The organism is Roseobacter sp., assembly GCF_039970775.1.
Taxonomy (GTDB): Bacteria; Pseudomonadota; Alphaproteobacteria; order Rhodobacterales; family Rhodobacteraceae; genus Roseobacter.
In genome coordinates, this window is sequence record NZ_JBDVLG010000065.1 from 55639 (window position 1) to 113309 (window position 57671).

Annotated in this window: 52 protein-coding genes (2 of these 52 only partly in view); 30 read left to right on the forward strand and 22 right to left on the reverse strand. The window is 58.9% G+C overall.

Features of this window, described 5'->3' with window-relative positions; translation table 11 throughout:
• From dusB to ABJH13_RS17950, 5 genes are all read left to right on the forward strand, one after another.
• Positions 1-828, forward strand: partial view of a tRNA dihydrouridine synthase DusB gene (gene dusB / locus ABJH13_RS17930; RefSeq protein WP_348407592.1) — the 3' portion only. It extends 153 nt beyond the left edge of the window; the window shows 828 of its 981 coding nt (coding positions 154-981); its start codon lies off the left edge, out of view; it ends in the stop codon at positions 826-828.
• A complete protein-coding gene (locus tag ABJH13_RS17935; RefSeq protein WP_348407593.1) occupies positions 825-1898 on the forward strand; it encodes an ATP-binding protein in 1074 nt (357 codons plus the stop codon). The genes dusB and ABJH13_RS17935 overlap by 4 nt, the downstream gene beginning before the upstream one ends.
• Before the next feature lie 15 nt (positions 1899-1913).
• Entirely contained in the window at positions 1914-3278 is a 1365-nt protein-coding gene (locus tag ABJH13_RS17940) for a response regulator (RefSeq protein ID WP_348407594.1), read from the forward strand.
• Positions 3279-3380: 102 nt separating this feature from the next.
• On the forward strand, positions 3381-5627 hold the full coding sequence (locus ABJH13_RS17945) for a PAS domain-containing sensor histidine kinase (protein WP_348407595.1): 2247 nt from the start codon (positions 3381-3383) through the stop codon (positions 5625-5627).
• 3 nt (positions 5628-5630) lie between these two features.
• Entirely contained in the window at positions 5631-7052 is a 1422-nt protein-coding gene (locus tag ABJH13_RS17950; protein WP_348407596.1) for a sigma-54 dependent transcriptional regulator, read from the forward strand.
• A 35-nt stretch (positions 7053-7087) separates the two neighbouring features.
• On the opposite strand, the gene ABJH13_RS17955 is transcribed toward ABJH13_RS17950, so the two are convergent.
• Positions 7088-7636, reverse strand: a complete 549-nt coding sequence (locus ABJH13_RS17955) for a hypothetical protein (protein WP_348407597.1) — start codon at positions 7634-7636, stop codon at positions 7088-7090.
• Positions 7637-7675: 39 nt separating this feature from the next.
• On the opposite strand from ABJH13_RS17955, the gene trkA reads away from it, so the two are divergent.
• The 4 genes from trkA to hflX all read left to right on the forward strand — a co-directional run bounded on the left by trkA (position 7676) and on the right by hflX (position 12276).
• Positions 7676-9052 carry a Trk system potassium transporter TrkA gene (gene trkA / locus ABJH13_RS17960; protein ID WP_348407598.1) on the forward strand — a complete coding sequence of 459 codons (1377 nt, stop codon included), beginning with the start codon at positions 7676-7678 and terminating at the stop codon, positions 9050-9052.
• A gap of 12 nt (positions 9053-9064) precedes the next feature.
• Positions 9065-10609: a potassium transporter TrkG gene (locus ABJH13_RS17965; protein ID WP_348407599.1), complete on the forward strand. Its 1545-nt coding sequence runs from the start codon at positions 9065-9067 to the stop codon at positions 10607-10609.
• A gap of 132 nt (positions 10610-10741) precedes the next feature.
• The gene (gene hfq / locus ABJH13_RS17970; protein ID WP_007119530.1) at positions 10742-10981 is read left to right on the forward strand and encodes an RNA chaperone Hfq; all 240 of its coding nucleotides are present in this window, start codon (positions 10742-10744) and stop codon (positions 10979-10981) included.
• Positions 10978-12276, forward strand: coding sequence for a GTPase HflX (gene hflX / locus ABJH13_RS17975; RefSeq protein ID WP_348407600.1), 1299 nt, complete (start codon positions 10978-10980; stop codon positions 12274-12276). The genes hfq and hflX overlap by 4 nt, the downstream gene beginning before the upstream one ends.
• 6 nt (positions 12277-12282) lie before the next feature.
• Here hflX and ABJH13_RS17980 read toward each other — a convergent pair whose 3' ends face one another.
• Both ABJH13_RS17980 and ABJH13_RS17985 read right to left on the reverse strand, forming a co-directional pair.
• Positions 12283-12846, reverse strand: coding sequence for a pseudouridine synthase (locus tag ABJH13_RS17980; protein WP_348407601.1), 564 nt, complete (start codon positions 12844-12846; stop codon positions 12283-12285).
• Positions 12847-12850: 4 nt separating this feature from the next.
• Positions 12851-15316 carry a penicillin acylase family protein gene (locus ABJH13_RS17985; protein WP_348407602.1) on the reverse strand — a complete coding sequence of 822 codons (2466 nt, stop codon included), beginning with the start codon at positions 15314-15316 and terminating at the stop codon, positions 12851-12853.
• A gap of 103 nt (positions 15317-15419) precedes the next feature.
• On the opposite strand from ABJH13_RS17985, the gene ABJH13_RS17990 reads away from it, so the two are divergent.
• Entirely contained in the window at positions 15420-16289 is an 870-nt protein-coding gene (locus tag ABJH13_RS17990; protein WP_348407603.1) for an NAD(P)-dependent oxidoreductase, read from the forward strand.
• Between the two features lie 42 nt (positions 16290-16331).
• Here the strand turns inward: ABJH13_RS17990 and ABJH13_RS17995 are convergent, their stop codons facing one another.
• Both ABJH13_RS17995 and hemB read right to left on the reverse strand, forming a co-directional pair.
• A complete protein-coding gene (locus tag ABJH13_RS17995; protein ID WP_348407604.1) occupies positions 16332-16898 on the reverse strand; it encodes a YSC84-related protein in 567 nt (188 codons plus the stop codon).
• 106 nt (positions 16899-17004) lie between these two features.
• A complete protein-coding gene (gene hemB, locus ABJH13_RS18000) occupies positions 17005-18009 on the reverse strand; it encodes a porphobilinogen synthase (protein WP_348407605.1) in 1005 nt (334 codons plus the stop codon).
• Between the two features lie 120 nt (positions 18010-18129).
• On the opposite strand from hemB, the gene ABJH13_RS18005 reads away from it, so the two are divergent.
• Positions 18130-18657: a component of SufBCD complex gene (locus ABJH13_RS18005; protein ID WP_348407606.1), complete on the forward strand. Its 528-nt coding sequence runs from the start codon at positions 18130-18132 to the stop codon at positions 18655-18657.
• 33 nt (positions 18658-18690) lie between these two features.
• A complete protein-coding gene (mfd, locus tag ABJH13_RS18010; RefSeq protein WP_348407647.1) occupies positions 18691-22155 on the forward strand; it encodes a transcription-repair coupling factor in 3465 nt (1154 codons plus the stop codon).
• On the opposite strand, the gene ABJH13_RS18015 is transcribed toward mfd, so the two are convergent.
• Both ABJH13_RS18015 and ABJH13_RS18020 read right to left on the reverse strand, forming a co-directional pair.
• Positions 22156-23376, reverse strand: coding sequence for a multidrug effflux MFS transporter (locus tag ABJH13_RS18015; RefSeq protein WP_348407607.1), 1221 nt, complete (start codon positions 23374-23376; stop codon positions 22156-22158). It lies immediately after the preceding gene.
• 243 nt (positions 23377-23619) lie between these two features.
• Entirely contained in the window at positions 23620-24261 is a 642-nt protein-coding gene (locus ABJH13_RS18020; protein ID WP_348407608.1) for a DsbA family oxidoreductase, read from the reverse strand.
• A 250-nt stretch (positions 24262-24511) separates the two neighbouring features.
• On the opposite strand from ABJH13_RS18020, the gene ABJH13_RS18025 reads away from it, so the two are divergent.
• Positions 24512-25141: an XRE family transcriptional regulator gene (locus tag ABJH13_RS18025; protein ID WP_348407609.1), complete on the forward strand. Its 630-nt coding sequence runs from the start codon at positions 24512-24514 to the stop codon at positions 25139-25141.
• 14 nt (positions 25142-25155) lie between these two features.
• Here the strand turns inward: ABJH13_RS18025 and ABJH13_RS18030 are convergent, their stop codons facing one another.
• A complete protein-coding gene (locus ABJH13_RS18030; protein ID WP_348407648.1) occupies positions 25156-26871 on the reverse strand; it encodes an extracellular solute-binding protein in 1716 nt (571 codons plus the stop codon).
• A 435-nt stretch (positions 26872-27306) separates the two neighbouring features.
• Here ABJH13_RS18030 and ABJH13_RS18035 point away from each other — a divergent pair, with 435 nt between their 5' ends.
• Entirely contained in the window at positions 27307-28092 is a 786-nt protein-coding gene (locus ABJH13_RS18035; RefSeq protein ID WP_348407610.1) for a 3-hydroxybutyrate dehydrogenase, read from the forward strand.
• Positions 28093-28112: 20 nt separating this feature from the next.
• The gene (locus ABJH13_RS18040) at positions 28113-29150 is read left to right on the forward strand and encodes a patatin-like phospholipase family protein (protein ID WP_348407611.1); all 1038 of its coding nucleotides are present in this window, start codon (positions 28113-28115) and stop codon (positions 29148-29150) included.
• Between the two features lie 2 nt (positions 29151-29152).
• Here ABJH13_RS18040 and ABJH13_RS18045 read toward each other — a convergent pair whose 3' ends face one another.
• The 4 genes from ABJH13_RS18045 to ABJH13_RS18060 all read right to left on the reverse strand — a co-directional run bounded on the left by ABJH13_RS18045 (position 29153) and on the right by ABJH13_RS18060 (position 32622).
• Complete coding sequence (locus ABJH13_RS18045) at positions 29153-29866, reverse strand: DUF502 domain-containing protein (protein ID WP_348407612.1); 714 nt, start codon at positions 29864-29866, stop codon at positions 29153-29155.
• 78 nt (positions 29867-29944) lie between these two features.
• Entirely contained in the window at positions 29945-30877 is a 933-nt protein-coding gene (locus tag ABJH13_RS18050; RefSeq protein WP_348407613.1) for a pseudouridine-5'-phosphate glycosidase, read from the reverse strand.
• Positions 30874-31767, reverse strand: coding sequence for a PfkB family carbohydrate kinase (locus tag ABJH13_RS18055; RefSeq protein WP_348407614.1), 894 nt, complete (start codon positions 31765-31767; stop codon positions 30874-30876). The genes ABJH13_RS18050 and ABJH13_RS18055 overlap by 4 nt, the downstream gene beginning before the upstream one ends.
• A 36-nt stretch (positions 31768-31803) precedes the next feature.
• On the reverse strand, positions 31804-32622 hold the full coding sequence (locus ABJH13_RS18060) for a DUF4198 domain-containing protein (RefSeq protein WP_348407615.1): 819 nt from the start codon (positions 32620-32622) through the stop codon (positions 31804-31806).
• Here ABJH13_RS18060 and ABJH13_RS18065 point away from each other — a divergent pair.
• Positions 32621-33760 carry a HupE/UreJ family protein gene (locus ABJH13_RS18065; RefSeq protein WP_348407616.1) on the forward strand — a complete coding sequence of 380 codons (1140 nt, stop codon included), beginning with the start codon at positions 32621-32623 and terminating at the stop codon, positions 33758-33760. The two genes, ABJH13_RS18060 and ABJH13_RS18065, sit on opposite strands and share 2 nt — an antisense overlap.
• Before the next feature lie 4 nt (positions 33761-33764).
• Here the strand turns inward: ABJH13_RS18065 and ABJH13_RS18070 are convergent, their stop codons facing one another.
• Entirely contained in the window at positions 33765-34385 is a 621-nt protein-coding gene (locus tag ABJH13_RS18070; protein ID WP_348407617.1) for a thiamine phosphate synthase, read from the reverse strand.
• A gap of 118 nt (positions 34386-34503) precedes the next feature.
• Between ABJH13_RS18070 and ABJH13_RS18075 the strand changes: the two genes are divergently transcribed.
• From ABJH13_RS18075 to ABJH13_RS18085, 3 genes are all read left to right on the forward strand, one after another.
• Complete coding sequence (locus tag ABJH13_RS18075; protein ID WP_348407618.1) at positions 34504-35268, forward strand: RNA methyltransferase; 765 nt, start codon at positions 34504-34506, stop codon at positions 35266-35268.
• 66 nt (positions 35269-35334) lie between these two features.
• Entirely contained in the window at positions 35335-36489 is a 1155-nt protein-coding gene (gene ctaA / locus ABJH13_RS18080) for a heme A synthase (RefSeq protein WP_348407619.1), read from the forward strand.
• A complete protein-coding gene (locus ABJH13_RS18085; protein ID WP_348407620.1) occupies positions 36486-37961 on the forward strand; it encodes a carboxypeptidase M32 in 1476 nt (491 codons plus the stop codon). Before ctaA ends, ABJH13_RS18085 begins: the two co-directional genes overlap by 4 nt.
• Positions 37962-38030: 69 nt before the next feature.
• Here the strand turns inward: ABJH13_RS18085 and ABJH13_RS18090 are convergent, their stop codons facing one another.
• From ABJH13_RS18090 to gyrA, 4 genes are all read right to left on the reverse strand, one after another.
• Complete coding sequence (locus ABJH13_RS18090; protein WP_348407621.1) at positions 38031-38564, reverse strand: hypothetical protein; 534 nt, start codon at positions 38562-38564, stop codon at positions 38031-38033.
• A gap of 123 nt (positions 38565-38687) precedes the next feature.
• Entirely contained in the window at positions 38688-39038 is a 351-nt protein-coding gene (locus ABJH13_RS18095; protein ID WP_348407622.1) for a DUF6614 family protein, read from the reverse strand.
• Positions 39039-39093: 55 nt separating this feature from the next.
• Entirely contained in the window at positions 39094-39627 is a 534-nt protein-coding gene (locus ABJH13_RS18100; RefSeq protein ID WP_348407623.1) for a hypothetical protein, read from the reverse strand.
• A gap of 87 nt (positions 39628-39714) precedes the next feature.
• The gene (gyrA, locus tag ABJH13_RS18105; RefSeq protein ID WP_348407649.1) at positions 39715-42426 is read right to left on the reverse strand and encodes a DNA gyrase subunit A; all 2712 of its coding nucleotides are present in this window, start codon (positions 42424-42426) and stop codon (positions 39715-39717) included.
• Between the two features lie 229 nt (positions 42427-42655).
• On the opposite strand from gyrA, the gene ABJH13_RS18110 reads away from it, so the two are divergent.
• Complete coding sequence (locus ABJH13_RS18110) at positions 42656-42925, forward strand: usg protein (protein WP_348407624.1); 270 nt, start codon at positions 42656-42658, stop codon at positions 42923-42925.
• A gap of 226 nt (positions 42926-43151) precedes the next feature.
• Positions 43152-44027, forward strand: coding sequence for a hypothetical protein (locus ABJH13_RS18115; protein WP_348407625.1), 876 nt, complete (start codon positions 43152-43154; stop codon positions 44025-44027).
• An 18-nt stretch (positions 44028-44045) separates the two neighbouring features.
• On the opposite strand, the gene ABJH13_RS18120 is transcribed toward ABJH13_RS18115, so the two are convergent.
• Together ABJH13_RS18120 and ABJH13_RS18125 are read right to left on the reverse strand one after the other, a co-directional pair.
• Positions 44046-45140, reverse strand: a complete 1095-nt coding sequence (locus ABJH13_RS18120) for a Gfo/Idh/MocA family oxidoreductase (RefSeq protein ID WP_348407626.1) — start codon at positions 45138-45140, stop codon at positions 44046-44048.
• A gap of 9 nt (positions 45141-45149) precedes the next feature.
• A complete protein-coding gene (locus tag ABJH13_RS18125; RefSeq protein ID WP_348407627.1) occupies positions 45150-45851 on the reverse strand; it encodes a GntR family transcriptional regulator in 702 nt (233 codons plus the stop codon).
• A gap of 89 nt (positions 45852-45940) precedes the next feature.
• On the opposite strand from ABJH13_RS18125, the gene ABJH13_RS18130 reads away from it, so the two are divergent.
• The 6 genes from ABJH13_RS18130 to dctP all read left to right on the forward strand — a co-directional run bounded on the left by ABJH13_RS18130 (position 45941) and on the right by dctP (position 51556).
• Complete coding sequence (locus tag ABJH13_RS18130) at positions 45941-47095, forward strand: LLM class flavin-dependent oxidoreductase (RefSeq protein WP_348407628.1); 1155 nt, start codon at positions 45941-45943, stop codon at positions 47093-47095.
• Entirely contained in the window at positions 47095-47985 is an 891-nt protein-coding gene (locus tag ABJH13_RS18135; protein WP_348407629.1) for an aldo/keto reductase, read from the forward strand. The genes ABJH13_RS18130 and ABJH13_RS18135 overlap by 1 nt, the downstream gene beginning before the upstream one ends.
• Positions 47985-48509 carry a flavin reductase family protein gene (locus ABJH13_RS18140; RefSeq protein WP_348407630.1) on the forward strand — a complete coding sequence of 175 codons (525 nt, stop codon included), beginning with the start codon at positions 47985-47987 and terminating at the stop codon, positions 48507-48509. The genes ABJH13_RS18135 and ABJH13_RS18140 overlap by 1 nt, the downstream gene beginning before the upstream one ends.
• Before the next feature lie 80 nt (positions 48510-48589).
• Positions 48590-49180, forward strand: a complete 591-nt coding sequence (locus ABJH13_RS18145) for a TRAP transporter small permease (RefSeq protein WP_348407631.1) — start codon at positions 48590-48592, stop codon at positions 49178-49180.
• Positions 49180-50469 carry a TRAP transporter large permease gene (locus tag ABJH13_RS18150; protein ID WP_348407632.1) on the forward strand — a complete coding sequence of 430 codons (1290 nt, stop codon included), beginning with the start codon at positions 49180-49182 and terminating at the stop codon, positions 50467-50469. The genes ABJH13_RS18145 and ABJH13_RS18150 overlap by 1 nt, the downstream gene beginning before the upstream one ends.
• Positions 50470-50497: 28 nt before the next feature.
• The gene (dctP, locus tag ABJH13_RS18155) at positions 50498-51556 is read left to right on the forward strand and encodes a TRAP transporter substrate-binding protein DctP (protein ID WP_348407633.1); all 1059 of its coding nucleotides are present in this window, start codon (positions 50498-50500) and stop codon (positions 51554-51556) included.
• A 49-nt stretch (positions 51557-51605) separates the two neighbouring features.
• Here dctP and ABJH13_RS18160 read toward each other — a convergent pair whose 3' ends face one another.
• On the reverse strand, positions 51606-51983 hold the full coding sequence (locus ABJH13_RS18160; protein WP_348407634.1) for a hypothetical protein: 378 nt from the start codon (positions 51981-51983) through the stop codon (positions 51606-51608).
• Between the two features lie 111 nt (positions 51984-52094).
• Complete coding sequence (locus ABJH13_RS18165) at positions 52095-52565, reverse strand: tetratricopeptide repeat protein (protein WP_348407635.1); 471 nt, start codon at positions 52563-52565, stop codon at positions 52095-52097.
• Positions 52566-52592: 27 nt separating this feature from the next.
• Here ABJH13_RS18165 and ABJH13_RS18170 point away from each other — a divergent pair, with 27 nt between their 5' ends.
• Positions 52593-53852 (forward strand): cytochrome c peroxidase, encoded by a 1260-nt coding sequence (locus tag ABJH13_RS18170; protein WP_348407636.1) that lies wholly within the window; start codon positions 52593-52595, stop codon positions 53850-53852.
• Positions 53853-53855: 3 nt separating this feature from the next.
• On the opposite strand, the gene ABJH13_RS18175 is transcribed toward ABJH13_RS18170, so the two are convergent.
• Positions 53856-55169, reverse strand: coding sequence for a GH1 family beta-glucosidase (locus ABJH13_RS18175; protein WP_348407637.1), 1314 nt, complete (start codon positions 55167-55169; stop codon positions 53856-53858).
• 277 nt (positions 55170-55446) lie between these two features.
• On the opposite strand from ABJH13_RS18175, the gene ABJH13_RS18180 reads away from it, so the two are divergent.
• Both ABJH13_RS18180 and ABJH13_RS18185 read left to right on the forward strand, forming a co-directional pair.
• Complete coding sequence (locus ABJH13_RS18180; RefSeq protein WP_348407638.1) at positions 55447-56802, forward strand: ABC transporter substrate-binding protein; 1356 nt, start codon at positions 55447-55449, stop codon at positions 56800-56802.
• 68 nt (positions 56803-56870) lie between these two features.
• Positions 56871-57671: the 5' portion of a sugar ABC transporter permease gene (locus ABJH13_RS18185; RefSeq protein WP_348407639.1), read on the forward strand. Its footprint extends 183 nt past the window's final position; the window shows 801 of its 984 coding nt (coding positions 1-801); it begins with the start codon at positions 56871-56873; its stop codon lies beyond the right edge, outside the window.

Sequence of the window (57671 nt, forward strand, 5' to 3'; positions counted from 1 at the left end):
CGCCCGGGCAGTCGTGAAAAAGCCGAATTGGGCTTGGGGCATGTTGGTACAGCGGTGCAATTGGCCGGGCGCGAAGCCGCCCCCATGGCCGAAGCCGCGCGTATGGTCGAAGGGCAGGGCGCGCAGGTCATTGATATCAACATGGGGTGCCCGGCCAAAAAGGTAACGCAGGGGTATTCTGGCTCGGCGCTGATGCGCACGCCCGATCATGCGTTGACGCTGATCGAGGCGGTGGTGAACGCGGTGAAGATCCCCGTGACGTTGAAAACCCGCCTTGGGTGGGATGATGCCAGCCTCAACGCCGCGCATATCGCCCAACGGGCCGAAGCTGCAGGCATCAGGCTCATCACGATCCACGGCCGCACGCGGTGCCAGTTTTACAAGGGCCGCGCCGATTGGGCCGCCATTCGTGCGGTAAAGGATGCGGTCGATATTCCGGTGATCGCAAACGGTGACATTATAGATAGTGCTGCCGCGCGCACCGCTTTGGCGCAATCGCACGCCGATGGGATCATGGTAGGGCGCGGGGCGCAGGGCAAACCCTGGCTGTTGGCGCGCATTGCGCATGATCTGTTTGGCACGCCTGCGCCGCAGGTTCCGCAAAGGGCAGGGTTTGCGCAGATGGTCGCGCAGCACTACGAGGCAATGATCGCGTTTTACGGTGAAACGTTGGGCCTGCGGGTCGCACGCAAACATTTAGGATGGTACATGGACACCTGCGAAACACCGCAAGATCTGCGCCGTGCGGTGCTGACAGCCGCGTCAGTGGCCGACACGCTGCGCCTTATTCTCGAGGCCTGCCACGCGCCAGAACGGGTGGCAGCGTGACGTCGGACCGCGCGATTTGGGCCAGCTTGCCCGTGCCGACATTGGTCATCGGGCCTGATGACGGTATCGTTGATATCAATTCCGCCGCCGAAGGGTTTTTGAACGTGTCGTCCAAGTCGGTGCGGGGCATGCCGGTGTGGGATCAGATCGCGGTGAATGACCCATTGGAGACCGCGTTTGAGCGCGCCCGTGACAGTGGCACGCCGCTGTTTGTCAATGACGTGGATGTGGGCAGCGGCGCGCGCGCGCCCATGCAATCTGACCTACAGGTTGCGCCGTTGATCGGCGAACCCGGCCATATGATCTTGATGATCTCGCCGCGTGAATTGGCGGGCCGTATGACCCAGAACCATACGGTGAAATCGGCTGCCAAATCTGCGATCGGCATGGCCGAAATGCTGGCCCATGAAATCAAAAACCCATTGGCGGGCATCACCGGGGCCGCGCAGTTGCTCAGCATGAACCTTGGCGCGGAAGACCTTGAATTGACTGATCTTATCGTCGAAGAAAGCCGCCGTATCGTGAAACTTCTCGGGCAGGTGGAACAGTTCGGCAACCTGTCGATGCCAGATCTGCAACCGGTGAATGTGCACGACGTTCTGGACCGGGCGCGGCGGTCTGCGTTGTTGGGGTTTGGCGCGCATATGCGGATTGTCGAAGACTACGACCCGTCGTTGCCCTTGGCCTTTGGGGACCCTGACCAGCTGTTGCAGGTGGTGCTGAACCTGCTGAAAAACGCCGCCGAAGCTGCGGGAAAAGCCGGGGGCACCATTCGGTTGCACAGCTATTATGAACATTCCTTCCGTCTGCGCCGCGCGGATGGGTCGGGCCAATCGCTGCCCCTGCAGGTCGAGATCATCGACGACGGTCCGGGCCTGCCTGACGCGATCAAGGATGACGTCTTTGACCCGTTTGTATCGGGCCGCGACAACGGCACCGGGTTGGGTCTGGCGTTGGTGAGCAAGATCGTTTCTGACCACAATGGCTGGATTTCGGTCACATCGGTGCCGGGTAAAACTGTATTTCGTATTTCACTGCCGCGTGCGCCCAAGCCCACGCCGCAGGTTTAACAGGAGAGTTGAGAGATGGATGGTACTGTACTGGTTGCCGACGACGATAGGACAATTCGCACCGTTCTGACGCAGGCGCTCACACGGGCGGGCTGTAAGGTGCACGCCACGTCCAGCCTGACGACGCTCATGCGTTGGGTGGGCGAAGGCAAGGGCGATGTTGTGATCTCGGATGTGATGATGCCCGATGGCAATGGGTTGGAAATGCTGCCCAAAATATCGGCGGATCGGCCGGGGCTGCCGGTCATCGTGATTTCGGCGCAAAACACCATCATGACGGCGATCAAAGCGGCCGAGGCCGAAGCCTATGATTACTTGCCCAAACCCTTTGACCTGCCGGATCTGATGAAACGCACGGCTCGCGCCCTAGAGGCCCGTCCGCAAGGCAGCCGCGCGCTGGAAGACGCCGAAGCGCGCCCTGATGAACTGCCATTGGTGGGCCGGACCGCTGTGATGCAGGCGCTTTACCGGGTTGTTGCGCGGGTGATGAACACCGACCTGCCAGTATTGATCTGGGGAGAATCGGGCACCGGAAAATCCCTGATTGCACGCGCGATCCATGACTTTTCAGACCGGCGCAACCTGCCGTTTATCACGGCCTCATCGGAAGATCTGCAAGATCTCGAAGGGCCTGCGCGGCTGCTGGCGCGTGTCAAAGGGGGCACATTGCTGGTCGAAGAGGTCGCGGATCTTCCTGCCGACCTTCAGGCCCGTCTGGTTCATATGATGGACACGCCCGGTGATTACGCGCCCCGGTTTTTGGCCACCAGCCAAAGCGATTTGAACGCCGATATGGAAGGCGGGAAAATGCGCAAGGATCTCTACTATCGCCTCAGTGGAGCGACGTTGAAGGTGCCCGCGCTGCGCGAACGTGTCGATGATATCCCCGTCCTTGCTGAGCATTTCCTGACCAAAGCAGAGGCAGGCGGGGCCGCACCCCGTGAATTATCGCCCGAAGCCAACGACATTTTCCGGAACTATTCGTGGCCGGGCAACGTGCGCCAATTGGAAAACGCGATCCGACGTCTTGGGTTGACCAGCCGTGCGGCTGAAATCGCTGGCAACGAGGTTGAGCAAGTCTTGGGCGCACAGCCGGATCTTGAGCCGATGCGCGCTGCGGGCAATACTGAAAAGTTGGGCGCGTCTGTCGAACGCCACCTGCGACGATATTTTGATTTGCACGGCAATATGTTGCCACCCGCGGGGCTTTATGGGCGGATTTTGCGCGAAGTCGAAGCGCCAATGATCGAAATTGCCCTCGAAGCGACAGGTGGAAATCAAGCGAAATGCGCTGATTTACTGGGGATTAACCGGAATACGTTGCGAAAAAAGATCACCGACCTCGATATAGAGGTGACACGGCGTCGCAAATTGATGTAAAACTGCCACATAATGCGTGGCCGTTCAGGAACACTCCTGCTCAGGACCACCAGATAGAGCGGTTCGGCGTGCAAAGCGCCACATCATAAGTGAGGGCATCGGGTGATACCCCGTGTAGAAAGGTCACTGTGGCTTCGGTTTGGGCATTTGCGTCGTATTCGGCGCGTGCGCAACTTTGCCACGCTGGGTCTGGTGGTGCTGGGGCCAATCTTGGCCCTGTCCACTTATCTTGTGCTTGGGCCGCTGGGGCAGACGGGCAACACGCTTGGGCTGCGGCTGATCCTACTGGCCGATCTTGTCTATATTCTGGTGGTTGCGGCGCTGGTTCTTGCGCAGGTCGGGCGGTTGATTGCGGCGCGGCGGGCCAAATCGGCGGGGTCGCGATTGCACCTACGGCTGACCGGTGTGTTTGCGTTGATGGCGCTGATCCCCACGGTGACAGTCGCGATCTTTGCGGGTTTGACCGTAAATGTCGGGCTGGAAGGGTGGTTTTCTGACCGAGTGCGCGAGGTTGTTGGCAGTTCTCTTGCGGCGGCCGAGGCCTACGAAGAAGAACAGCGGATCGATCTGGCGGCGGATGCATTGGCGCTGGCGCGCAGTTTGGATGACGCGCGGCGTGCCAATATAAATGTGTCCGACAGCGAGCTTTTGGGCGAACGTCAGCGGCTGATCCAGCGCGGTTTGCGCGAGGCGTATCTTATTGACGGAACAGGGCAAATTCGCGCGCGCGGTGACCGATCTTACCTGTTTGACTTTGAACGCCCCAGCCAGGCCAAAATACAAGAGGCTGACACCAGCGATGTGGTCGTCATCGAGGATTGGGACAACAACGAGTTCCGGGCGATGGTGCGGTTGTCGTCTTTCGTGGACCGGTTCTTATACGTCAGCCGCGAGGTCGACGGCGAGATCCTGTCGTTGTTGGATGAAACGCAAGAAACTGTCCGACTTTACCAGCAATTGGAAAGCGAACGCGGGCGGCTGTTGTTCGATTTTGTCCTGCTATATCTGGCCTTTGCAGTCATCTTGATATTGGCCGCTATCTGGTTGGGGCTGTGGTTTGCCGAACGGTTGTCAGTGCCTGTCGGCCGGTTAACAGGGGCGGCGCAACAGGTCGGTGCCGGTGATCTTCAGGTTCAGGTGCGCGAAGAAGACGGCGATGATGAAATCGCCATGTTAGGTCGATATTTCAACCAGATGACGCGGCAACTTAAAGCGCAACGTCAGACGTTGGTGGAAAACACTGAACAGATTGAACGCAGACGGCGGCTGTTTGATTCAGTGCTAAGCTCGGTGACCTCGGGCGTCGTTGGGTTGGATCCGCGTGGGCGGGTGACATTTGTGAACCGCGCCGCCGGAGGGTTGTTGGACTGGCGTAGCGGTCAGGAATTCATGGCCTTGACGGTCGTGATGCCTGAATTTGGCCCCATGTTCGAGGCGATGGTAAAATCGCGCAACGAAGTCGCGCAGGCCGAGATCAAAGTGACCCGCAAAGGCCGGTTGGAAAACCTGTTGGTGCGCATGGCCACGCGGCGGGCCCAAGACGGCGCGCTGGAGGGATACGTTGTGTCCTTTGACGATGTCACGGATTTGGTCAGCGCCCAGAGAATGGCCGCGTGGGGAGACGTCGCGCGCCGTATCGCCCATGAAATCAAGAACCCGCTGACGCCTATTCAACTGTCGGCGGAACGTATCAAACGTAAATTTGCGCCCAAGGTCGGCGATGACAGCGACTCTTTGGAACAGATGACAGACGTGATCGTGCGGCAGACAAATGATCTGCGGCGCATCGTTGATGAGTTCTCGAAGTTTGCGCGTATGCCAGAACCCAACCGAAAGCCGATAAAGCTGAACGATCTCGTTGATGATGCTGTGTTTTTACAACAAAGCGGACAGCCCGATGTTAAAATTTACGCGCAGATGCCAAACATGGAGGTGACGGCCGATCTGGATGCGACGATGATTAGTCAAGCGTTAACAAACTTGATCAAAAACGCCGGGGAAGCCATTGAAACATTGCAGAAAAAGGGCGCGCCAGACGGGCATGTGCCACGCATTGAGGTGGTCTTGAAAACGAATGACCACAAGGCGCGGATCACCATCGCCGACAATGGGATTGGCCTGCCGGAAGACCGTGCGCGGCTCTTTGAACCCTACGTAACAACGCGCAGTGAGGGCACCGGCCTAGGCCTGCCCATCGTAAAGAAAATCATGGAAGAACATGGCGGTAGCCTGACCCTTGAAGACGCGCCGTGCTTTGACGGCCAAACCCAAATTGGTGCCATGGCGGTGATTACACTGCCCTGTACACCCAACGCCACGACCCCACCTGACGCACAAGAAGGACTTTGACCCATGAGCGACATTCTCATCGTAGATGACGAACGCGACATCCGAGAGCTTATCTCGGATATCTTGCAAGACGAGGGCTATGCGACCCGGCGTGCGGGCAATTCTGACGATGCGATGGCCGCGATCAACGCGGATGCGCCGGCGCTGATTGTGTTGGATATATGGCTCAAGGACAGCCAGATGGACGGGATCGATATTCTTAAGACGGTCAAGCGTGACAATCCCGATGTGCCGGTGGTGATTATTTCGGGCCATGGCAACATCGAAATTGCGGTCGCTGCGATCAAGCAGGGCGCGTATGATTTCATCGAAAAACCCTTTAACATTGACCAGCTTTTGGTGGTGATCCGCCGGGCCATGGAAACGTCGCGGTTGCGCCGCGAAAACCAAAGCCTGCGCCGCCGTGATGTGACCAAATCCGAGATGATCGGCGGGTCTGCGGCCTTCCGCACGTTGGTGGGGCAGCTGGACAAGGTGACAAAATCCAACGGGCGGGTGATGCTGACGGGCCCTGCCGGGTCGGGCAAAGAGGTTGCCGCGCGCTATATTCACGCCAATTCGAACCGGGCCTCTGCGCCTTTCGTGACGGTGAATTGCGCAGGCGTCGCACCGGAACGCATGGAAGAGGTCTTGTTTGGCCGTGAGACACCGGAGCGCGGTGTGGAGCTGGGCCTTCTCGAAGAAGCGCACGGTGGTGTGATCTATTTCGACGAGGTTGCGGACATGCCTATGGGCACGCAATCCAAGATCCTGCGGGTGTTGGTTGACCAACAATTCCAACGGGTTGGCGGGACAGACAAGGTGCGCGTAGATCTGCGGGTGATCTCATCAACCAACCATGATCTGGAACAGGCCACCGTGGTGGGCACGTTCCGCGAAGAACTCTTTCACCGTCTGAATGTCGTGCCGATCGCGGTGCCATCGCTGGAAGAACGCCGCGAAGATATACCCGCGTTGGTGGATCATTTCGTCACCGAAATGAACGCGACGCAAGGGCTGGCTGTGCGCAAACTTAGCGACGACGCCGAGGCGTTGATGCAGACGATGATCTGGCCGGGCAATGTGCGGCAACTCAAAAACCTCGTAGAGCGGGTGTTGATTTTGGGCGAGGGCAACGGCCCCATCGAGGCCCGCGAGCTGCCTGGCGTCGAAGACAACAGCACCGACGAAGGCCGTGTGGTGTTGTCGGGCGCGCTGGCGACGCTTGCGCTGCGCGAGGCCCGCGAGGCGTTTGAACGCGAATACCTGCTGACACAGATCAATCGTTTCGGTGGGAATATCTCGCGGACAGCGACCTTTGTGGGCATGGAACGGTCTGCGCTGCACCGCAAGCTAAAGTCACTGGGTGTTGTGACGTCGGCCAAGTCGGGCGCGCGGATCGCACATGTGGACGAAGAGGTCGAAACCATTGATGCGGCGGAATAAACCGCATTTGGGGCACGACGGGTCTAGGGCTGGGTTCACCCCGCCTGATCCACGATTTGCCAGCCGCCGTCGCGGTATTTGATGGCGCAGCTGCGGTCTGACAGCCGCGGCAATACGGCGGTGTTGGCTTTGGGGGCTGCGCGGGCCACCCCACCGGGGCAGTTGGGCAGGGTCACCGGGGCATAACCCTGCGCCGTCATGCAGCTCTGTGTGACTTGGTCGCGCAGGTCGGCGTTTACGTCGACGCTGTAACGGATGCCGGGTTCGAAAAACCCACCTCGAGTGTGGCAGACACCATCTGCGTTGCAGTGACGCCGCGCGGGGACATAGATGGGCGGGTCCTGCCTTATTTGTGTGTTCACAGGCACTTGCGCCAATGCATCCACCTGACACGTGAGCAAATCCGCGTTCATACGCGCGACCTCGGCGCCTTCACGGTGGTAGATCGATAGGGGCGCGCAGGCCATCAAACCGGCCAAGGCCGCGCCGCATATTCCGTAAGATCGCAACAGTTTCATGCGCGCACAGTGCCAGCCCACGCCGAAAAGGACAATTGAATTGACCCACCAGATGCCATCTGCCATGCAGAGGCTCGCGAAACCGGATCGAAGGACCTCAGGCGCATGAAAGTGATTATCTGTGGCGCGGGGCAGGTCGGTTGGCAAATTGCGCGCCACCTGTCGGGGGAACGCAACGACGTCACCGTTGTAGACAGCAACCCTGATTTGGTCCGCCGGGCCACGGACACATTAGATGTTCAGGGCATTGCGGGCTTTGCAAGCTACCCGGATGTCTTGGAGCGGGCCGGCGCGCGCGACGCCGAAATGGTGATCGCGGCGACCTATTCCGACGAGGTCAATATGGTGACCTGTCAGGTCGCCCATTCGGTCTTTGGGATCAACCGCAAGATCGCCCGCCTGCGCAGTAAATCCTACCTTGATGCGATCTATTCTGATCTCTACCGGCGCGACCACATGCCCATTGATGTGGTGATCAGCCCCGAAAAAGAAGTGGCGGCGGCGGCCCTGCAACGGCTATCTGCCCCAGCGGCCTTTGACACAGAGGTCTTTATGACCGGGCAGGCGCATTTGATGGGGATCACCATCGACGACGCGTGCCCGGTGGTGAACACCCCCTTGCGCCAACTTACGGATCTGTTCTCGACGTTGCGGGCGACGGTGGTGGGGGTGCGGCGTGACAAGACCCTGTTTGCGCCCAACGCGGGGGATCAGCTGTTTGCGGGGGATGAATGCTATGTGTTCACCCATGTCGATGACATCCCACGCACATTAGAGATTTTTGGCAAAACGGTCGCCAAACAGGAACGTTTGGTGATTGTGGGTGGCGGCAACGTCGGCCTTGCGGTGGCGCAGGCGTTGGAAGGCAGCACCAAACGGGTGCGCGCCAAGGTGATCGAGAAAAACCGTATGTGTGCGGAAAAAGCAGCCGAAGCCTTGGAACGCACGATCGTGCTGAACGGCGATGGGTTAGATGCCGCGCTGCTGGCCGAAGCGGGAATTTCGCGGGCCGATGCCATGCTGGCGATCACCGATGACGACAAAACCAACATGCTGGCCTGTGTGCGTGCCAAGGCCGAAGGGTGCCCCTATACAATCGCGCTGATCAATGACCCGACCTTGGTGCCGCTGATGGCGCCTTTGGGGATCGACGCCTATATCAACCCGCGCTCCACGACTGTCAGTTCGATCTTGCGCCATATCCGCCACGGGCGGGTGCGGGCGGTTTATTCTATCGGCGACGCCGAGGCCGAAGTGATCGAGGCAGAGGTCATGTCGACCTCGCCGCTTGCGGGCAAACGCATCAACGAGATCGATTTTCCCGAAGGCGTGCTGGTGGGGGCCGTGCGCAAGGGCAATGACGTGATCCGCCCGTTGGGCAAGACCCGCATCGACGAGGGCGATGTCATTGCGATCTTTGCACTGGCCGAAGATGTCCCAGAGGTGGAGCGGCTGATGCAGGTCTCCATCGACTTTTTCTGACCGATGGGCCGGATGCCATATACCAAAAAGCGCCGCAGCGCGCTGGATCAACTGATCGATCTGCCGTTGTTTTTGCTGATCTTTGGGGTGGCGTCGGTGTCGATGTTGATCCCGGCGGTGCATGGCGGCGCGGCGCGTAATATCGACAGCGCGCGGATGTTTTTCTACTGCGCACTTCTGGGCCTGACGCTGTTTTCGCTGATCGCCATCGCGATGGCAGGGCGGCAACCGCGTTATGGCGGATTGGGGTCACTGATGTCGCTGTTTTCGACCTTTGTGTTCCTGCCGGTGTTTCTTGCGGTCCCGCTTTATGAGGGGCTCGGCACGACGACATTTATCAACGCCTACATGGAAATGGTCAGTTCGGTGACCACCACTGGGGCCACGGTATTTCAAGACCCGGCACGGCTCGATACCACGCTGCACCTGTGGCGCGCGATGGTCGGTTGGATGGGCGGCGCGGTGATGTGGATCGCCGCATCGGCGATCCTGGCGCCGCTGAACCTGGGCGGGTTTGAGGTGACGGCGCAGGCCGAACCGGGTCAGGTTGACGCGCGTACCAGCCTGATCGGGCGGGCCGATCCGCGGCATCGGTTGTTGCGTGTTACGGGTGCGCTGCTGCCGATCTATGTCGGGCTGACGTTGCTGTTGTGGGTGCTTTTGATCATCAGCGGCGATGTGTCGCTGGTGGCGCTGTGCCATGCCATGTCGATTATGGCCACATCGGGCATATCTCCGGTGGGGGGCGTCGAATTTAGCGGGTCAGGGATCACTGGCGAGGCGTTAGGCCTGTTGTTCATGTTCTTTGCGCTGTCGCGGTTGACGTTTTCGTCCGACACGATCACCGCGACCCAAGGCGGGTTGCGCACCGACCCTGAGTTCCGATTGGGCATCGCACTCGTCATCGCTGTGCCAGCGATTTTGTTCGTGCGCCACTGGTTGGGCGCATTGGATGTGGCGGCAGAAAACAACATGTTAGAGGCCGCACACGCGTTGTGGGGTTCTGTTTTCACGGTCATGTCGTTTCTGACGACCACAGGGTTCGTCAGCGAGCATTGGGGGCAAACGCAGGCGTGGTCGGGGCTGCAGACGCCCGGGCTGATCCTGATGGGGCTTGCATTGATGGGCGGCGGTGTCGCCACGACGGCGGGCGGCGTTAAGTTACTGCGTGTGTTTGCGCTATATCTCAATGGGTTGCGAGAACTTGAACGTCTGGTGCATCCGTCGTCGGTCAGCCGCGCGGGGCGGGATGCACGGCGGTTGCAAAGCAACGGGGCGTTCATTGCGTGGATCTTCTTTATGCTCTTTGCGCTGACCTTGGCCTTGCTGACCATGATGTTGGCGCTGCTGGGGGTTTCGTTTGAGGACGCCTTGGTGTTGAGCGTCGCGGGCCTGTCCACGACGGGGCCGCTGACGTCAATTGCGACGGACGCACCGATTATGCTGGGGGAACTCAGCGCCCCTGCGAAGGCGGTATTTTGCGCAGCAATGGTGTTAGGGCGGCTTGAAACCTTGGCCATTATCGCATTATTTACCCCCGACTTGTGGCGTTCCTAGCCGGAATTGCACCTTTAGGTCCGTAACGGACTGTTTTTTGGGGTGGAATCTCCTGAACGGGCGCTTCATAGTTAAGACATGAGGGGCCAGCCCGATCTGCGGGCTGTGACAAGAACAAAGGCGAGTGCTAAAATGGCGTCGGACAGACAGAACCTTCAGGATGCGTTCCTGAACCATGTTCGCAAGACAAAAGTTCCTGTGACGATCTTCCTGATCAACGGTGTGAAGCTGCAAGGCGTCATCACCTGGTTTGACAATTTTTGTGTGCTGCTGCGTCGGGATGGTCAATCCCAACTGGTCTATAAGCACGCGATTTCTACGATCATGCCGAGCCAACCGATCAGCTTATATGAGGGCGAAGACGCTTCTTGAGCAAACCGCCATTTCAAGTCGAGAATGATGCCGCGTCACGGGTTACCCGCGCGTGGGTTTTGCATCCCGACATAAAATCAGATCCGAACCGCCGTCTTGCCGACCATGGGTTGGCCGAGGCCATATCACTTGCGCGGGCATTGCCCGAGCTTGAGGTCGTGGGCGGTGATATCGTGCCGCTCAAAACCGTGCGTGCAGGTATGCTGTTCGGCACCGGCAAGATCGACGAACTCCACGATGCGCTGGAAGAGCGCGATATCGAATTGGTGCTGGTCGACGGCCCTGTCAGCCCCGTACAGCAACGCAACCTGGAAAAAGCCTGGGGGGTCAAAGTGCTGGATCGCACCGGGCTTATCCTAGAGATCTTTAGCGATCGTGCCGCCACCCGCGAAGGTGTTTTGCAGGTTGAAATGGCAGCCCTTAGCTACCAACGCACACGTTTGGTGCGCGCCTGGACCCACCTTGAACGTCAACGCGGTGGTTTGGGGTTTGTGGGCGGTCCGGGGGAAACCCAGATTGAAGCGGACCGTCGTGCCATTGACGAACAGCTCGTGCGGTTGCGGCGCCAGTTGGACAAGGTGGTGAAAACACGTGCGCTTCACCGTGCGGCGCGTGCCAAGGTACCTTATCCGATTGTCGCGCTTGTGGGCTATACCAACGCGGGTAAATCGACGTTGTTTAACCGGCTGACGGGTGCGGATGTGATGGCCAAAGATATGCTCTTTGCCACGCTCGATCCAACGATGCGGCGCGTGCAATTGCCTGACGGCCCCGAGGTGATCCTATCTGACACGGTGGGGTTTATCTCTGATCTGCCGACCGAACTGGTCGCGTCCTTTCGCGCTACGCTCGAAGAGGTTTTGGCCGCTGATGTGATCTGCCATGTGCGCGATATTTCGCACCCCGAAACCGAAGAGCAATCCGAAGATGTGCGCGAAATCATGGCGTCGCTTGGGGTGCCCGAGGACCGGCCCAGCTATGAGATTTGGAACAAGCTGGATCTGATGTCAGAGGAGGCCGCCGACGCCATGCGCGCGCGCGCCGACAGAGACGACAACGTCTTTGCGATCTCGGCGCTTACCGGCGAAGGGATCGATGCCCTGCTGGGCGCGGTCACCGGCGAAATCCAAGGAACCAAGCGCGAAACCCGCCTGCATCTGACGTTTTCGGAAGGCAAGAAACGGGCGTGGCTGTTTGATCAGGATCTGGTCACCACAGAGACGCAAACCGAAGATGGGTTCGACATTGTCGTGCGTTGGACGGCGCAACAAGAAGGCCGCTACGTACGTCTGTAGCCAGTTCTAAAGCCCCGTGTAGCTGGCATACCGCCACGCGCCGGGTGCCAGCGCATTTAGCTGCCATTCGCCGATTTGCACCCGGATCAACCGCAGACACGGCAGCCCCACATGCGCGGTCATCCGGCGCACCTGCCGGTTGCGGCCTTCGCGAATGGTGATCTTGAGCCACGCATCCGGCACCGACTTGCGAAACCGCACAGGCGGGTCGCGCGGCCACAATGGGTCTGGCGCATCAATGGCGCTGATCTGTGCGGGTTTGGTGGGCCCGTCTTTTAGGTCAACCCCGGCGCGCAGCCGGGCCAGTGCGGTCTCATCCGGGGTGCCTTCGACCTGCACCAGATAGGTTTTGGCCATTTTATGTTTGGGGTTCGCGATGCGCGCTTGCAGGCCACCGTCATCGGTCAGCACCATCAACCCTTCGCTGTCTTTGTCCAGACGTCCGGCAGGGTACACACCCGGCACATCAATGTACTGCGACAACGTTGGGCGCGGGGACCCTTCGGTGCCTTTGTCGGTGAACTGTGACAGCACACCAAACGGCTTGTGGAATAACACGACATTGCCCATCCCCTTACCTTTCTGGGCGCAACAACGTCACACCTGCCGACGCCGCGCGCGCCAAGCCTTCGTCCAGCGACATGGGGATGTATTCGCCCCGCCGCCACAGCTGTGCCAGATCGTCATAGTGCCGCGATAGAAAATGGCCCGATTGGCCCGTCGATGTAATAAAGACCGAACTGTCGGGGTCGGCAAAATCATAGACCCCGCGGTAGGCCGCCCCGTGTGAGTTCTCAAACGGGTTGGGTCCGGTGCCTTTGGTGACGCCGCGCTGCAACGTATTGTCACCGCCGTTGGTGGATTGGCGGATGTTCACGAAAAACCGCAACAACGGCACCTCACCCAGAACAGGGTGGTCGTGGGTGGCCTGATGCGCATCGCCCCAGCGCAGGGTTTCCAGCGCAGGGCCCCAGGTTTCTTCGATCCACAGCAGGGCGTCATCCAGCGCGAGACGCGCCATATCGGCGCAGGTTTCGACCGGGGCAGATTGGATCACGTCGCACCACACTGCAGCCCCGTCGACATTGCGAAACGCACGTTCGATAAACAAGGGCTCCACGTGGGTCAGTTCGCTTGCCAGTGGGCCCAGTTCATCGCGCACCATCCGCGCCTGCAAACGGCGCAACCACGTGGCGTAGATCAGAGGCTCTGGCATGTGTTCGTTCATTTCGCCCGACCAATCGGCCAGCAGCGCCAGTGCGCGTTGGCGTTGCCGTAGGGGCGTGCCTTCGGCGGCGGCCTCACCGGTAAACCACAGCTCTGCGCCGATCAGTGGTAGCAGCGACCGGGCGGTAAAACTAACCGTGTCGAGCTGCGCCTCGATAAAGCTGTCACGGGTGTGGACTTCGCGCGCCTGCATCAGCCGTTGCCAGCGTTGGATGCGTTGCGTGTCGCCCCAATCAAAGGACACGTGATTGGGAAAGGGGCGGTCTACGGTTTTGTTGTTGGTGTTGCCAAGGATCCCACCATTGGGCGCGATGAATTCGGGGTTTGACCGATATGGCAGCCGCCCCTGCCACCGGTTGGCGGCGATCCACCCCGGACTGGGTAGCCGCCCTTGGCTTTGGTGGTTGGCGTCGCGCCGCGGCATCGCACCGATCAGTTTCATCGCGATACCTTTGCGATCGACCAACGTGAGGTTCATCGCGGGCGCAAGGAACCCAGCAGCGCTTGCGATGCCTTCACGGATGGATTTGGCCTCCATCAGCTTGAGGGCTGCCATCATTGAGGTGTCATTTGGGCTGAGGACCGTCCAGGCCACAGAGGCCACATGGCCCGGCGGCGTGATGCTGGCCAAATTGTAATGGCTGCCCGGCAAAACGGGGCCATTGTCTGTCCAGCGCAGGGTAATGGTGATGGGGGCCGCGTCCTTGATCTGGATGATCGACGACCGGGTCTGGAACGGTTTGAACCCCTGCGGCGTGCGGTATTCTTCGGGGTTGGCGGGGTTGAGTTCTTCTATGTAGGCGTCTTGGTCGTCCAAATAGGCGTAGGTCAAACCCCACCCCAAATCGTCACTGCGGCCACTTAAAACCAACGGCATACCGGGGATGGTGGCGCCGATCACGCCGCCCGATTGCAGGTTCAGCCGCGCCAGATACCATACGGCGGGGGCGGTGAATTTCAGATGTGGGTCATTGGCCAGCAATGTCCCCCCAGACGCAGATCGCGTGGGGGCTGCGGCCCATGCATTGGATGCGCCCGCCAGATTGCGCCGGTTAAAGGGCGACAGCGGGTGGTCGGACATGGGCGTTGTTTCGGCAAAACGCGACACGCCCGGCACCAAGCTGGCGTATTCGGGCAGGGCCGCGACACCGGCGCCCGGCGCGTCAGGCAAGATATCACGTAGGCGCGCGGGGTCGGGCAGGGCCAGTGACATGCGCGCACGCAGCACTTCGGTATCGAGCTGTCCGGCCAGTTGCAGCCCCATCAATTTGATAATCGCCAACGAATCGGCAGGCCGCCAGGCAGACACCGGCGCATTGAACAAAAACATCTCGGGGGCACCACGGCCCAACGCACGGTCGTTGATCTCGTCCAGCCGGGCGTTTACGCCGGTGGCATAGGCGCGCAGCACTTGCATGGTGTGGGGGTCCTGCGCCTCAACGGACGCAACGGCGCGGGTGTATAAATCAAGCCGCCGCATCAGGGTATCGATGGTCACGGTGGCTTGGCCAAACACCTCTGACAGGCGCCCCTGTGCCGTCCGGCGCAGCATGGTCATTTGCCACAGCCTGTCCTGCGCGTGCGCATAGCCCAGTGCATAAAACGCGTCTTGGTCGTTTTGCGCAAAGATATGCGGCACGTTGGCGTTGTCGCGTATGATCTCGACCTCGTCGGTCAGATACGGCAGCGTTAACGTTTTGTCGTAGGTCGGCAGGGATCGCGAGGCCAGATAATAGACCATGCCAATCCCCAGCACGACCAAAACCACCGCTGTGGCCGTCAGCCGCATTAACCATTTAAAGATCAACGCCATGCATGCCTCTTGTCTAATCGGGGTCGATTTGTTGACCCTAGCGCCCTGACTGTTAGGTAGGTCAGGAGTGTAAAGCAACACGTAATAAGGGAAGGATAATCACATGGCCAAACTGGCTTTTCTAGGACTGGGCGTAATGGGGGCCCCAATGGCGGGGCATTTGCAAAAAGCTGGCCATCATGTGACTGTCTACAACCGCACCGTGTCAAAGGCCGAAGACTGGGCCAGTGCGCATGGTGGTGCCATGGCCAAGACCCCGCGCGAGGCCGCGCAGGATGCCGATTTTGTGATGTCTTGCGTTGGCAACGATGATGACCTGCGGTCTGTGTGTTTGGGCGACGACGGTGCCTTTGCGGGGATGCGGTCGGGCGCGGTGTTTGTTGACCACACAACCGTGTCGGCCGCTGTGACGCGTGAATTATACGCGGCGGCGAATGACAGCCAGGTCAGCTTTGTCGATGCGCCGATCTCGGGCGGGCAGGCGGGTGCGGAAAACGCCGCCCTGTCGATCATGTGTGGTGGCGACGAAGGTGCCTACAACCGCGCGCTGCCCATCATGGAGATCTATTCCAAGATTTGCCGCCGGCTAGGCGACAGTGGCGCAGGTCAAATGACCAAGATGTGCAATCAGATCGCCATTGCCGGGTTGGTTCAGGGCCTCAGCGAAGCGTTGCATTTTGCCGATAAGGCGGGCCTGGACGGGCGCGCGGTCGTTGAAGTCATCAGCCAAGGCGCTGCGGGCAGTTGGCAGATGAACAACCGGTTTGAAACCATGCTGGATGACAAATTCGATCATGGCTTTGCCACGGATTGGATGCGCAAGGATCTGGGGATCTGCCTGTCGACCGCAGATGAAACCGGGGCCAGCCTGCCGGTCACGGCGCTGGTTGATCAGTTCTATAAAGATGTGCAGAAAATGGGGGGTGGCCGCTGGGACACCTCTAGCCTGTTCAAACGGTTGCAGGCTCTCTGAGACGCAATCGGAAAGCCCCGCAGCGTTGCGGGGCTTTTGCGATCAGGGAATGATGCGGCTGTATTTGGTGCCTTGCAGCGTGGCCCCGATCAACAGACCTGCACGCCCGAACACCGCCGCCTGAACCGGCGACAATGCCGTTGTGCTGTCGGCTTTGAGGCCATCGCCCTGATCGGAAATGACGTATTCCACATCGCCACCCAAGGCCCAACCGGGCGACCGGCGGAAATCTGTCAGCGCCTCTTGCGTCAGGAAAAACAACACATGTGCGTATTGCTGGGCACCGATCTGCAACCCGCCCGTCAGCTGTGTGGTGGAATAATAGTCCACGGTCGCATCGTTGACCCGCAACGCGCCGCGCCCATATGCACCGCCAAAGCCAAAGCCTGCCTTGGTCACCAGTGGCATCACCAAAATACCGTTGGATTTCGCGGCCACATTCACCGTCGTGGGGTAGCGTCTGTACATCTCGGCCAGGGTGGCATCGACGCGCGCGTCAATTTGGCTTGCGCCGCTTGAACCGATGCCGTTGCCACAGGCCGCCGTCACCGACGCGCCAGCCAAAGCACCTAGGGTAAAGCCCCGGCGCGTAATCGAGATAGGTTTCATGGTATCCGCCTGTAAAATGTTGCTCAGATGTCGGTTTTCCCGACTTATGCGCGAACATACGCCGATCAACAGGCCGTGTCACCCCAAAGCTGGGTGACTGCGCGGCTTACCGCTGTGCGTTTAAAATCCGCGCGGCAGCCGGGGCAAAATAGGTTAAAATTCCGTCACAACCCGCACGTTTGAACGCCATCAGGCTTTCGATCATGGCGGCGTCTCCGTCGATCCACCCGTGGCCTGCAGCGGCCTGTATCATGCTGTATTCGCCCGAGACCTGATAGGCATAGGTCGGCGCGCCAAACCCGTCTTTGACCCTGCGGCAAATATCCAGATAGGGCAGGCCCGGCTTGACCATGACCATATCGGCCCCCTCGCGCAGGTCGCGTTCAATCAGGCGCAAGGCTTCGTCGGAATTGCCCGGGTCCATTTGGTAGGTTTTCTTGTCCCCCGTCAGCGCCCCTGACGCGCCCACCGCGTCCCGGAACGGCCCATAAAACGCCGATGCGTATTTGGCCGCATAACTTAGGATCATCACGTTTTGATGGCCTGCGGTCTCTAGCGCGCTGCGCATCGCGCCAATGCGGCCATCCATCATATCAGACGGGCCAATGATATCTGCGCCCGCGTCGGCCTGCGCCAAGGTCATCTTGACCAACGCCTCGACGGTGGCGTCATTGATGATCTCGCCGTCCACAACAAAGCCGTCGTGACCGTTGATGTTATAGGTGTCCAGCGCCACATCCGTCATCACGGCGATCTCGGGCACCGCCTTTTTGATCGCCCGGATCGCGCGGTTGGCATGGTTGTTGGGGTCCCAGGCCCCGGCGCAATCTTCGGTGCGCTCTTCGAGACCGGTGTAGGGGAAAATACAGATCGCGGGGATGCCCAGATCCGCGGCTTCGCGCGCGGCCTCAACGATCTTGTCGACGGACCGGCGAAACACCCCCGGCATCGAGGGAATAGGCTCTTCGATCCCTTCACCCGCCCGCACAAACACCGGCCAAATGATATCGGAGACCTCAAGGTTGTTTTGCCGGGTCAATGCCCGGATCGCGGGGCTTTGACGGGCGCGGCGAAAACGGGTCGCAGGAAAGGAGCTTTGGGTGGGGCGCATGCAGATCTGTCCGGTTTTTGTGACACACCCTGAGTGGCACGAATTTTTAACCCTGCCAAGGGTATGAATTACCGCCCCATATCGCTAAGAGGGGGAAAACAACCAGCAAAAGCCAGCCCTTTGAGTTTTTATCAGAACGTCTTTGAATTGATTGATCTGCGGTCGTTTTCGAACCTGTGGTTCTGGATCGCGCTGGCGGTGTTGTGGTCGACGGCCAGCCATTGGGTGCTGGGTGTGCCCTATGATATGGTGGTGCGCGCGCGCCGATACGGGGGCCAATCGACGCAAGACCTTGAGGATATAGCCCGTATCAACATCAACCGGTTGTTGTTTATTGGGCAGGTGTCGGGGCTGTGGTTGCTGGGGCTTGGGTGTTTTTTGCTGACGTCACTGGCGGTTTTGGGGGTCTTTTACGGTGTGGAATTGGCGCAGGCGCTTTTCCTGCTGGGGCTGCCCATGTCGATCGTGTGGCTGCTGTCGCTGTCTACGGCGCGGCTGATCTACCTCGAATCCGCGACCGGTGAAGCCCTGTGCAGCAGGCTCACACGGCATCGGCTTTATGTGCAGATTATCGGGGTGATCTCGATCTTTGTAACCGCGCTGTGGGGGATGTACCAAAACCTCGCGGTTGGGCCATTGGCGGGTTGACACCCACCGCAGGAGCGCCAATTGAAACACCCTATGGCAGATCCATCGCATATCACCGTGTCTGGCGTCCCCGAAGGGTTTGACGCGCGCTTTTTACGTGACGAACTGGCAAAATCCGGCGCGCCCATTGTACATGTGGCGCGCGATGACAAACGCATGGCCGCGATGCAGTCCGCGTTGCGGTTTTTTGCCCCTGATATCCCTGTGTTCTCATTTCCCGGTTGGGACTGTCTGCCCTATGATAGGGTGTCGCCCAATGCCGATATTTCGGCGCAACGGATGGCAACATTGGCGGGTCTGGTGCATGAGATGCCAGACCAATTCATTTTACTGACCACGTTGAACGCAGCGACCCAACGCGTGCCCGCCCGCGCGACGCTGCGCGGGGCTGCGTTTACCGCCCGCGTGGGCGACCGCGTCGATGAGGCCGCATTGCGCGGGTTTTTGGTGCGTATGGGGTTTGTGCAAAGCCCCACCGTCACGGAACCCGGCGATTACGCCATTCGCGGCGGCATCATGGATATTTACCCGCCCGGCGACTTGGGGCCTGTGCGGCTGGATTTCTTTGGTGATGTGCTGGACGGGGCGCGCCGGTTTGATGCGGCGACCCAACGCACCACCGAAAAGCTGGATCAGGTGGATCTGGCGCCCGTCTCTGAGGTGATCTTGGACGAGGCTGCCGTCACGCGGTTTCGCCAGAACTACCGGATCGAGTTTGGCGCGGCTGGTACCGATGATCCGCTCTATGAAGCGATCAGTGCCGGGCGCAAACACCAAAGCGCCGAACATTGGTTGCCGTTTTTCCACGACACACTCGAGACCCTGTTTGACTATCTGCCCGGCGCCGCGATTACCTTGGACGATCAGGTCACGCCCAGCCGTTTGGCGCGGTGGGATAGCATTGCAGACCAGTATGAAACCCGCAGGTTGGCGATGGCGAACCGGTCCAAAATGGACAGCGTGTACAAACCCAGCCCGCCGCATGCGTTGTATCTGGATGATGCCGCGTGGGTCGCGGCCACGGCGGACCGGCGGGTGTTGCAACTGGCGGCGTTACCACAGGCCACCGGGTTGGGCGTGATTGATGCGGGTGCGCGGTTGGGGCGGAATTTTGCACCGGAACGACAGCAGGAATCGCTAAGCCTTTTTGGGGCCTTGGCGGACCACATTAAGGGAAAGCTGACAGATGGGCCTGTCCTAATCGCCAGCTATTCGGAAGGCGCGCGCGAACGGCTGACCGGTCTGATCGAAGACGAGGGCCTATCCGAAGTCATCCCCATTCCGAACGCCACGCGCATCGGTAAAACGGGGCTGCATCTGGCGGTGTGGGCGCTTGAGCACGGGTTTGAAGCCCCCGGTCTGACGGTGATTTCTGAACAAGACGTGCTGGGTGACAGGCTGATCCGCGCCACCAAACGCAAACGCCGCGCCGAGAATTTCCTGACGGAAACCCAATCCCTCAGCCCCGGTAATCTGATCGTGCACGTCGATCACGGGATCGGGCGGTATATGGGCCTAGAGGTGGTCACCGCTGCGGGGGCTGCCCATGAATGTATCTTGCTGGAATATGCGGAAAGATCAAAGCTTTACCTGCCCGTTGAAAACATCGAACTGCTGTCAAAATACGGCCATGACGAAGGCCTGCTAGACCGGTTGGGCGGTGGGGCATGGCAGGCCAAAAAGGCCCGCCTCAAAGAACGCATCCGCGAGATGGCGGACAAACTGATCCGGATCGCTGCGGAACGTGCGCTGCGCAAGGCGCCGGTTCTGGACCCGCCCCCCGGCGCGTGGGATGCGTTTTCCGCGCGGTTCCCCTATCAGGAAACCGACGACCAGCTAAGCGCCATCGAACAGGTGATCGGGGATCTGACGTCGGGCAACCCGATGGACCGGTTGGTGTGTGGCGATGTGGGCTTTGGCAAGACCGAAGTCGCCATGCGCGCGGCCTTTGTCGCCGCGATGTCAGGCACGCAGGTGGCGGTGATTGCACCGACGACATTGCTGGCCCGACAGCACTATAAATCATTCGCAGAACGGTTCCGGGGGTTCCCGATTGAAGTGCGTCAGCTCAGCCGCTTTGTGACCACAAAAGAGGCCAACGCCACCCGTGATGGCATGTCGCGCGGGACCGTGGATATCGTGATTGGTACGCATGCGTTGCTGGCCAAAGGCGTGCGGTTTCAGAACCTTGGCCTACTGGTGATCGACGAAGAACAGCATTTTGGCGTGACCCACAAAGAACGTCTGAAACAGATGCGCAGTGACATTCACGTGCTGACCCTGACCGCCACGCCGATCCCACGGACGCTGCAACTGAGCCTGACGGGCGTGCGCGATCTGAGCATCATCGGCACGCCGCCCGTCGACCGTTTGGCGATCCGCACTTATGTCAGCGAATTTGACACCGTCACCCTGCGCGAGGCGCTGTTGCGCGAACATTACCGCGGCGGGCAGTCGTTTTATGTGGTGCCGCGCATCTCGGACTTGCCGGAAATCGAAGAGTTCCTCAAAGATCACCTGCCCGAATTGACCTATGTTGTGGCGCACGGCCAGATGGCCGCAGGCGAGCTTGATGACAGGATGAACGCGTTTTACGACGGTAAATTCGATATTCTACTGGCCACCACAATTGTTGAATCCGGGTTGGATATTCCGACGGCCAATACGATGATTGTGCACCGGTCCGATATGTTTGGTCTGGCGCAACTGTACCAAATTCGCGGTCGGGTGGGGCGGTCTAAAACGCGCGCCTACGCCTATCTGACGACCAAACCGCGCGCCAAACTGACCGATGCGGCGCAAAAACGTCTGCGCGTCTTATCGAGCCTTGATACGCTGGGAGCTGGGTTTACTTTGGCCAGCCAAGATCTGGACATTCGCGGCGCGGGCAACCTGCTGGGCGAAGAACAATCAGGCCAAATGCGCGATGTGGGCTTTGAGCTCTATCAATCCATGCTCGAAGAGGCGATTGCCAAGATCCGCAGCGGCGAGATGGAAGGCCTATCGGAGGCAGATGACCAATGGGCGCCGCAGATCAATCTGGGTGTGCCGGTGTTGATCCCCGAAAAATATGTGCCTGATCTGGACGTGCGTTTGGGCCTGTACCGACGGCTAAGCAGCCTGACCACCAAGGTGGAACTCGAAGGGTTCGCGGCGGAATTGATCGACCGGTTTGGCAAGCTCCCACGGGAGGTTAACACATTGATGTTGGTCGTGCGGATCAAGGCGATGTGCAAAAAGGCCGGCATTGCCAAGCTGGACGGGGGCCCCAAGGGGGCGACGATCCAGTTCCATAATGACAAGTTCGCCTCGCCGCAGGGGCTGGTGGAATTCATCCAAGATCAACGTGGATTGGCCAAGGTCAAAGACAACAAGATCGTGGTGCGCCGCGATTGGAAGGCCGATACCGATAAGATCAAGGGCGCCTTTGCCATTGCTCGCGATCTGGCAGAAAAGGTCGTTGCCGCGAAGAAAGCCAAACGCGCCAAGGCGGGCTGATCATTCAGCCGGTTGGCGCGCCTCGACCCGGCCCATTTGACGCATCACGATAAACGCCAATGTCGCCATAAGCAGAACGGCCCCAACCAGCGGCCGCAACGTGCCATCAAACAGCAACCCAATCGGCGAGGCAATCGCAGCGCCCAGCACGGTCGACACCGCGCCAATGACGCTGGCGGCCATGCCCGCGATATGCCCCATAGGTTCCATCGCGATGGCGTTCAGGTTGCCGATGGTCAGCCCCGCCTGAAAGAACACATAGGCCTGCCAGACCGCAAAGATCGCAAAGGCGCTGGACCCAAAGATGGCATTTTGCGTCAAAACCAGCAGCGACAGCACAAATTGGATCCCCAGTGCGGTTGTGATCAGCCGCCGCATCCCCAACCGCCCAACCAGCACCGCATTGAGGAAACTCGCGATCGCCGACACCAGCGCGATGCCACCAAACCACAGGTGAAACGTGTCTTGCTTGTCAAAGATCTGTTCGTACACCGGCTGGATCAGCATCAACAACGTGAACAACATCGCCATGCACAGCGTTTGCGCGATGATGGACAGCCGCACGATAGGGTGCTCGAACATCTCACGGATGGCCGCCACCATCAGGTGTGGCCGCAACGGGCGTCTGTTTTCGCGGGCAAGCGTTTCGGGCAGCCGCAGCCCCAGCCACAAAACCGAGATTACCGAAAACACGATGAACGCCAAAAAGATGCCGCGCCAGCCCGACGACAAGATAATCATATGCCCCAAGGTGGGCGCAAAGCCGGGGACCAGCGTAAAGATCATCATGACAATCGACACGATCTTGGCCATGTCGCGGCCGGAATAAAGATCGCGGATCAGCGCAATGGATACCACCCGCGGCCCTGCGGCCCCGATGCCCTGAACAACCCGCGCCGCCAAGACGATTTCGAAGGTAGAGCTGGCCCAAGCCACGGCAGAGGCTGCGATATAGATTGCGGCACCGCTGATCATGACCGTCTTGCGACCAAAGGCATCCGACAGCGGCCCGGTGAAAAACGTGCCGATCCCCATGCCCAGAACAAACGCCGTCATGATCAAGGGCGCACGGGTGGGGATGTCGGGTGTTAATTCCCGCGCGATATCGGGCATGGCAGGCAACATCGCATCAATGGAAAATGCGATGGTTGCAAACATCATCGCCATCAGGGCAATGAATTCGGCACGCGCCATGGCGGGCTTGGGTGAACTGGACGGCATGATGTGATCTCCCACGGGTCGCATCGCAATTCACGCGCGGTCACCGTTGTGGCGCACCTTAGCGCCGACTGTCAGATAACGTCAAAGGGGAGATGCGATTTATTTGCGGTGACGCGTGAGATTCCGCATTTTATTCAGCGCCTTGCCTTTTAATGACGCGCGGCCTCACCTGCCACAGCCGGTGGTGCATTTTACGGGGGCCGCACATGTCTGCAGCGCCCCATTTTGTAGCCGGCGGTGGTGCTAGGCGTCGGCGGTCAGTTCTGCGATCACCTTTGTCCAGAGTTCGGGCGGTTGCGCACCGGGGACTGCGTGTTTGCCTGCCACAATGAATGTCGGGACAGAGCTAACGCCCATCGACCGGCTGTGTGCGTCGCGGCCGCTGATGTCTTTGGTGTCCGCGTCTGATTTTAGCAATTTGCGCACGACGGCGGCGTCCATTTCGATGGCATCCGCGATGTCGGCCAGCACGTCGTGGTCTCCAATGTCGCGGGTCTCAACGAAATACGCCTGAAACAGCGCAGCGACGGCGGCCGTTTGGCGCCCTTCGATCCCCGCCCAATGGATCAGACGGTGTGCATCCAGAGTGTTGGGCGTGCGTTTCATGCCTTCGAAGTCAATCTTTAGACCGGCGGCTTGGGCGTGTTCGACCACCGGTGCATAGGCGCGTACGGCACCGTCTTTGCCGCCAAATTTACCCTCAAGATAGGCGCGTCGGTCCATGCCATCGCGCGGCATGTCGGGGTTCAATTGAAACGGGTGCCATTCAATCTGAAATGGGTGGCCGGGGTGGTCGGCAAGCGCTTTGTCCAGATGCGCCTTGCCGATATAGCACCAAGGGCAGATCGGATCAGACATGATGTCGAGCTTGATAGGGTCGGTCATTTATGGGCCTCGAATGGGGCGCACCGGGTGCGCCAGATATTGTGCCATACGGCAGATGAATGTCTCGACGCGGCGTGAGGGCATGCGTCAGCTTATATCAGACATAGGTGCCCGGGTCGTGCGCGTCCAGTAGAGGAGACCCGCAATATTTCGCGGCCCTGCATCTGGCGCCCGTATGCGGCATGTTTGGCTCTGCGGCACGGGCGGCTGGTCCGTTGCAAGCCCGCGCGGTTGTGCCTATAAATCCGCCATGACCAACACAGACCCCAGAACGCTCATTAAAATCGCCCATGACGGTGCCACAAAAGAACAGGGCGTGCCTGTTGATCTGGGGCAGCGGGTGCGGGAACTGCGCAAGGCGCGCGCCTGGACGTTAGAGCAAGCCGCAACGCAGGCTGGGCTTGCACGGTCAACGTTGAGCAAAATCGAAAACGGCCAGATGTCACCGACCTATGACGCGTTGAAAAAGCTGGCTGTGGGGCTTGAGATCTCGATCCCTCAATTGTTTACGCCACCGCGTGCGGGGCAGGTAAACGGCCGCATGGCGGTCACAAAGGCCGGGCAGGGCGCGCAACAGGCCACCGTGACCTACGAGCACGAGCTGCTGTCAGAAACGCTCACGAAAAAGCAGATGTTGCCCTATCGCACCCGGATCAGGGCGCGCACCATGGACGAATTCGACGGCTGGGTGCGTCATGACGGCGAAGAATTCCTGTATGTGTTGACAGGGGTCGTGCGGCTTTACACGGAATTCTACGAACCCGTTGAAATGCGGCGTGGCGACAGTGCCTATTACGACGGCGCGATGGGCCATAACGTGGTGTCGCAAAGCGCCGAAGACGCCACCGTTTTGTGGGTGACGTCTCTGGTTGGTCCCTGATTGGTCTCAAGGACTTAGGACGGGTCGAACCACCACATCTGCGGCATATATTCGGGCCCATCCCCATAGATCGGCAAGGTTTCGGGGAATTTCATCTGCGACAGATGTGCGATGCGCCCGTTGGTGAACTGCCAAAAAGGCACCACATAGCGGCCGGCTGTCAGTACCCTGTCTAATGCGCGCACGGCCACGTTGAACTCTTGCGCGCTGGTGGCGGCCAACATCGCATCAATCATACCGTCCACTGCCGGTGACGCGGCCCCCATCAAATTGCGCGACCCCGGTTGTGATGCCGCATCTGACCCCCAGTAGAAGCGTTGTTCGTTGCCCGGCGACAGTGACACCGCCCGCCGGAAAAGGGTCATGTCAAAGTCAAACGCGCCCTCGCGTTCGGTGAATTGCGCGCTGTCGGTGGTTTCCAACCGGACAGATACGCCCAGACGCTCCAGGGCGCGCATGTAAAGGTCCGCGATCGCCAGGGTTTCGCTGCTGTTTTGGGGCAACAGAATGGTGAACTGCAACGGCGTGCCGTTTGCGTTTTTCATCACCCCATCTTGCGGGGTCCAGCCGGCCTGTTCGAGCAGGGTCATCGCGGCGCGGATGCCTTTGCGGTTGCGCAGCGATCCATCGCTGACCGGCAGGCTGTATCCATCAAGCGTGCCGGGCAGCAGATCCGCCGCATAGGGTTGCAACAGGGCCGTCACTTGTGGGTCCGCCCGGCCGGGATGCATCGCGAGGCCAGAATTCGAGAAATACGACGTGATACGCGGCTGCGCGCCCCCCGTCAGCGTGTCGTTGATATATTCAAAGTTGAACGCTTGGATCATCGCCTCGCGGACGCGCCAGTCATCAAAGGGTGGCGTGCGGGTGTTCATCACAAACCCCGTCATGCCAGATGGTTTTTGGTGCGGCAGCTCTGATTTCACCATCTCGCCACGGGTCACCGCCGGAAAATCATACTGGGTGTGCCATTTTTCGGCATTGAATTCGCGCAGTGCCGAAATATCACCGGCTTTCAGCGCCTCAAACATCACCGAGGCATCGCCATAAAAATCGAGCTTTACCGTGTCAAAGTTAAACGTGCCGCGCCGCAATGGCAGGTTGTTGCCCCAATAGTCGGGATTGCGGGACAGCTCAACAAACCGCCCAGCCTCGTAGTCGGACACCACATAAGGGCCCGTGCCCATGGGGATATCTGCCAGCGGCGCATTGGCAAAATCACGCCCCTCCCATTGAGCGCGGCTTAGAATAGGGCGCATCCCGGCCAGCAACGCCAATTCGCGGTTGTCGGTGTTGAAATCGATCCGCACGGACCGCGGCCCTGTTTGGGTGATGCTGTCGATCTGTTGCGCCAGCCCCAGATACCTCGGGTGCCCGTCGCGGCCCAATATATCGTAGCTAAAGATCACATCGTCGACGGTCACGGGGGTTCCATCCGCAAAACGCGCGTTTGGCCGGAGGGTAAAAGACACCCAAGACCTGTCGTCCGGCACCTCGACCGATTCGGCCAGCAGACCGTAAAGCGTAAAGGGTTCGTCCCAAGACCGGCCCATCAGGCTTTCATGGGTGAAAAACCGCAACTGCCACGGCACGGTGCCTTTGCGCACAAATGGGTTGAGGCTGTCAAAGCCGCCGGTGTTGCCAAGCGTAATCGCGCCGCCTTTGGGCGCATTCGCGTTCGCGTAGGGCAGTGACACAAAATCAGGTGGAAGAGCAGGGGCACCATACATAGATATCCCGTGTGCGGGCTCTGCAGCGCTGATTTGGGCCGATAGAATCGCTGTGCCAATGGCCGCCGCCCGCCAAACCGGACGCAAAAAAACTGCACGCATTTTTCAGACTATTCCCTTCGGCCCTTGTTTTCTTGGGGTGAAGACTAGCTGGGAATTTCCACCTTATCAAACTTTTAGCTTGGCGCGCGGCGTGAGATTGCTTATACCTAACCTACTGCTCGATAGGTTTCTTGCCTGTATGAAACCTGCCTCAATAACTTAACGCCTGCTTCGTGCAGGCGTTTTTTTTTGGCTGTTCCAAATTGTGTGTCGGACGCATCGAAATGTGATGGCACGAACCGGCCATTGCGAGGAAAAGACGTTTCCTTTGCACACGCAGCACGGCATGATGTGTGCAATGCAGCATAGACGTTGCGATAGAGAGGCAGTTTTATGGCGTATGAAATTTCGCTGGCGGGCAAGACCGCCGTCATCACGGGTTCGAATTCGGGCATTGGGCTGGGCGTCGCGTGGGAATTGGCGCGGGCGGGCGCAGATGTGGTGCTGAATTCATTCACCGATTCGGATGAAGATCACGCCTTGGCCCAAAGCATGGCCGACGAAACCGGCCAAACCGTGCGTTATATTCAGGCTGACATGTCCAAGGGCGATCAATGTCGCCGTCTGATCACAGATGCGGGCAAATGCGATATTCTGGTGAACAACGCAGGCATTCAACACGTAGCACCCATCCCTGAATTTCCGGCTGAAAAATGGGATGCGATTATCGCGATCAACCTCAGCTCGGCGTTTCATACGACGGCTGTTGCCTTGCCGATGATGCGCGCGGCGGGGTGGGGTCGGGTGATCAATATCGCCTCGGCGCATGGGCTGACCGCGTCGCCCTATAAATCGGCCTATATCGCGGCCAAGCACGGGGTTGTTGGCCTGACCAAAACCACCGCGCTTGAAACCGCAAAAGAACCCATCACCGCCAATGCGATTTGCCCGGGGTATGTTTTGACGCCCATCGTTGAAAAGCAGATCCCCGACACGATGAAAGAATATGATATGACCCGCGAAGAGGTCATCGAGAACGTGATGCTTAAACGGCAACCCTCCAAGGAATTCGCAACCGTCGAACAAATGGGCGGCACCGCGACCTTCTTGTGTTCGGACGCGGCGGCGCAAATCACCGGCACCACGCTGAGCGTCGATGGCGGCTGGACGGCGCTCTGACCCCCCAAAAAGGACGTAAAATGGCAGTGAAACGGATCAATCTGGCCCTGCAAGGTGGCGGCGCACATGGGGCGTTCACCTGGGGCGTGCTAGACCGGCTTTTGTCCGAAGATGACCTACATATTTCGGCGATTTCGGGCACATCTGCGGGCACGCTAAATGGGGCAGCCCTCAAGGCCGGCATGATCGAGGGCGGCCGTCAGGGCGCGCGCGACCGGTTGGATTGGCTGTGGGCCGAGGTCGGCGCGCGGCCTGACCTGAACATACCCGCGTGGATGTCGCCGTTTTCATTGTCAAACGTCAGCCAAGCGTTGGAATATTCTTGGCCGGTCATGGCCGCGGATGCGTGGTCACGGGCGGTGTCGCCCTATGCCTACGGGCCGTTTTACCGCAACCCGCTGCGCGATATTGTCGAGCAGTTCGATTTTGGTGCGGTCAATGACCAAGGCGACAAGGGCCCGTGTTTGTTCATCTGTGCAACCCGCGTGCGCAACGGCAAGGTGCGCGTGTTTAAAGACAGCGAGATCAGCACCGATGCGATCCTTGCGTCGGCCTGTTTGCCTACGATTTTTCAGGCGGTGGAAATCGAAGACGCCGAAACCGGTATGACCGAAGCATTTTGGGATGGTGGCTATACCGGTAACCCCGCGCTGTTTCCGTTGTTTAAACCAGCGTTGCCGGATGACATCGTGGTGATCAATATCAACCCGTTGGAACGCACCGAATTGCCACGCAGCGCGCAGGCCATTCAGAACCGGATCAACGAGATTAGCTTTAATTCGTCACTGTTGCGCGAATTGCGCGCGATTGAATTTGTGCAAAGGTTGTTGACCCAAGGCACCCTGTCGACGGATCAGAAAAACCGGGTGCTTGTTCATATGATCGCCGATGATGCGCTGATGAACGAGCTGTCAGTGGCGACAAAACTGGTGCCCACGGCCTACACATTGGCGCGGCTCAAAGAGGCGGGGCAAAAGGCGGCGGATGAGTTTCTAACGCACCACAAAAAGGACCTGAACGTCCGTAGTTCTGTCGATTTGGTCGAGATGTTTCAGTAAATTCAGGTCTCTTCGGGGGTGTTGGGGTCTTTATCGTTGGGATAGACCAGCCCCGCAGAGATCACCAATTTTGCCGAATCTTCGACCGACATGTCCAATTCGATCACGTCATCGGCCGGGAAAAACAGCAAAAACCCCGATGTGGGGTTGGGTGTGGTTGGCACGAAAATGCTGAGCATGGGTTGCCCGTCGTTGCCGCGTGCCGCGACTTCGCCCTTGGTGGTGGTCGAGATGAACCCAATCGCCCAAATGCCCTTGCGCGGGTATTCGATCAGGCAGGCTTTTTCAAACGACCGATCTGATTGCGCAAATACCGTCTCGGAGATCTGTTTGATCCCCGAATAGATGGTGCGCACGACGGGGGTGCGTTCGACCAGGGTTTCGCCAAAGCGAATCAGCGAGCGTCCGATCAGCCCCTTGGCCATCCACCCAACAAGCACAGTGAACAGCAAAAATATCACTACCCCGATGCCGCGGATGTTGATCTGGATTTCAGGGTCAAGCCCCAGCCAGTCTTGCAGCACCCGGTCGGGCTGGTAGGACCCCGGCACCAGCGGCAGCACAAACCCATCGATCCACCCGACCACGGACCAGATCAACCAGAGGGTCAATCCAACGGGGGCAATCACCACCAACCCGGTTAAAAACGACGCACGTAACCACGACACGATGCTGCGGCGCGGGAGGTGTGGTTCGGGATCAAACGGGGTGTTCATGTGACGTTTCTCTGACTGACGCCCCCTGTAGGTAGGGGCAATGACGCGTGCGCACAATGGAGCAGCCCAAACCTTTTGTTAACTTCCCGTATCGCGGGTGAGGCTGTTCAATTCACTGGCAATTTGCGCGGCCAATCTGGCGTTGTTGCGCACCAATGCGATGTTTGCGGTCAGAGACCGCCCGTTGGTCAATTCAAAGATCCGTTGCAGCAGGTAGGGCGTGACGGCTTTGCCCCGGATCCCATGTGCGTCTGCATCAGATTGGGCCTGTGCAATGATGGGCGCCAATTCAGCGGCGGGGATCTCATCTTGTGCGGGGATCGGATTGGCCACCAGTTGCCCACCCGGAAGCCCCATTTCGCCGCGCATGTGGTGCGCGCGCGCAATCGCATCAGCTGTATCCAGACGCAGCGGCGCCTTCAGCGGGGAGGTCGCGCTCCAGAATGCCGGGAAGCTATCTTGGCCCACGGTGATCACCGGCACACCTTGGGTTTCGAGCACCTCTAGGGTTTTATCGACGTCGAGAATGGCCTTGGCCCCTGCGGCCACCACCGTGACCGGGGTCTGCGCCAATTCCATCAGATCGGCAGAGATATCAAAGCTGTTTTCCGCGCCGCGATGCACCCCGCCAATGCCGCCCGTGGCAAAGACCGCGATCCCCGCCAGATTGGCTGCGATCATGGTCGCGGCAACTGTGGTGGCCCCGGTGCCGCCGGTGGCGATGCAGGCGGCGATGTCTGCGCGCGACAGTTTTGCCACCGATTTGGCCTGCGCCAGCGTTTCCAGTCGTGCGTCATCGAGCCCGATATGCAAGGTGCCATCCATCACCGCGATAGTCGCAGGCGTGGCCCCGGCGGCGCGCACGTCGTTTTCAACCTGACGCGCCACCTCCAGGTTCTGCGGGTAGGGCATGCCGTGGGTGATAATCGTGCTTTCTAACGCGACGACGGGTTTGCCAGCGGCTTGTGCTGCGGCAACCTCGGCGGACCGCAAAAGGGGCAGGGTGGTCATTGAACAGTCTCTCCTGAAACATATGTGGCGGCGGCTTGGAGCGCGCGGCGCAAGGCGTCTTCGGGGGTGGCCCCCTGTGCGTCGGCGGCAATATGCGCCGCCATGAAGGTATCTCCGGCGCCTGTCACCCGTGTGACAAGAACCTGTGGTGGCGTTTGTGTCAGCATCCCGTCCGGGCGGCCTTCGGTGGCATCGGCGCCGCCATCGGTGACCAACACGCGGGCAGCCCCACGCGCCAGCAACCCGGCGGCGGCATCGCGCGATGTATCAAAACGGCACTGGCACAGCAGGCCAGCCTCTTCGAGGTTCACATACAGCGTCCCCCGTGCGGCCTGTACAAACGGCGCAAGACGTTCTGCCTTGCCGGGGGACGCAGGTGCCACGCGCAAATCGGCCTGCGCCAACACCGGGCTGGTCGCAATCTGCGTCAACAACGCCAAGGTCAGATTTCCATCCAACGCCACGCGCCCGGCAAAGGGGGCCTGCGCCGTCGCCAGACGCCCGTCCGTCAAAGGCGCCAAAATCTTGGACCCGGCCGCCTCAAGGGAATGGGCATCGGCAATCGCCGCGATCAGACCATTCGCGCCCTCGACGGCCATGTACACATCTGTTGGCAGATCGTCAGACCGATACACCGTGTCGGTGATCATCCCACGGGCGATGCAGGCCGCTATCAACGCGTCGCCTTCGGCATCGCGCCCGATGGTGGTCAGCAACGCGGGCGTCATCCCAAAGCGCGCCAACGTCATCGCGATGTTCATCGCAACACCGCCGGGGATGCGGGTGATGCGCCCCGACACGTCTGATCCGTGCCGCATGACACTGGGCGACCGCCCGATGACATCCCACAAAACCGAACCAATGCATAAAATATCAGGCGTAACAGTCATGCGCATCTTGTGGCCGGGATCGCGGCTAGGTTCAAGTCAGTCTTGCACCGGAACCGAAAACGTCAACGCAGCCCACAGGGTTTCCCATACAGGTGCGGTGTCAGATGTGCCTGCATCGGGGCTGGGGCGCAAAACGACCGCATCAAACAGATAGGTATGGCCCGGCGTCACGGGCACCGTGGCGTGGCCTTCGGGGTCCGTATGGGTCAGGCGGATGGTGACCGTGTCATCGGGTGCGCGGTCAAACACCTCTATCTGGGCGTCGGCGCGCGGGGTGCCTTGGTACAAAACCTGCACCCGCATCTGGCCCTGAAAATCATCGGCATAAGGATTGCTGAGTGCGACAAATTCTGTGGCCAACCCAAAGGCACGGTCGTTCCCGGCACCCGACCCTACAGCCACCAACGATTTTGCATGGCGGGTATAGCGTTCGCGAAAATTCTGTTGCGGCCAACCTGCGGCGATATGGTCGGCAGCGGCGGTTTTGAAATCTTTATGGGCGGCAAAGGCCAGAAATTTGTCCCAGTCTTTGTAGGTCAGCCGCGCAGGCGTTGTTTCGTGCAGCACCACCAGCAGGCCGTCTTGGTCTGGGGCGGTTGTATGTAGGGCAGGTGTGTCGCCCGCGCGCCCCGCGACATGGTCAACCCGGTCGCCCTGAACCGTCTCGAACCGGGTGAATTGGTGGTCAAACCACGCCAATGCGATCCCGTCGAAATTTTGCCCATTGCGCAGGTCGGCCACAACGGGGGCACCCCTATCGACTTGATATTTCTGCGGATCAATCCAAAACTCATGGCTAAGGGCGGGCTGAGCCGCTAGCAATAGACCAACCAACACACACCGCGAGATCTTCATGATACCATCCCTGTCACACATCCTTGCCAAGCTGTTTCTTTTCATCGCTTTGTCAACTGCTGGTCTGTTCGGCATGCGGGCCACCGCGCATGAATTGGTGCCCACGATCGCCGATTTGACCGTCTACGACAAGGCGACGGTTGTGTTGGAATTGCGCATCAACCTCGAAGCGTTTCTGGCGGGCATTGATCTGGATGCGGTTGAAAACACCAATGATGACGATGCGGGGGACGCCTACACGACCCTGCGCGCGCTGCCTGCCGATGATTTGGCCGCCCTATTGCCCGGTTTGATCGCCAGATGGAACGCATTGCCGCTGGCCGTGGTCGACAGTCCGCTAGATTTCACCCAAGCGGCGCTTGATATCCCGCAAGACGTAGGCGCAGACCTGCCGCGTATCTCGACGTTGATGCTGCGCGCGCCGCTGCCCGACGGTGGCACGGCGATCACCCTCAACTGGCCGGCTGGGTCCGGGGCGTTGGTCGTGCGTCAACAAGGCGTCGACGCGCCCTATACGGGGTTCCTAAATGGCGGCGACCAAAGCGGCCCGATCAATCTGCGCGGCGGCGGGACGGCGACACCATGGCAGGCCTTTGCCAGCTATATCCCTGTTGGGTTTGACCATATTCTGCCCAAAGGGTTGGATCACATCCTGTTTGTGCTGGGGTTGTTTTTCCTCAGCACCCGGTTGCGGCCCCTCGTCTGGCAGGTCAGCGCGTTTACATTGGCGCACACCGTCACGTTGGCCTTGGGGGCATTGGGGTGGGTCACCGTGCCCGGCAGTATCGTGGAGCCGCTGATCGCGGCATCTATCGTTTATGTCGCGGTGGAAAATATCTTTACGTCTGGGTTAAACCCGTGGCGCCCCGTGGTGATTTTTGGGTTTGGGTTGCTGCACGGGCTGGGGTTTGCGTCCGTTCTGGGCGAATTTGGCCTGCCCGAGGGGCAGTTTATCCCGGCGTTGATCGGGTTCAACATCGGTGTTGAATTGGGCCAGCTGACGGTGATCGCTATCGCGTTTTTAGGGGTGGGGTGGTGCGCACGCAGAGCGTGGTACCGCGCGCGGATCGCGGTACCAGCGTCATGTGTTATCGCCGCTGTGGGGGCGTATTGGTGCGTCGAACGGGTGTTTTTCTAACGTTTCAGGACATCGCCGCGATCAGCGCGCCCAAGGCCGCCGTGGGGTCATCCGCCTGCCAAATCTCTTCACCGATGCCAAAGAAATCGGTGAAGGGCGCCAGTTTGGTGATCATCGCCGCATCCAGCGCGCCTTCGGCAACCACGGGCACTTCGATCACCTGCGACCACCACTCAAACAGCTCTTGCTCAACAAAACTGCCGTCGCCCAATTGTGTCGCTTGGACCGGGCCAAAACTGACGTAATCAGCACCGGCTTCGCCCGCAGACATACCATCGTGGCGCGACGTGGCACAAAAACTGCCCACAATCGCATCATCGCCCAAGGCTTTGCGCGTTTCACGCACCGATTTGGCCGCATCCGTCAGATGCACCCCATCCAAGCCCAACCGTTCTGACAACACCATATGATCGGTTAAAACCAAGGCCACATCACGTGCATGGGTCACCTCGCGCAGGGCATCGGCCGCGCGCGACAGACGGTCTTCGTCGCGGGTGGCCAGATCAAGCCGCACACAGGCAATCGGATGCGTGTCCAAAACCGACGCAAGCACATCAGGAAAACGGCTCAGCTCAACCTCGGGCGGGGTGATCAGGTAGAGTTGCGGGTGTTCGGGGGCGTCCATGGGTCGTCCTTTGGTGGTCGTTTCACGGTGTCCCTACCCGATGTGATCGGGAATGAAAACTTCTATGCGACCCCCTGCGAGACTTGCGAGCCCGCATCTGGCACCGTATGAGCCGCCTATGACCCAAACCGACCACACCCCACCCAGCCCCGCCTTTGTCCTTGTGCGCCCGCAAATGGGCGAAAACATCGGCGCCGCCGCCCGCGCCATGTGGAACTTTGGGCTCGACCGGATGCGGCTTGTCGCGCCCCGTGATGGGTGGCCCAACCCCAACGCGGTGGCCATGGCCAGTGGCGCGGGGCGGTTGCTGGACAATGCCCAACTGAGCTCGGATTTGCCCGGTGCCATCGCTGATAGCACCTTTGTGTTTGCCACCACGGCGCGGTCACGCGATCTGACGAAACCGGTGTTTAGCCCACAAGAGGCGATGCGCCATGCCGCGCGCACCATCGCGGATGGGGGCCGGGTGTCGGTGCTGTTTGGTCCCGAACGCGCGGGGCTGGAAAACGACGATATCTCCCGTGCCAATGCGATCATTTCGGTGCCGGTGAACCCAGCCTTTGCGTCGTTGAACCTGGCGCAATGTGTGTTGTTGGTGGGCTACGAATGGATGCGCGCCACCGGTGATGTCACCCCCGAAACCACCGAGATGGCAGGCACTGATTGGGCCGAAGGCGTCGAGGTGGAACATCTGGCCAAGCACTACGAAGACCGGCTGGAGGACGCGGGGTTTTTCTTTCCCGAGCACAAGGCCGCATCGATGCGCACAAACCTGCGCAATATGTGGAGCCGCATGCCCCTGACCCGTGCAGACGTGCAAATGATGCACGGGGTGTTGCGGCAAATCGTCCGTTGGAAAACACGCGACGACGAGACGCGCTAGACGTGCTGGACGCGCGCGCGCGATGGTTTTAGACATGCAGCGCAAGATCACAGCAAGGACACCCGCATGAGCCGCAAACGCAAGCTCTTTGAAGAGGTCGGCAGCGCCGAAGCCATCCGCCCCGTGGCCCAGCCCGGCGCGATTGATCAAGGCCATACTGGCGCGCGCGGGGCGATCCGTCTGTGGCTGATGATATTGTTTGCATTGGTGTTTCTGATGATCGCCGTGGGCGGTTTGACACGTCTGACCGACAGCGGGCTTAGCATCACAGAATGGCGCCCGTTCACCGGGGCGATGCCCCCCACGACCACGGCAGAATGGGAAAGCGAATTTGCCAAGTACCGCGCAATTGATGAATTCGTGATCCAGAACCAGTGGATGGATCTGGATGACTTCAAGGTGATCTACTGGTGGGAATGGGGGCACAGACAATTGGGGCGGGTGATCGGCTTGGTCTGGGCGCTTGGGTTTAGCTGGTTCGCAGTGCGCCGCCAAATCCCCACCGGCTGGACCCCCAAATTGGTGCTGTTGGGCGCGCTAGGCGGGGCCCAAGGTGCTATCGGTTGGTGGATGGTGGCCTCTGGTGTTACCCAAGGCGAGGGCATGACCGATGTGGCCAGCTACCGTTTGGCGACGCATTTGGGGCTGGCCTTTGTGATCTTGGGCGTCATCACGTGGTACGTCCTGCATTTGGGGCGCAGCGCGCGTGACCTGATGCAGGCGCGCCGCGCCAAAGAGGCCAAACCATGGGGCCTGTCCACCGGGCTGATGCATTTCGCGTTTCTGCAAATCCTGATCGGCGCGCTTGTCGCGGGGATAGACGCCGGTCGCAGCTATACCGATTGGCCCTTGATGGGCGGGCAGGTGTTCCCCGCCAGCGCCTTTGCGCTTGACCCCATCTGGCGGAACTTTTTCGAAAGCCCCGGATTGGTGCAATTTATCCACCGGGTCACGGGCTATCTGCTGGCGGCTTTTGCCGTGGTGGTGTGGCTGCGCGGCCGGAAATCGGCCCATGGGACAACGCGGTTTGCCTTTAACGCAGTGATGGCCGCGGTAGCCCTGCAAATTGTCATCGGTATTAGCACGGTCGTTTATGGCGCACCGGTGCATATCGCCTTGGTGCACCAATTGATGGCCGTGATCCTGTGGGTGCTGATATTACGCGCCCGTTTCCTAAGCGGCTACCCCGTTGCAACATCCCTGAGAGGACCCACCACATGACCGCCTATGATGATCTGATGGCCTACACCCGCGAAACAGAAGCTTTGGCGCAGATTTCGGGACGTTTGGGGTGGGATCAGGAAACCATGATGCCGCGCGGGGCCACTGCGCAACGGGGCGAAGAAAGCGCGGCCATCGCCAGTGTTTTGCATGCTCGGCGCACCGACGCGCGTGTTGGGGCGTGGATAGACGCGCTTGCGGGCACCCAATTGTACGACACTGCGGCCGCCCAATTGCGGCATATTTCACGCAGCTATACGCGCAACAGCAAAGTGCCTGCCGCGTTGGCAGCCAAGATTGCACGGGTCACATCCGAGGCGCAAGGCGTTTGGGCGCAGGCGCGCAGTGATGAAAACGTGGCGGCTTTTGCGCCTGCGTTGGAAGAAATCATCGCGTTGCGCCGGGAAGAGGCCGCAGCTTTGTCAGAGGGGGGCGATCTTTATGATGCGCTGTTGTCTGACTACGAACCTGGCACGACTGGTGCAGAGCTTGAAGCGATGTTCGGGGCGCTGCGTCCAGAGCTTGCAAACCTGCGTGCCGCAATCCGCGAGGCCGAAGCGCCCGCAAAATTGACCGGACATTTTGACGAAGACGCGCAGATGGCATTGACCCGCAAGCTGGCGGAGACCTTTGGCTATGACATGAACCATGGGCGGATCGATAAGGCCGTGCATCCGTTCAGTTCTGGGTCTGGGTTGGATGTGCGGATCACAACGCGCACGAACCCGACGGATCCATTCAACTGTTTTTATTCTACAATCCACGAAGTCGGCCATGCGACCTACGAACAGAATATCCATTCTGACTATCTGCTGACCCCGCTTGGGGGCGGCGTGTCGATGGGTGTGCACGAAAGCCAAAGCCGGATTTACGAAAACCAGATCGGGCGCAGCCGGGCGTTTACAGGGTGGCTGTTTGGGCAGATGCGGGATGCGTTTGGTGATTTTGGCATTGCGGATGAAGACAGTTTTTACGCCTGCGTGAACCGGGTGTCTGACGGGTTCATCCGGACCGAAGCGGATGAACTGCAATATAACCTTCATGTTTTATTGCGCTTTGACCTAGAGCGTGCGTTGATTGGCGGTGATCTGTCTGTTGCTGATTTAGAAGCCGCCTGGAACGATCGTTTCGCAGCTGATTTCGGGTACGCCGTTGATAAACCATCGCATGGGGTGTTGCAGGATGTGCACTGGTCGGTCGGGTTGTTTGGGTATTTCCCTACGTATACCTTGGGCAATGTGTATGCAGGATGTTTGAACGAGGCTATGCGAGGGGCGCTGCCCGGCCTGGATAATCAGCTGGCACAGGGCGATACATCCGCTGCGACCGGTTGGCTGCGAGATCATGTGCAGACACATGGTGGGCTATATGAACCCTCGGAGGTGATCGCGAACGCCAGCGGCGTAACTCCGACCGAAGCGCCATTGTTGACATATCTGACGAAGAAATTCGCTGCACTTTACAAGTTGTAGGACTATTAACATGGTCCAGTGTGCTACATGACCTTAGGGCACACTGGACGCCATATTTTTGTTCTGCGATTACGCGTAGAAATCTACAGTAGGTTGGCTGCTATCATAACCGTTTTCGGTCAATGTAGCGGCCAATATGTCTGCGAAACTTTCTTCTATTTCTGACGCTTCGTAGCTTTCTGTCGCTTCTTGGATCAATGACAGCACGGCCTCGTCTACGCCGGAAGAAGAACCTGATTGCCCGTCCGGGCGACCTGGTCCGCCCGGACCACCGCCGGGCCCGCCTGGTCCGCCACCAGAAATGCCGGCCTGTTCAGCTAATTCACGCGCGTCGATGCCTGCTTCAGACAAGGCCTTAGCCAAACCCGCACTGGGCGCAATGCCCAATTCTTTGATCGTAGAGACGAGTGCCTTGGCATCGTCATCAGACAGGTTCTCAGTATCATACTCGGTCAAGGCTTTGGTGAGTTTGGTGCTTTGTTCTTCGGTTAGAATGCTTGACTGTGTCGTCCGTTGGAACATGCTGGCAGTCGATATGGATGAAATCATTCGTAACTGATACCTTCTACTGTGAGCCAGCGCGCCCAATCTGGTGCGCTGCATTTCGACACTTTAGAAGCGTTTTCCAAAAACCAGATTAAGGAATAAAACACACATAAAAAACGATTTATCTTCCACCCTTACGTTTGTATCAGGTTTTTGATGAAATTGCGCAAGGACGGCGTGTTATAGTAGTGCCATGCGCTCGGCGCGTTCTGAATCTGGATATGGTCGGTAAAGGGCAAATTCCGACGTCGCAATCAGGTCGTTGACCGCCCGGTGCATCTGAGCAACCTCATCATCATGCGTGCCCGTCAGGCGAAATGCTTGCTCCAGCTGGCCCAACCCATCGACTTCGATCTCTAGCATAAAGTCGCGGTAACAATCGGCGGCCAAGTTTAGCTTGCGACGCAACAACCGCCAGTTTCCAATGACACCGGCGGATTGTAAGTGCCCCATCCAATCATCCAAGGCCTTTGCAAAAAGCAGCGCTTTGGCGTCGTTTTTTAGCGTTATCATGCAGCAATACAAATTCATCTGGGGCCTCATTCATCAGATCACACCAGTGTGCGGCTAAATCCTTGAAGCATAGTTAAGATTCGAACAAATTGCCGGGATCAAACTCACACCATTGCCGCGCGTGGTCCAAGGTTTCCTTGAAACCCATGGGCGAAAACACCCCATAGGTCCATGTTTCCCCTAAAGCGACGCGGTCCAAGGCAACGGTTACCGTGTCTGTCGCACCCAGAATCGCCTGTGCCATTTCCGGCACGAACCCCGGTGTCAGATCTGCCGCATAGCCAACGGCGCTATCGCCCAACATCATTTCATCGCCGAGCCAAACAGTGGCGCCGTCAATCTCAAGCAGGATTATATCATCGGCATCCCATGGTGCCTGAGTGTCGCCCGGCCATGGCGCATATTCGTACCGAAAACCTGCGTTTAGCCCCTGAACCCCAAAGCTGAAGATCAATGCGCCGGACGTGTCGCGGGCCGCGCGTTGGGTGTAGATAAAACACTGGTTCCCGATCTTCGCCGCCGCCCAATCACCGCTTTGAAATTGGGTGGCTGCGGATGCCGTGGCCCAGAGGGACAGTATGAGAACTAACAATGTCTTTAGGGTCATATCAGGCTCCGTCATCTGCGATGCGACAGAGCCTGATCTACAGGATGGTTTTTAACATTTCCTGACCCCCGCCAAAGCGGGAGGGGGTTATTCTTCGGTGTCTTCTGCGTCTTCACCTTGGTCTGCGATCCAAGCGACGCTGACGACTTCTTCGCCTTTGCCCGTGTTAAACACCCGGACCCCACCGGCCGACCGCGACCTAAACGAGATACCATCAACTGGCACGCGGATCGATTGACCCTTGGAGGTGGCCAGCATGATCTGGTCGTCCATTTCCACCGGGAAACTGGCAACCAAAGCGCCGCCGCGCATGGCTTTGTCCATCGCCTGAACGCCCATGCCACCACGCCCACGTACCGGGTAATCATGGCTCGAACTTAGCTTGCCAGCGCCTTGCGACGTCAGGGTCAGGATCAGGTTTTCGGCCGCCGACATTTCGGCATAGCGATCCGGGCTGATGGTGGCATTGGCATCTGTGTCTTCTTCATCGGCCACAACGCTTTCGGCATCATCGGCCAACCCGGCCATCGCACGGCGCATTTTCAGATAGGCGGCGCGTTCGTCCGATGTCGCATCAAAATGCCGGATGATCGACATAGACACGACCTTATCCGACCCGGTCAGTTTGACACCGCGCACGCCCACAGAACTGCGCGAATTGAACACACGCACATCCGTTGACGGGAAGCGGATCGCCCGGCCAGAGGCGGTCACCAACATCACATCTTCGTCGGGCGATGCGATGCGCGCGTTGATCAGCGTGGTTTGGGCGTGTTCGTCTTCGAACTTCATGGCGATTTTACCGTTGGATTTCACATTGGTGAAATCTGACAGAGCGTTGCGCCGCACCGTGCCTGCCGACGTGGCAAAGACGATCTGTAGTTCTGACCAGTCGTCTTCCTCACGGTCAATCGGCAAGATAGCAGCGATCGAGACACCCGGCGGGATCGGCAGGATATTGACGATCGCCTTGCCTTTGGCCGTACGACCCCCTTGGGGCAAACGCCATGTTTTCAGCTTGTACGCCATGCCATCGGTCGTAAAGAACAACAGCTGCGTATGGGTATTGGCCACGAACAGGGTGGTGACCACGTCTTCTTCTTTGGTCTGCATCCCCGACACACCCTTGCCACCGCGGCGTTGGCTGCGGAAATCGGCCAGAGGCGTGCGTTTGATATAACCGCCCGATGTGACGGTCACGACCATGTCTTCGCGCGCGATAAGATCTTCGTCCTCCATATCGCCCGACCAATCGACGATCTCGGTGCGGCGCGGTACGGCAAATTGGTCGCGCACTTCGCGCAGTTCGTTGGCGATGATCCCCATGATCCTATCGCGCGAGCCTAGAATTTCGAGGTATTCCTTGATCTTACCAGCCAGTTCTTCGAGCTCGTCGGTGACCTCTTTGACCCCGATCTGCGTCAACCGTTGCAAGCGCAATTCAAGGATCGCACGCGCCTGCGTTTCTGACAGGTTATAGGTGTCATCGTCATTGGCGGTGTGGGTCGGGTCGTCGATCAGCGCGATATAGGGCAAAATATCCGTCGCAGGCCAACGGCGCGTCATCAATTTGCTACGCGCCTCGGCGGCATCCGCAGACGCCCGAATGGTCGCGACGATTTCATCAATGTTGGTGACGGCCACGGCCAGACCACACAGGATATGGCTGCGTTCACGGGCCTTGCGCAACAAAAACGCGGTGCGGCGCGCGACAACGTCTTCGCGGAAATCAATGAAGTACGTCAGGAACTTGCGCAGCGTCAGCTGTTCCGGCCGACCGCCATTCAGCGCCAACATGTTACAGCCAAAATACGTCTGCATCGGGGTAAACCGGAACAGTTGGTTCAACACCACCTCGGCCGTTGCATCACGCTTGAGCTCGACCACCACGCGCACGCCATTGCGGTCAGATTCGTCTTGAACGTGGGCGATGCCCTCGATCTTTTTCTCGCGGACCTGTTCGGCGATCTTTTCGATCATCGAGGCCTTGTTGACCTGATAGGGGATTTCATCCACGACGATAGCCCAGCGATCCTTGCGGATCTCTTCGACACGGGTCTTGGCACGGATAATCACGCTGCCACGCCCCTCAAGGTAGGCTTTGCGCGCGCCGGTCCGGCCCAGCATAATGCCACCGGTCGGGAAATCTGGCCCGGGCACATAGTCGATCAACTGCTCGGACGTCAGGTCGGGTTCTTCGATCAGCGCCAGCGTCGCATCGATAACTTCGCCCAGATTGTGCGGCGGAATGTTTGTGGCCATCCCAACCGCAATACCGCCCGCACCGTTGACCAGCATATTGGGGAACCGAGCGGGAAGCACAGTAGGTTCTTTTTGTTTGCCGTCGTAGTTGTCTTGAAAATCAACGGTGTCTTTGTCGATATCGCTCAGCAAAAACGCGGCGGGCTTGTCCATGCGGACTTCGGTATAGCGCATCGCGGCGGGGTTATCGCCGTCCATAGACCCGAAATTGCCCTGACCATCGAGCAGCGGCAGCGACATCGAAAAATCCTGCGCCATCCGCACCAAGGCGTCATAAATCGCGCTGTCACCGTGGGGATGATACTGCCCCATCACGTCGCCCACAGGACGCGCCGATTTGCGGTAGGATTTGTCGTGGCTGTTGCCCGTTTCATGCATCGCAAACAGGATCCGCCGGTGCACGGGTTTTAACCCGTCGCGCAGGTCGGGGATCGCCCGGCTGACAATAACCGACATCGCGTAATCAAGATACGACGTGCGCATTTCATGTTCGATGCTGACCGATGGCCCGTCATAAACGGGACGCTCTGGCGTCATTTCATCATCGTTCTCAGGAGGTTGTGGTGTATCGCTCACGTGGACTGCCCAATTGTTCCGCAGGGTCTATATATTGTGGATTAATCCTAGCAGAGGGTGCATATCAGGTGCAATCCCTCAGTTCCGGTCAGGTTGGCAGCCGTCGCCCTTGAGTGACAACACATTGTTTTCATTGAAAAGTAATTTGATCGTGGCAGCATCGGTTTAGAAACAACGATTGAGGTCACACATGTCGAGATCTGAAACCGAATTGATGCTCAAGGGCTATGGGTTCACCACGGCCGAATTTTTCTACCACATGCCGGACCATCTGCATGTGTTGAACACCTTCGTCTGGCAGGAATATGACATCGCGCCGGACCATCCTCGATTGTTCGAATTCGTTGAGTTCTGGCAATCTGAAATCGAAGGGCCGTTGCATTCGGTGCGTTTCACACACCGCAAGATGATCGGCGCGGGGGAATGGCGCAATGTCACGGGGGAATTTACGTTGCATTAAACCCTGCGGGAGCGGCGGCCCTTTTAAGGGGGTTACACGATCAATGTTGGAGCCAATGTTCCGCAAATTCGCAAGGCGCGCCAGACGTTTAGCCGGGCCCACCCAGGCCGCAGGCAAGGATCAATGCGGCGCGCAGGGGGCGGGCATCTGATAGCCGTGTTAGCGTTTGAACATCGCGACCGCAGCGTCTAGTCTGTTGATACCTTGTCTCTTTTCATGGAACGCTATGCAGCTGGTCTTTCACACAGGCGCCCACTTTACCGAACAAGACCGCTTGATGCGGTGCCTTTTGAAAAACAAAGAGGCGTTCGGCCAGCAAGGCATCGCGGTGCCGGGGCCGGGCAAATACCGCACATTGTTGAACCAAACCGTAGATGCAATGACTGTGGACGCGCCCGCAAGCGATGCGCGTGAAATTCTGCTGGATGCGATCCTCGACGAGGAAACCGCCCACCGTGTTATTTTGTCGAACAGCCGTTTTTTGGGGGCGCCGCGGTTCGCTATCGATAGGGGGGTGATTTACCCCAACGCTGGGCAGCGCGTGGCGCGGTTGGCGCATCTGTTTCTTGCGGATGATATTGAATTATTTATGGCCGTGAAAAACCCCGCCAGTTTCATGCCTGCGGTTTACCAACGGTCACCAAAAAACGGGTTGGCCGAATTCACTGATGGGGTCGATCCGCACCGAATTTATTGGTCCGATACGGTCACGCGGATTCTTGACGCCGCTCCGGGTGTAAAAATCACGATTTGGTGCAGCGAAGACGCGCCGTTGATCTGGTCGCAGGTGTTGCGCGAAATGGGTGGGGTGGGGCCTGCGGACGACATCGAAGGCAGTTATGACCTGCTAGAGGACATCATGGCCAAAGAAGGCATGACCCGGTTCCGCGCGTTTCTTGAAAAACACCCCAACATGACCGAGCTGCAAAAACGCCGCGCTATTGTCGCCTTTCTAGAGGCCTTCGCCATCCCCGAAGAGATCGAAGAGGAGCTGGATATGCCCGGCTGGACAACCGATACGGTCGACGCGCTGACAGAGATCTACGACGATGACATTGCCGCCATGGAACGCATGCCCGGCGTGCGGGTGATCACCCCCTGACACGCCACGGCTCTGGTTTCACAACATAACAGCCTGACCCGTCGCGGCGGATTTTTGCGCGGCCATGCCCATTTGAACGGCCCACAGACCGTCCTCAAAACTGACGTCGGGCAGGGCGCGTTGCCCACGCACGACCTCTAGAAACCGCTGATGTTGATAAAAGGTCGACCCATTGTGGTCACCTGCCGCCAGCAGATCCGGGTCCACCGGGATCAGGCGCGTTTCGGGGCGTTTGGGACTGCGGGGGCTGATTTCCAACATCGGCGTGGGCGCATCGCCCAGATCGCCGGGCCAAAACCGCGTGGGGCCGGGCACAAACGCCTCGATCTTGCCAGCCGCCCCCATGGCCGCGATGGTTTCTTGATACCGCGCACCCTCGGCGAACATGCACAGTTCCAGCATCGCGCGCGCGCCGCCTTCGAAATCGACGATGACATACCCATTGTCGAGGATATCTGGCGTTTTACCGTCGTAGATTTCATCCAGATGGTTCACCGACTGCGCCGCACTCGCCATCACACGCAGCGGGCGAGTGCCAATCATCACCCGCATCAGGTCAAAGAAGTGACAGCATTTTTCGACAAACGTGCCGCCAGTCTGGTGGTTAAAGCGGTTCCAATCCCCGACCTTGGTCAAAAACGGAAACCGGTGTTCGCGGATGGTCAACATCTTGATCCCGCCGGTCACGGCTTGCGCGTCGTTCAGCAACGCCGCAATGGGCGGCATATAACGGTATTCCATGGCCACCCAGATCGGCGCGGGGGAGGTGGCCGCGACAGCTTGCAACGCCGGAATATCGGCGGGGTCGGTCAACAGCGGCTTTTCCATCAACACGGGCAACGGGCGTTTGGCCGCGATCTGGCGCAGCTGTGCGGCGTGGCAATGATTGGGGCTGGTCACCACCAGACAGTCGATCTGCGGGTCATCCAGCAACGCATCAATGCTATCGGCAAAAGTGACATCGCCCACGATCTGGGCCGCGGCGGCGCGCATGTCTGCATCCGGTTCGTAGATGGTGGTCACGGCTGTGTTGGGCAAAAGAGCGATGTTTTTCAGGTGCTCTTGCCCCATCATACCGCACCCAATCATGCCGTAGCGCGTCGTTTCTGTCATGGGGTGTCCTTATTTTAACCGTTGTACGTAGATGGATTTGGTCGTATCGAACCAAGTGCGTGAAAATTCAATAGGGATCGGCCCGGCGGACCAACTGAAGCGTTCGATATAACCGCAGGGCGTGCCGGGTTTGCCAAACGGTGCAGGCGTCCAGTCGGGCAGGGCGCTGATGCCCACGCGGTCTTCGGCGCGGGTGATCCAGAATCCCAAGACCTCCAGATAGGTCTGATACAGGGAATCGCCCAGCATATCGGCACCCAACGTGCCCGCGCTGGCATCCAACCAGATCTCTTCGACCGCAATTGCTATATCATTGAGGTACCGCAATCGACGTATGCGCGTGGCGCGCACGCTGGCCCCAAAGGCGGGCAGATCATCGGGTTTGGCGCATAGACCAATGGTGATCACATCGGCCGTTGGCAGGCCGCCCCCTTCGGGCAGTTCCAGCCGGAACATGGCATAAAGCCCCGCAGCTTTGCCCGGTTTGCGCACGTAATTGCCCGACCCTTGCACCCGTTCCAGCAACCCTTTTTGTTCCAGATTGGCCAACGCCTTGCGCAGCGTACCGATGGATGTGCCCAAGGTCGCGGCCATCTGACGTTCGGGGGGCAGGCGTTCGCCGTCGAGCAACCGCCCTGTATCTATATCGCGGATCAAAAGCTCGCTGAGTTGAATGTATTTGGGCAAATCTGCGCGGCGGGAATAGGGCATTATAAATATCTCAAATTGATATACTATTGATCTACATTTTTCCCAGTGCTATTCAAGGGTCAAATGCCCCTGATCCCAAAAGGACGCCCATGACCGTTGTGCCCGTCACCTCTGCCGATCTGAATGCGGCCGAAGTCTCTTGGTTTTCCGCGCTGTGCTCGGATGACTATCAGTTTTTGGGGGTACCAGATGGAGGGTTGCGCTCGAGCTGGGCGCATTGTTCAAATATCGTGAAAACCGCCGAAGCGCAGGGGTTTCGCAACATTCTGTGCCCGTCATCCTATCAGGTGGGCCAAGACACGCTGAGCTTTGTGGCCGGCTGCGCGCCAATCACCGACAAGATCAACCTGCTGGCCGCGGTGCGCTGCGGCGAGATGCAGCCCATCATGTTGGCACGCACGATTGCCACGCTGGATCACATGCTCGAAGGGCGGTTGACGGTCAATATCATCAGTTCGGATTTTCCGGGCGAAAAGGCCGACAGCACCTACCGCTATCAACGCTCGCGCGAGGTGGTTGAGATCTTGAAACAGGCGTGGACCCAAGATGAGATCAACTACGCAGGTGAGGTCTACAATTTCAGCGGGCTGACGACGGACCCGGTGCGGCCCTATCAAACAGGCGGGCCGCTGCTGTATTTCGGTGGCTATTCACCCGCCGCGCTGGATTTGTGCGCCGAGCATTGCGATGTGTATCTGATGTGGCCCGAACCCAAGGATCAATTGGCCGCGCGCATGCAGGCCGTGAACACATTGGCCGCCGAAAAGGGTCGCACCCTGGATTATGGCCTGCGGGTGCATATGATTGTGCGCGACACCGAAGCCGAGGCCAAAGAATACGCCGATTATATCGTGTCCAAGCTGGACGATGACCATGGCCGCAAGATCCGGGAACGGGCGTTGGATGCCACGTCTTTGGGGGTGTCGCATCAGGCCAAGAACCGCGATATCGCCGATGAATTCGGATATGTCGAACCACATCTGTGGACGGGCGTTGGCCGGGCGCGGTCTGGGTGTGGTGCGGCCTTGGTCGGGTCTGCTGATCAGGTGCTATCGGAAATTGAAGCCTATCAGAAAATGGGCATCCGGGCGTTTATCTTTTCGGGGTATCCGCATATTGATGAGGCTGAATATTTTGGACGCTTGGTTATGCCTCATCTGAATACATGCTCGTTGCCGCAGGCCTACGGCCGTGTGCCCGCAACGCCCCCCCTCACACCCCTTGCCGCAGGAGACCGTCGTTGATGGACCGCGTTGCCCTTTCCGATACTATTGACTTTAGCCGCATCGTGTATGGCATGTGGCGGCTGGCCGATGATGCCAATACATCGCCCGCTCATGTGCGCGCCAAGATCGACGCCTGCCTTGCGCAGGGCATCACAACGATGGATCAGGCCGATATCTACGGGGGGTATGCCGCCGAAGAGGTGCTGGGTTCGGCGCTCAAGGAAAATCCCGGTCTGCGCGACCAGCTCGAGATTGTGACCAAATGCGATATCGTGGCACCCATCGGCAAATATGCGGACCGCCGGGTGAAACACTATGACACCTCGGCGGCGCATCTGCAGGCCAGTGTCGAGGCATCGTTGACCCATATGGGCATCGAACAGATCGACGTGCTGTTGATCCACCGCCCGGATCCGATGATGAACGCGGCCGAAACCGGCGGCGCACTGGATGCGTTGATCGACAGTGGCAAGATCAAGGCGGCGGGGGTGTCGAATTTCCGCCCTTGGGATTGGGATTTGTTACAATCGGGCATGACCCACAAGCTGGTGACCAACCAGATCGAAATCAGCCTCGCCGCGCGCGACGGCCTGATCAACGGCGATCTGGCGCATCTGCAACAGCACCGCATCGCGCCCATGGCGTGGTCTCCATTGGGGGGCGGCAGCCTGATGACCGACACCAGCGCTGTGGCCACCAAGATGGACGCGATTGCATCGGCACAGGGGGTTGACCGCGCGGCAGTGGCAGTTGCGTGGCTATTGGCGCATCCGGCAGGGATATTGCCGGTGATGGGCACCAATACCTTGGCCCGGATCGCCACATTCAGCGATGCCTTCAAGGTCGACATGGACCGGCAAATCTGGTTTGAGCTCTATGAGGCCGCAAACGGCCAAGAGGTGCCATAATGGCAGATGGATCGCATCAGATGCCACAGTTGCACAGCTTTACCCCCGGCACAGACACCCAACGCCAGTTTCGCGATGCGATGGGTCGGTTTGCGACCGGCGTCACCGTGATCACCGCGCAAACGCCCACCGGGCCCATCGGCATGACGGCGAATTCCTTTTCGAGCGTCTCTATGGACCCGCCGTTGGTGTTGTGGTGCCCGGCGAAATCATCCAGCCGCTATGCGCATTTTGTCGCCGCGCCACATTTTGCCATCCACGTGATGGGCGCCGAACACGAAGACATCGCCGTTGGGTTTGCCAAATTAGCGCAGGCCTTTGATGGGCTGGATGTGACGCAAAACGCGCAAGGCGTGCCCTTGTTGGGCGATTGTTTGGCGCGGTTCGAATGCACAACACACGCTATTCACGACGCGGGCGATCATTCGATTGTTCTGGGTCATGTCGGATCAGCCGCCTTCCGGGAGGGGGAGGCACTGATTTTCTGTCAAGGTCGCTTTAGACAAATTGACAACCGCGCGTAAAACGCGAACCAATGAAGCATGCGGGGAAAACCTGCATGAGGTGACCCGGTAAACCCGGGCACAAGGGAGGAGGCTCCGGCATGAGGGCATTGCTGGCGGTGATGACACCGCTTCGGCTGGTCAATGAGGCTGCGCTGACCATTGGGCGTGCCATCGGCATTGTGGCGGTGGCGTTGATGGTGTCGGCTATTCTGGTGCAGGTGTTTTACCGCTATGCGCTGAACAACGCGTTGCCCTGGCCCGACGAAGCCGCACGATTTTGCATGCTGTGGATGACGGGGCTGATGGCGCCGACGGCGTTTCGGCGCGGCGGGTTTGTATCCATCGACACGGTGGTGCGGCTGCTGCCCAAAGCGGTGGGCGCGGTGGTGTCATTGATATTGCTGTGCATGAGCCTGCTGGTGCTGATCGTCGCCCTGCGCATTGGATGGTCCGAGGTCACCGGGTTCGCGGGGCGCTTTGCCACCGCGTCGTTGTATCTGCCCACCGATCTTAGCTTTGAAACCTGGTACCGAGTGCCACGCAGTTGGATGATGGCATCGTTGTTGGTGGGGGTCGCTATGTTGATTTCCGTGAATGTCGAACTGATTTTGCGCGCGATTGTGGGGCTGATGGGCGGCCAAGATCGCCTGCCAGCCATCGCGCTCGAAGATCAAGTGGGGGCTGAATAATGTTGGTTTGGTTCCTCCCGCTGTTCTTGGTGTTCTTGATGATCGGCCTGCCGGTGATCTTTGGCCTGCTGGCCGCCCCCGGTCTTTTGCTGTTTTTCAATGGGCAGGAAAAAGACATCACGTTGCTTTACCGGAACGTTTACAATGGGATGGATAGCTTTCCCCTGATGGCGATCCCGTTTTTCATGCTTGCGGGTGAATTGATGAACCGCGGCGGTATCACCATGCGTCTGGTCGAATTTTCGCAAGCGATGATGGGTCATTTTCGCGGTGGGTTGGCGCATGTGAATATCCTCAGCTCGATGCTCTTTGCGGGGCTATCGGGGTCTGCGGTGGCGGATACATCTGCGTTGGGGTCGATGTTGATCCCCGCGATGGAAAAACAAGGCTACAGCCGTAAATTTGCCGCCGCCATTACGGCTGCCAGCTCGGTTATCGGGCCGATCATCCCACCTTCGGGCATCATGATCATCTATGCCTACGTCATGGGCGAAAGCGTCGCGGCGTTGTTTTTGGCGGGCATCGTGCCCGGCGTGATGGTGGGGCTGGGCCTGATGTTTATGGTCAAGCTGCAAGCCGACAAATACGATTTCCCCGTCGCCACGAAAAAACACACCTGGGGCGAACGCGGGCAGGCCAGCCTCAAGGCGTTTTTCCCGCTGTTGACCCCGGTGATCATCTTGGGCGGCATCCTCGCGGGCGTCTTCACCCCGACCGAAGCAGCAGCCGTGGCCGTGGCCTATGCGCTGTTCATTGGGCTGTTCGTGATGCGCACCCTGCGTCTTCGCGATTTGCCCGATGTCATGGGCCGCGCGGGGCTGACGTCTGCGGTGGTGTTGTTGCTGGTGGGGGCTGCGATGGCGTTCAAAACCGTGGTCAGCCTGAGCCACGCGCCCGAAGCCATGGCGGATTTTGTGCTGTCGCTGACATCCAACCCGCTGGTGTTACTGCTGCTGATCAACCTGCTGCTGTTCATCGTGGGGATGTTTCTGGATGCGGGGCCTGCGATTATTATCTTGGGGCCGATCTTGGGGCCTATTTTCGTCGAACTCGGCGTTGATCCCATCCACTTTGCCATCATCATGAGCGTCAACCTGACGGTGGGTCTGGCAACGCCGCCTATGGGGTTGGTGCTGTTTGTGGCCTCGTCGGTATCGGGCGAACGCGTCGAGGCGATTTCCAAGGCGATTTTACCGTTTCTTGCCGTCGAGGTGGTTGTGATTTTCCTGATCACCTACATCCCGGCGATTTCTATGACGATCCCGCGTTTGACGGGGTTCGCGAACTAACACCACACATCAAATGGGAGGACACTTGATGATCAAAACGACCCTGAAAACCCTGACCGTCGCAGCCGTGCTGGCGGGCAGCGCAATGGCAGCTATGGCGCAGGACTACACCCTGCGGGCCACGGCCAATTCCAACGAAAACGACGAAGACTACGACGGTCTGGTCGTGTTCAAAAACTACGTCGAGGCGGCCTCGAATGGCGCCATCGCAGTCGAGCTGTTTATCGGCACGCAGCTGTGTGGCAACGGGGCGGAATGCCTGCAAGGTGTGGCCGACGGCACGATCGACATCTACGTGTCTACGTCTGGGGGCGCGTCTGGTATTTTCCCTTACGTTCAGGTGCTTGACCTACCGTACCTAATGGCCGACGACCGCATTGCAGAAACGGTTCTGTCGGGCGATTTCACCCGCAAAATGCGTGACATGGCGTTGGAAGATTCAGGCGACAGCATCCGGTTGATGACCATCGGCAACACTGGTGGCTGGCGCAACTTTGCCAACACAAAACGCCGCGTGACTGAGCCCTCCGACATGGAAGGCCTCAAGATCCGCACCGTGGTCGCCGACCTGCCACAAGAGCTGGTGAAATCGCTGGGGGCCGCGCCAACGCCGATCCCGTGGCCGGAACTGTTCACGTCCTTCCAGACCGGCGTTGTTGAAGGGTCCAAGAACGGTATCACCGACATTATGGGCATGAAATTCCCCGATGCGGGTCTGAAATACGTCACGCTGGACGGTCACGCTTACATGGGCGCGCTGTGGTGGATGAACAACGAACAATTCACAGGCATGCCCGAAAATATGCGCCGCGTGGTGGTGGATGGGTTCTATGCGCTGCAACAAGCGACATTCGCCTCGCCCAAACGTAAATCTATCGCGGCCTATGAACAGTTTGTGGCTGAAGGCGGCGATCTTTACGTGCCCACGCCCGACCAGAAAGCGGCGTTCAAAGACGGCGCGGCACCGGTGTTCGACTGGTTTAAGGCCAATGTCGGGCGCGGCGAGGAAATCTTTGACGCGCTGTCCACCGCTGTCACCGAGGCCGAAGCCGAGATCAACGCCGCCCGCGCCGCAGATCTGAATTAAGAGCACAGGGCAGAGCGGGTGGCGTTGCAGCCGCTCTGCCCTTGTTGTGTTAGTTGGAATATTTCACCGCGGTTCCAGAGACTGTTCTACATCCCCAACTCAGCGCGCAAACCCCAACGTTAGAGATACGTTTGTTAATGACCGCATCGGCACCCAGTTCTGCGCCTTCGATCCGTAGTTTTAATTCACCATCTGCGACTGTCGGTGTTTTGCCGAAAATGGTGGCTTTGCCAATGGATTTTTCGATCGCGGCGATCTGTGTAAAATTGCCATCATTTATGGTGTCGGCCGATGTTAGAACGATCTGATCGGTTGGTGTTACCTTCGAGATTTCGTCTGCCTGATCTGCAAGTCTTGCAGGGGATGTCATGACATCTGCACATCCAGACAAGGCGAGAGCCACCGTTAGAAAACCAATATAGCGCATGTAAAATTACCTCTTTGCTTACAAGGCGATCTTGAACAACATTAGGCTTTGAATGCAACGATATTTAAGATGAAACCGTGGAATTTGACAGCCATGATCAACAATGAAACGCTACCGAAACGGGTACATCCAAACCTTGTAGTCCGCGACCAAAACATGCGCCTTTTCGATCTCATCCCCCGTCATTTTTTTGACCACCTCTTCGAGGCTGATCGCGGCGTCGGGGTCACCGCCGATGGCCGACAGCGTATACCACATATAGGCACGCACCAGATCGGGGGCAGGCATGCCGCGCCCGACCTCATAGTACCACCCCACACCCGATTGCGCGCCCGGATGCCCCTTCATCGCCGACCGCAGGTACCAATCAAAGGCGCGGATATCATCGCGCGGCACACCCAGACCCATGGCATACATCACCCCGATCAGCTCTTCTGCATCGGCATTTCCAGACCGCGCCGCAGGCCACAGGGCGTCATAGGCGGCCTCAAACTGGCCGTCTTCCATCAGGTCGCGTGCCTGTTCAATTTCGGCAAAGGCCGGCGCTGCCAGCAGGGCCGCAACAAGGCATATTACGCGCATGGGGTCGTTCTTTCGTGTTGGGCGGCGGTGGCCAGCGCGGGTGATTTGCCGCGCGCCTTGACCGCCGATGATTTCCTGACCTTCGATTGGGATCAGGCCGCATTGGGCCAGTCCTTGTTCTACGATCAAATCCTGTCGGGCAACCAGAATATATCTTGTGCGCATTGCCACCACCCTGATTTTGGCACCGGCGATGGGCTGTCGTTGGGCATTGGCGAAGGCGGGCAGGGGCTGGGCCCCAACCGCACGCCGGGGGTGGGGGTTTCACGCATCGCCAAACGCATCCCGCGGAATGCGCCGGGGCTGTGGAACCTTGGCGCCCGCGATGTGCATGTGATGTTCCATGATGGGCGGCTCAGCCGGTCTGATCTGTTTGGCAACGGGTTCAATTCCCCCGCCGAAGAATGGCTGCCGCAGGGGTTAAATTCGCTGCTGGCGGCGCAGGCGTTGTTCCCGCTGGTGGCGCAGTTTGAAATGGCGGGAAACCCCGGCGAAAACGAGGTGATCGGCGCGGTGCATGACCGCATCGACAACGCCTGGCCGATCATCGCCAAACGGGTGCGCTTGGACCCAACATACGGCCCGCAGTTTGTCGCAGCCTTTGACCATATCGCCACGCCTGATCAAGTCACTATCGTGGATATCGCCAATGCGCTGGCGGCGTTTATGGCGGTCGAATGGCGCAGCATCGACAGCCCCTTTGACGCGTATCTGGCAGGCAACAAACAGGCGCTGACCGCATCACAACACGCAGGCATGGTGTTGTTTTATGGCAGCGCCGGGTGCAGCGCCTGCCATTCCGGCCCGTTGATGTCGGATCAGACATTCCACGCGCTGGGGGTGCCCGCGTTTGGGCCGGGGCGCACGCGCATGTTTGACCCCTACGCGCGTGATGTGGGCCGGATGGGCGACAGCAACCGGTTGGCGGATGCCTATGCCTTTCGCACGCCGATGTTGCGCAATGTCGCGCTGACGGCCCCCTACGGGCACAACGGCGCGTTTCCCACGCTGGATGGCATCGTGCGGCACCATCTGACACCGCTCGCCTCGCGGGGCGCGTGGCGCCGGGCGGATGCCAATTTGCCCAAGGTTCAGTGGCTGGAACCGGTTGATTTCATCATTCAATCTGACCCGCGCGAAATGGCGCGACAGGCGCGCGTGGTGCCCGGCGATGGCCCTGATATGACCGATGATCAGATCGCGCAGATCGTCGCCTTTTTGCACAGCCTTACGGGGCAGGGCGTCGCGACGCCGCCCTTTGGCGTGCCGGCAGATTTCACACCCTGACGGCTACCGCGCCAGCGCCTTGGCCAGCGCATGATACGAGGCCTTTGGCGTGCGGTCCAACGTGTCAAAATCCACGTGGATCAACCCAAAGCGTTTTTCATACCCCAGCGCCCATTCATAATTGTCGAGCAGCGACCAAAACGTATAGCCCGCCACTGGCACACCATCTTTGATGGCCCGTCGCGCGGCACCGACATGGGCGTTTAGGTAATCAATACGCGCCTGATCGGGGACGCCGATCTGATCGGGGTGCGCCATGCCGTTTTCGGTCACGTACAGGGGCAGGCCTTTGGTGTAGTTTTCATGCACCCAACCTAGGAAATGGTGCAGGCCGTCGGGGTAGATCTCCCACCCCATTTGCGTCTTGGGCAGGGGGCCTGCGACCTCTGTGTGCGCGGGCCAAGCACCATCGGTGGGCGCGATACGTTTGCAGGTGTAATAGTTCAAACCGCACCAATCCAAAGGCTGGCCGATCAGGGCAAAATCATTCTCCCACCCTTTGGGCATATGAGGCGCGAGCCCCTGCATAACGTCTTGGGGGTAGGCACCATGGAACAGCCCGCCTAGGAAAAACCGGTTGTAGTGCCCGTCATATAATTGTGCAGCGACGGCGGCTTGGGGCGTGTCATCGGCTGGATGCGCGTATTCAAAATTGCACACAGCGCCGAGGTTTTTCACCCCCAACGCGCGCATCGCCTGAATGGCGCGCCCATGGCCCGTCAGCACGTGATGCATGGCGTGTGCGGCGGCACGAATGTCGCGCAGACCGGGTGCGTGATGGCCCATGAAATGCGACAACCACGCAACGCACCACGGCTCGTTGATGGGGGCCGCGCTAAACACACGGTCCCCGATCCGTTCCATGATGACGGTGGCATAATCGGCCAACCAATGCGAGATATCAGGGTTGCGCCACCCCCCCAGATCGGCCAGCGCCACGGGCAATTCCCAATGATATAGGGTGACCATCGGGTTCAGGCCGCGCGCCAACATGCCGTCAACCAGACGGTCATAAAAATCGAGCCCCTCTTGGTTGGGCGTGCCGCGTCCGTCGGGCAGCACCCGCGCCCAGCTGGTGGAAAACCGATACGCATCCAGCCCCATGGCCTGCATCAGATCAAGGTCTTCTTCCCAACGGTGGTAGTGGTCGCAGGCGATATCACCGTGCTCGGCGCGCACCACATTGCCGGGGGTCGCGGCAAATGTATCCCAATGGGTTTTGCCCGCGCCACCAAAGCTGTGACCTTCGATTTGGTAGCTTGATGTGGCTGCCGCAAACTGAAAGCCTTCGGGGAAGTCGGATCGGGTAAAGTCCATGTGAGGTCCTTTGGGGTGGTTGCACCATATGCGGGTAATAATACGGCCTATGTCAGGTGTGTGTCGGGCGCCAAAATCACGCGCCGCATCAGAAAATACAAGGGGGTGAAGCGCCGTATCGCCATGACGGGACGTTGCGTAGAAACCCGCGGCGCGAGTTGACACAAATAGTGTCATACGCCACGCTTTGATGATCGGAGGAAGGGGCCGTAGTGATTCTGAGCCCCTTGTAATCAATAAAGTACGTGCCAAACTGGGCGCCCCACGGGAGGACTTCATGACGATAGGATTTTACGCAAGTGTTGGTGCGCTGGCGCTGATCGCGGGCATGGCCCATGCCGATGAACCGCAGCCTTTTGCCATAGGCGAAGGTGCGTTTCATTGGGACAGCTACGCAGCCTTTGCCGACGCCTATGATTTGACCGGTCAAACCGTGGAGATCACCGGCCCGTGGACGGGCGATGAAAAGGCAAAAGTCGATGCGGCGTTTTCCTATTTCACCAGTGCGACAGGGGCGCAGGTAAACTATTCAGGTTCTGACAGCTTTGAGCAGGATATCGTGATTTCGGCGCGGTCCGGGTCGGCGCCCAACTTGGCGGTGTTTCCACAACCGGGGCTGGCCGCCGACATGGCGAGCCAAGGATATCTGACCCCATTGCCCGACGGAACCGCCGACTGGGTGCGCGATAATTTCGCAGCCGGGCAGTCGTGGGTTGATCTGGCGACATACCCAGATCAGTCCGGCACAGACCAGATTTACGGCATATTCTACCGTGTCGATGTGAAATCACTGGTGTGGTATTCGCCCGAAGCCTTTGACGAGGCCGGGTATGACACCCCCGAAACGATGGAAGACCTCAAGACATTAACAGATACCATCGCCGCCGATGGTGGCACGCCGTGGTGCATCGGGCTGGGGTCTGGCGCGGCAACCGGGTGGCCTGCAACCGATTGGGTTGAAGACATGATGCTGCGGACCCAAACACCCGCAGATTATGACGCTTGGGTCACCAACGAGATGAAGTTCGACGACCCAAAAGTTATCGCCGCCATCGAGGAATTTGGCGCGTTTGCCCGCAACGACACCTATGTTGACGGCGGCACATCGGCTGTGGCCAACACCGATTTTCGCGATAGCCCGACGGGCCTGTTTGCGATCCCGCCCAAATGCTACATGCACCGGCAGGCGTCTTTTATCCCGGCGTTTTTCCCAGAAGGCACCGCAATAGGCGATGACGCGGATTTCTTTTATTTCCCCGCCTACGCCAGCAAAGATTTGGGCAAGCCGGTCTTGGGCGCAGGCACGTTTTTGGCCATCACAAATCCGTCCGAGGCGACATTTGCGTTTATGGAGTTCCTGAAAACGCCAATTGCGCATGAATTATGGATGGCGCAGGGGGGCTTTTTGACCGCCCACACCGGGGTGAACCTTGACGTCTACGCCGATGAAAGCCTCAAGGCGCAGGGCGATATTTTGCTGAACGCGACGACCTTCCGCTTTGATGCCTCTGACCTGATGCCCGGTGAAATCGGCGCAGGTGCGTTTTGGACAGGCATGGTAGATTACACCACCGGTGTGAGCGCAAAAGAGGTCGCACAGACCATTCAAAAACGCTGGGACAGCATTCAGTAACCCGTTGAACATCGGCCCGGTTTGCGCCGGGCCACGTTCTGTGTGCGCGCAGGTTGGAAGGGAATGTAATGTCACCGCTGCTTCAGGGGATCGTGACGGTATGTGTCGGGGTTGGCGGGTGCGTGGGGTATTTCGTCCTGTCCAACCTGATCCTTGATAAGGTCATATTTCCGCCGCGCGCCGCCAACCCTGGCCGCAACATCAGCCGGGCCAATATGGTGCGGCCGTGGTTGTTTGTGTTCCCGGCTATGGCGGCCTTGGGGCTGTATCTGGTGTATCCGGTGGTGGGGTCGTTCTGGCGGTCACTGCACAACCGGTCGGGCGACACATTCATCGGGCTGGACAATTACACGACCATGTTCGCCGATGACGGGTTTCAGGTGGCGTTTTTCAACAACATGCTATGGGTGCTGATTGTGCCCGCCGCGGCGACGTTCTTTGGCCTGCTAGTGGCGCAACTGACAGACAGGTTGCGTTGGGGGAACATTGCGAAATCGCTGATCTTTATGCCAATGGCGATCTCTTTCGTGGGGGCGTCGCTGATCTGGAAATTCGTTTACGCCAACAACGCCGACATTGGGTTGATCAACGCGGTCCGCGACTTTTTCGGCGCGTCTGACCCGTTGGATGTGCTGCAACTTCGGTTTTGGAACAACTTTTTCCTGATGGCCATTCTGGTTTGGATCCAGACGGGCTTTGCCATGGTGATCCTGTCGGCGGCGCTGCGCGGTATCCCCGAAGAAACCATAGAGGCCGCGATCATCGATGGCGCCAACCCGCTTCAGGTGTTTTTCAAAATCAAAGTTCCGCAGATCATGGGTACTATCGTGGTGGTCTGGACAACGATCACGATCCTTGTGCTCAAGGTG

Coding starts and splice junctions, on each gene's coding strand:
- ABJH13_RS18130 (WP_348407628.1), top strand. CDS start 45,941: ATGACCGTTGTGCCCGTCACCTCTGCCGATCTGAATGCGGCCGAAGTC.
- ABJH13_RS18180 (WP_348407638.1), top strand. CDS start 55,447: ATGACGATAGGATTTTACGCAAGTGTTGGTGCGCTGGCGCTGATCGCG.
- ABJH13_RS18015 (WP_348407607.1), bottom strand. CDS start 23,376: ATGCCGTCCAGTTCACCCAAGCCCGCCATGGCGCGTGCCGAATTCATT.
- ABJH13_RS18175 (WP_348407637.1), bottom strand. CDS start 55,169: ATGGACTTTACCCGATCCGACTTCCCCGAAGGCTTTCAGTTTGCGGCA.
- ABJH13_RS17955 (WP_348407597.1), bottom strand. CDS start 7,636: ATGGCAGATGGCATCTGGTGGGTCAATTCAATTGTCCTTTTCGGCGTG.
- ABJH13_RS17985 (WP_348407602.1), bottom strand. CDS start 15,316: ATGGCGTTGATCTTTAAATGGTTAATGCGGCTGACGGCCACAGCGGTG.
- ABJH13_RS18095 (WP_348407622.1), bottom strand. CDS start 39,038: ATGAATTTGTATTGCTGCATGATAACGCTAAAAAACGACGCCAAAGCG.
- ABJH13_RS18035 (WP_348407610.1), top strand. CDS start 27,307: ATGGCGTATGAAATTTCGCTGGCGGGCAAGACCGCCGTCATCACGGGT.
- ABJH13_RS18125 (WP_348407627.1), bottom strand. CDS start 45,851: ATGCCCTATTCCCGCCGCGCAGATTTGCCCAAATACATTCAACTCAGC.
- ABJH13_RS18045 (WP_348407612.1), bottom strand. CDS start 29,866: ATGAACACCCCGTTTGATCCCGAACCACACCTCCCGCGCCGCAGCATC.
- ABJH13_RS18030 (WP_348407648.1), bottom strand. CDS start 26,871: ATGTATGGTGCCCCTGCTCTTCCACCTGATTTTGTGTCACTGCCCTAC.
- gyrA (WP_348407649.1), bottom strand. CDS start 42,426: ATGACGCCAGAGCGTCCCGTTTATGACGGGCCATCGGTCAGCATCGAA.
- ABJH13_RS18115 (WP_348407625.1), top strand. CDS start 43,152: ATGCAGCTGGTCTTTCACACAGGCGCCCACTTTACCGAACAAGACCGC.
- ABJH13_RS18085 (WP_348407620.1), top strand. CDS start 36,486: ATGACCGCCTATGATGATCTGATGGCCTACACCCGCGAAACAGAAGCT.
- ABJH13_RS18070 (WP_348407617.1), bottom strand. CDS start 34,385: ATGGACGCCCCCGAACACCCGCAACTCTACCTGATCACCCCGCCCGAG.
- ABJH13_RS18140 (WP_348407630.1), top strand. CDS start 47,985: ATGGCAGATGGATCGCATCAGATGCCACAGTTGCACAGCTTTACCCCC.
- ABJH13_RS18160 (WP_348407634.1), bottom strand. CDS start 51,983: ATGCGCTATATTGGTTTTCTAACGGTGGCTCTCGCCTTGTCTGGATGT.
- ABJH13_RS18165 (WP_348407635.1), bottom strand. CDS start 52,565: ATGCGCGTAATATGCCTTGTTGCGGCCCTGCTGGCAGCGCCGGCCTTT.
- ABJH13_RS17940 (WP_348407594.1), top strand. CDS start 1,914: ATGGATGGTACTGTACTGGTTGCCGACGACGATAGGACAATTCGCACC.
- ABJH13_RS17950 (WP_348407596.1), top strand. CDS start 5,631: ATGAGCGACATTCTCATCGTAGATGACGAACGCGACATCCGAGAGCTT.
- ABJH13_RS17965 (WP_348407599.1), top strand. CDS start 9,065: ATGCCATATACCAAAAAGCGCCGCAGCGCGCTGGATCAACTGATCGAT.
- ABJH13_RS18150 (WP_348407632.1), top strand. CDS start 49,180: ATGTTGGTTTGGTTCCTCCCGCTGTTCTTGGTGTTCTTGATGATCGGC.
- ctaA (WP_348407619.1), top strand. CDS start 35,335: ATGAGCCGCAAACGCAAGCTCTTTGAAGAGGTCGGCAGCGCCGAAGCC.
- mfd (WP_348407647.1), top strand. CDS start 18,691: ATGGCAGATCCATCGCATATCACCGTGTCTGGCGTCCCCGAAGGGTTT.
- ABJH13_RS18075 (WP_348407618.1), top strand. CDS start 34,504: ATGACCCAAACCGACCACACCCCACCCAGCCCCGCCTTTGTCCTTGTG.
- ABJH13_RS18090 (WP_348407621.1), bottom strand. CDS start 38,564: ATGCAGCGCACCAGATTGGGCGCGCTGGCTCACAGTAGAAGGTATCAG.
- hfq (WP_007119530.1), top strand. CDS start 10,742: ATGGCGTCGGACAGACAGAACCTTCAGGATGCGTTCCTGAACCATGTT.
- ABJH13_RS17990 (WP_348407603.1), top strand. CDS start 15,420: ATGGCCAAACTGGCTTTTCTAGGACTGGGCGTAATGGGGGCCCCAATG.
- ABJH13_RS18025 (WP_348407609.1), top strand. CDS start 24,512: ATGACCAACACAGACCCCAGAACGCTCATTAAAATCGCCCATGACGGT.
- ABJH13_RS17980 (WP_348407601.1), bottom strand. CDS start 12,846: ATGGGCAATGTCGTGTTATTCCACAAGCCGTTTGGTGTGCTGTCACAG.
- ABJH13_RS18145 (WP_348407631.1), top strand. CDS start 48,590: ATGAGGGCATTGCTGGCGGTGATGACACCGCTTCGGCTGGTCAATGAG.
- ABJH13_RS18040 (WP_348407611.1), top strand. CDS start 28,113: ATGGCAGTGAAACGGATCAATCTGGCCCTGCAAGGTGGCGGCGCACAT.
- ABJH13_RS18135 (WP_348407629.1), top strand. CDS start 47,095: ATGGACCGCGTTGCCCTTTCCGATACTATTGACTTTAGCCGCATCGTG.
- hemB (WP_348407605.1), bottom strand. CDS start 18,009: ATGCGCCCCACCCAAAGCTCCTTTCCTGCGACCCGTTTTCGCCGCGCC.
- ABJH13_RS18100 (WP_348407623.1), bottom strand. CDS start 39,627: ATGACCCTAAAGACATTGTTAGTTCTCATACTGTCCCTCTGGGCCACG.
- dctP (WP_348407633.1), top strand. CDS start 50,498: ATGATCAAAACGACCCTGAAAACCCTGACCGTCGCAGCCGTGCTGGCG.
- trkA (WP_348407598.1), top strand. CDS start 7,676: ATGAAAGTGATTATCTGTGGCGCGGGGCAGGTCGGTTGGCAAATTGCG.
- ABJH13_RS18050 (WP_348407613.1), bottom strand. CDS start 30,877: ATGACCACCCTGCCCCTTTTGCGGTCCGCCGAGGTTGCCGCAGCACAA.
- ABJH13_RS18065 (WP_348407616.1), top strand. CDS start 32,621: ATGATACCATCCCTGTCACACATCCTTGCCAAGCTGTTTCTTTTCATC.
- ABJH13_RS18110 (WP_348407624.1), top strand. CDS start 42,656: ATGTCGAGATCTGAAACCGAATTGATGCTCAAGGGCTATGGGTTCACC.
- ABJH13_RS18120 (WP_348407626.1), bottom strand. CDS start 45,140: ATGACAGAAACGACGCGCTACGGCATGATTGGGTGCGGTATGATGGGG.
- ABJH13_RS17995 (WP_348407604.1), bottom strand. CDS start 16,898: ATGAAACCTATCTCGATTACGCGCCGGGGCTTTACCCTAGGTGCTTTG.
- ABJH13_RS18020 (WP_348407608.1), bottom strand. CDS start 24,261: ATGACCGACCCTATCAAGCTCGACATCATGTCTGATCCGATCTGCCCT.
- ABJH13_RS18060 (WP_348407615.1), bottom strand. CDS start 32,622: ATGAAGATCTCGCGGTGTGTGTTGGTTGGTCTATTGCTAGCGGCTCAG.
- ABJH13_RS18055 (WP_348407614.1), bottom strand. CDS start 31,767: ATGACTGTTACGCCTGATATTTTATGCATTGGTTCGGTTTTGTGGGAT.